At 37.6% G+C, this 57,671-nt stretch carries 58 protein-coding genes, 2 pseudogenes and 3 riboswitches (1 of these 63 running past the window's edge); of the genes and pseudogenes, 29 read left to right on the forward strand and 31 right to left on the reverse strand.

Annotated elements, in window-relative coordinates:
• Both KI338_RS05820 and KI338_RS05825 read right to left on the reverse strand, forming a co-directional pair.
• Positions 1–232, reverse strand: a 232-nt coding sequence (locus tag KI338_RS05820; RefSeq protein WP_212920071.1) for a transposase, incomplete at its 3' end; no start/stop codon positions are given.
• Between the two features lie 151 nt (positions 233–383).
• On the reverse strand, positions 384–1,898 hold the full coding sequence (locus tag KI338_RS05825; RefSeq protein ID WP_280530729.1) for an MDR family MFS transporter: 1,515 nt from the start codon (positions 1,896–1,898) through the stop codon (positions 384–386).
• Between the two features lie 700 nt (positions 1,899–2,598).
• On the opposite strand from KI338_RS05825, the gene KI338_RS05830 reads away from it, so the two are divergent.
• A complete protein-coding gene (locus tag KI338_RS05830; protein ID WP_212920072.1) occupies positions 2,599–3,837 on the forward strand; it encodes a helix-turn-helix domain-containing protein in 1,239 nt (412 codons plus the stop codon).
• A gap of 51 nt (positions 3,838–3,888) precedes the next feature.
• Here the strand turns inward: KI338_RS05830 and KI338_RS05835 are convergent, their stop codons facing one another.
• Complete coding sequence (locus KI338_RS05835) at positions 3,889–4,485, reverse strand: TasA family protein (RefSeq protein WP_212920073.1); 597 nt, start codon at positions 4,483–4,485, stop codon at positions 3,889–3,891.
• A 64-nt stretch (positions 4,486–4,549) separates the two neighbouring features.
• The gene (sipW, locus tag KI338_RS05840) at positions 4,550–5,101 is read right to left on the reverse strand and encodes a signal peptidase I SipW (protein ID WP_212920074.1); all 552 of its coding nucleotides are present in this window, start codon (positions 5,099–5,101) and stop codon (positions 4,550–4,552) included.
• Between the two features lie 219 nt (positions 5,102–5,320).
• On the opposite strand from sipW, the gene KI338_RS17820 reads away from it, so the two are divergent.
• Both KI338_RS17820 and KI338_RS05850 read left to right on the forward strand, forming a co-directional pair.
• Positions 5,321–7,129, forward strand: a complete 1,809-nt coding sequence (locus KI338_RS17820; protein WP_280530730.1) for a M4 family metallopeptidase — start codon at positions 5,321–5,323, stop codon at positions 7,127–7,129.
• A gap of 507 nt (positions 7,130–7,636) precedes the next feature.
• Positions 7,637–9,136 carry a malate:quinone oxidoreductase gene (locus KI338_RS05850; RefSeq protein ID WP_212920075.1) on the forward strand — a complete coding sequence of 500 codons (1,500 nt, stop codon included), beginning with the start codon at positions 7,637–7,639 and terminating at the stop codon, positions 9,134–9,136.
• A 44-nt stretch (positions 9,137–9,180) separates the two neighbouring features.
• On the opposite strand, the gene KI338_RS05855 is transcribed toward KI338_RS05850, so the two are convergent.
• On the reverse strand, positions 9,181–9,741 hold the full coding sequence (locus KI338_RS05855; protein WP_212920076.1) for a GNAT family N-acetyltransferase: 561 nt from the start codon (positions 9,739–9,741) through the stop codon (positions 9,181–9,183).
• Positions 9,742–9,903: 162 nt separating this feature from the next.
• Here KI338_RS05855 and KI338_RS05860 point away from each other — a divergent pair, with 162 nt between their 5' ends.
• Together KI338_RS05860 and KI338_RS05865 are read left to right on the forward strand one after the other, a co-directional pair.
• Complete coding sequence (locus tag KI338_RS05860; RefSeq protein WP_212920077.1) at positions 9,904–11,157, forward strand: MFS transporter; 1,254 nt, start codon at positions 9,904–9,906, stop codon at positions 11,155–11,157.
• Positions 11,158–11,289: 132 nt separating this feature from the next.
• Positions 11,290–12,306 (forward strand): DUF1646 family protein, encoded by a 1,017-nt coding sequence (locus KI338_RS05865; RefSeq protein ID WP_212920078.1) that lies wholly within the window; start codon positions 11,290–11,292, stop codon positions 12,304–12,306.
• A 42-nt stretch (positions 12,307–12,348) separates the two neighbouring features.
• On the opposite strand, the gene KI338_RS05870 is transcribed toward KI338_RS05865, so the two are convergent.
• The 4 genes from KI338_RS05870 to KI338_RS05885 form a co-directional block, all read right to left on the reverse strand.
• Positions 12,349–12,804: a YhfM domain-containing protein gene (locus tag KI338_RS05870; RefSeq protein WP_212920079.1), complete on the reverse strand. Its 456-nt coding sequence runs from the start codon at positions 12,802–12,804 to the stop codon at positions 12,349–12,351.
• A gap of 62 nt (positions 12,805–12,866) precedes the next feature.
• Positions 12,867–13,625 (reverse strand): cytochrome c oxidase assembly protein, encoded by a 759-nt coding sequence (locus KI338_RS05875; protein WP_212920080.1) that lies wholly within the window; start codon positions 13,623–13,625, stop codon positions 12,867–12,869.
• Between the two features lie 145 nt (positions 13,626–13,770).
• Positions 13,771–15,216 carry a nicotinate phosphoribosyltransferase gene (locus tag KI338_RS05880; protein ID WP_212920081.1) on the reverse strand — a complete coding sequence of 482 codons (1,446 nt, stop codon included), beginning with the start codon at positions 15,214–15,216 and terminating at the stop codon, positions 13,771–13,773.
• A gap of 62 nt (positions 15,217–15,278) precedes the next feature.
• Positions 15,279–15,836 (reverse strand): cysteine hydrolase family protein, encoded by a 558-nt coding sequence (locus tag KI338_RS05885; protein WP_212920082.1) that lies wholly within the window; start codon positions 15,834–15,836, stop codon positions 15,279–15,281.
• A gap of 176 nt (positions 15,837–16,012) precedes the next feature.
• Here KI338_RS05885 and KI338_RS05890 point away from each other — a divergent pair, with 176 nt between their 5' ends.
• Together KI338_RS05890 and KI338_RS05895 are read left to right on the forward strand one after the other, a co-directional pair.
• A complete protein-coding gene (locus KI338_RS05890) occupies positions 16,013–16,588 on the forward strand; it encodes a uracil-DNA glycosylase (RefSeq protein ID WP_212920083.1) in 576 nt (191 codons plus the stop codon).
• Between the two features lie 110 nt (positions 16,589–16,698).
• Positions 16,699–17,229: an HD domain-containing protein gene (locus KI338_RS05895; protein ID WP_212920084.1), complete on the forward strand. Its 531-nt coding sequence runs from the start codon at positions 16,699–16,701 to the stop codon at positions 17,227–17,229.
• A 180-nt stretch (positions 17,230–17,409) separates the two neighbouring features.
• Here the strand turns inward: KI338_RS05895 and KI338_RS05900 are convergent, their stop codons facing one another.
• The gene (locus tag KI338_RS05900; protein WP_212920085.1) at positions 17,410–17,889 is read right to left on the reverse strand and encodes an acyl-CoA thioesterase; all 480 of its coding nucleotides are present in this window, start codon (positions 17,887–17,889) and stop codon (positions 17,410–17,412) included.
• Between the two features lie 193 nt (positions 17,890–18,082).
• A riboswitch (cobalamin riboswitch) is annotated at positions 18,083–18,260 on the reverse strand.
• Between the two features lie 203 nt (positions 18,261–18,463).
• Between KI338_RS05900 and KI338_RS05905 the strand changes: the two genes are divergently transcribed.
• A complete protein-coding gene (locus KI338_RS05905; RefSeq protein ID WP_212920086.1) occupies positions 18,464–19,018 on the forward strand; it encodes an NADPH-dependent FMN reductase in 555 nt (184 codons plus the stop codon).
• 71 nt (positions 19,019–19,089) lie between these two features.
• On the opposite strand, the gene KI338_RS05910 is transcribed toward KI338_RS05905, so the two are convergent.
• Positions 19,090–20,091, reverse strand: a complete 1,002-nt coding sequence (locus tag KI338_RS05910; protein WP_212920087.1) for a LysM peptidoglycan-binding domain-containing protein — start codon at positions 20,089–20,091, stop codon at positions 19,090–19,092.
• 220 nt (positions 20,092–20,311) lie between these two features.
• Here KI338_RS05910 and KI338_RS05915 point away from each other — a divergent pair, with 220 nt between their 5' ends.
• Positions 20,312–21,088 carry a tyrosine-protein phosphatase gene (locus KI338_RS05915; protein ID WP_212920088.1) on the forward strand — a complete coding sequence of 259 codons (777 nt, stop codon included), beginning with the start codon at positions 20,312–20,314 and terminating at the stop codon, positions 21,086–21,088.
• Positions 21,089–21,121: 33 nt separating this feature from the next.
• Here KI338_RS05915 and KI338_RS05920 read toward each other — a convergent pair whose 3' ends face one another.
• Positions 21,122–22,510, reverse strand: a complete 1,389-nt coding sequence (locus tag KI338_RS05920) for an APC family permease (protein ID WP_212920089.1) — start codon at positions 22,508–22,510, stop codon at positions 21,122–21,124.
• A 192-nt stretch (positions 22,511–22,702) separates the two neighbouring features.
• Positions 22,703–22,809: riboswitch (TPP riboswitch) on the forward strand.
• Between the two features lie 104 nt (positions 22,810–22,913).
• Positions 22,914–23,002, forward strand: a riboswitch (TPP riboswitch).
• A 128-nt stretch (positions 23,003–23,130) separates the two neighbouring features.
• On the opposite strand from KI338_RS05920, the gene tenA reads away from it, so the two are divergent.
• From tenA to KI338_RS05955, 7 genes are all read left to right on the forward strand, one after another.
• Positions 23,131–23,820 (forward strand): thiaminase II, encoded by a 690-nt coding sequence (gene tenA, locus KI338_RS05925; protein WP_212920090.1) that lies wholly within the window; start codon positions 23,131–23,133, stop codon positions 23,818–23,820.
• Positions 23,821–23,875: 55 nt separating this feature from the next.
• Entirely contained in the window at positions 23,876–24,703 is an 828-nt protein-coding gene (gene thiD, locus KI338_RS05930) for a bifunctional hydroxymethylpyrimidine kinase/phosphomethylpyrimidine kinase (RefSeq protein WP_212920091.1), read from the forward strand.
• Positions 24,700–25,503: a hydroxyethylthiazole kinase gene (gene thiM, locus KI338_RS05935; RefSeq protein ID WP_212920092.1), complete on the forward strand. Its 804-nt coding sequence runs from the start codon at positions 24,700–24,702 to the stop codon at positions 25,501–25,503. Before thiD ends, thiM begins: the two co-directional genes overlap by 4 nt.
• Positions 25,500–26,120 carry a thiamine phosphate synthase gene (thiE, locus tag KI338_RS05940; RefSeq protein ID WP_212920093.1) on the forward strand — a complete coding sequence of 207 codons (621 nt, stop codon included), beginning with the start codon at positions 25,500–25,502 and terminating at the stop codon, positions 26,118–26,120. The genes thiM and thiE overlap by 4 nt, the downstream gene beginning before the upstream one ends.
• 208 nt (positions 26,121–26,328) lie before the next feature.
• The gene (locus KI338_RS05945) at positions 26,329–27,183 is read left to right on the forward strand and encodes a carbon-nitrogen hydrolase family protein (RefSeq protein ID WP_212920094.1); all 855 of its coding nucleotides are present in this window, start codon (positions 26,329–26,331) and stop codon (positions 27,181–27,183) included.
• 17 nt (positions 27,184–27,200) lie between these two features.
• Positions 27,201–27,884: a GNAT family N-acetyltransferase gene (locus KI338_RS05950; RefSeq protein WP_212920095.1), complete on the forward strand. Its 684-nt coding sequence runs from the start codon at positions 27,201–27,203 to the stop codon at positions 27,882–27,884.
• Between the two features lie 12 nt (positions 27,885–27,896).
• Positions 27,897–28,511 (forward strand): LysE/ArgO family amino acid transporter, encoded by a 615-nt coding sequence (locus tag KI338_RS05955; RefSeq protein ID WP_212920096.1) that lies wholly within the window; start codon positions 27,897–27,899, stop codon positions 28,509–28,511.
• 303 nt (positions 28,512–28,814) lie between these two features.
• Here KI338_RS05955 and KI338_RS05960 read toward each other — a convergent pair whose 3' ends face one another.
• Genes KI338_RS05960 through KI338_RS05970 form a run of 3 tightly spaced genes read right to left on the reverse strand, consistent with a single transcriptional unit; the run spans position 28,815 to position 31,125 of the window.
• On the reverse strand, positions 28,815–29,594 hold the full coding sequence (locus tag KI338_RS05960) for an ABC transporter permease (RefSeq protein ID WP_212920097.1): 780 nt from the start codon (positions 29,592–29,594) through the stop codon (positions 28,815–28,817).
• Positions 29,591–30,517, reverse strand: coding sequence for an ABC transporter ATP-binding protein (locus KI338_RS05965; RefSeq protein ID WP_212920098.1), 927 nt, complete (start codon positions 30,515–30,517; stop codon positions 29,591–29,593). Before KI338_RS05965 ends, KI338_RS05960 begins: the two co-directional genes overlap by 4 nt.
• A 2-nt stretch (positions 30,518–30,519) precedes the next feature.
• Positions 30,520–31,125, reverse strand: a complete 606-nt coding sequence (locus tag KI338_RS05970; protein ID WP_212920099.1) for a TetR/AcrR family transcriptional regulator — start codon at positions 31,123–31,125, stop codon at positions 30,520–30,522.
• Positions 31,126–31,551: 426 nt separating this feature from the next.
• On the opposite strand from KI338_RS05970, the gene KI338_RS05975 reads away from it, so the two are divergent.
• The 3 genes and pseudogenes from KI338_RS05975 to KI338_RS05985 all read left to right on the forward strand — a co-directional run.
• Entirely contained in the window at positions 31,552–31,995 is a 444-nt protein-coding gene (locus KI338_RS05975) for an N-acetyltransferase (RefSeq protein WP_212920100.1), read from the forward strand.
• Between the two features lie 13 nt (positions 31,996–32,008).
• A complete protein-coding gene (locus KI338_RS05980; RefSeq protein ID WP_212920101.1) occupies positions 32,009–32,389 on the forward strand; it encodes a VOC family protein in 381 nt (126 codons plus the stop codon).
• 294 nt (positions 32,390–32,683) lie between these two features.
• Positions 32,684–33,176: pseudogene (locus KI338_RS05985) on the forward strand (transposase); the annotation flags it as partial.
• A 40-nt stretch (positions 33,177–33,216) separates the two neighbouring features.
• Here KI338_RS05985 and KI338_RS05990 read toward each other — a convergent pair.
• A pseudogene (locus KI338_RS05990) lies at positions 33,217–33,357 on the reverse strand (IS1595 family transposase); the annotation flags it as partial.
• A 31-nt stretch (positions 33,358–33,388) separates the two neighbouring features.
• Here KI338_RS05990 and KI338_RS05995 point away from each other — a divergent pair.
• The gene (locus KI338_RS05995; RefSeq protein ID WP_212920102.1) at positions 33,389–33,745 is read left to right on the forward strand and encodes an MmcQ/YjbR family DNA-binding protein; all 357 of its coding nucleotides are present in this window, start codon (positions 33,389–33,391) and stop codon (positions 33,743–33,745) included.
• 119 nt (positions 33,746–33,864) lie between these two features.
• Here KI338_RS05995 and qacH read toward each other — a convergent pair whose 3' ends face one another.
• On the reverse strand, positions 33,865–34,242 hold the full coding sequence (qacH, locus tag KI338_RS06000; protein WP_212920103.1) for a quaternary ammonium compound efflux SMR transporter QacH: 378 nt from the start codon (positions 34,240–34,242) through the stop codon (positions 33,865–33,867).
• Between the two features lie 432 nt (positions 34,243–34,674).
• On the opposite strand from qacH, the gene KI338_RS06005 reads away from it, so the two are divergent.
• Positions 34,675–35,382: a DNA alkylation repair protein gene (locus KI338_RS06005; protein WP_212920104.1), complete on the forward strand. Its 708-nt coding sequence runs from the start codon at positions 34,675–34,677 to the stop codon at positions 35,380–35,382.
• 1,209 nt (positions 35,383–36,591) lie between these two features.
• Positions 36,592–37,308 carry a CPBP family intramembrane glutamic endopeptidase gene (locus tag KI338_RS06010; RefSeq protein ID WP_244853430.1) on the forward strand — a complete coding sequence of 239 codons (717 nt, stop codon included), beginning with the start codon at positions 36,592–36,594 and terminating at the stop codon, positions 37,306–37,308.
• A 255-nt stretch (positions 37,309–37,563) separates the two neighbouring features.
• Here the strand turns inward: KI338_RS06010 and KI338_RS06015 are convergent, their stop codons facing one another.
• Positions 37,564–38,280, reverse strand: coding sequence for a YebC/PmpR family DNA-binding transcriptional regulator (locus KI338_RS06015; RefSeq protein ID WP_212920105.1), 717 nt, complete (start codon positions 38,278–38,280; stop codon positions 37,564–37,566).
• Between the two features lie 266 nt (positions 38,281–38,546).
• On the opposite strand from KI338_RS06015, the gene KI338_RS06020 reads away from it, so the two are divergent.
• On the forward strand, positions 38,547–40,442 hold the full coding sequence (locus tag KI338_RS06020) for a PrkA family serine protein kinase (RefSeq protein WP_212920106.1): 1,896 nt from the start codon (positions 38,547–38,549) through the stop codon (positions 40,440–40,442).
• Positions 40,443–40,619: 177 nt separating this feature from the next.
• Complete coding sequence (yhbH, locus tag KI338_RS06025) at positions 40,620–41,783, forward strand: sporulation protein YhbH (RefSeq protein WP_212920107.1); 1,164 nt, start codon at positions 40,620–40,622, stop codon at positions 41,781–41,783.
• Positions 41,784–41,918: 135 nt separating this feature from the next.
• Here yhbH and ymzB read toward each other — a convergent pair whose 3' ends face one another.
• A complete protein-coding gene (ymzB, locus tag KI338_RS06030) occupies positions 41,919–42,275 on the reverse strand; it encodes a protein YmzB (protein ID WP_212920108.1) in 357 nt (118 codons plus the stop codon).
• Between the two features lie 191 nt (positions 42,276–42,466).
• Between ymzB and htpG the strand changes: the two genes are divergently transcribed.
• Positions 42,467–44,350, forward strand: a complete 1,884-nt coding sequence (gene htpG / locus KI338_RS06035; protein ID WP_212920109.1) for a molecular chaperone HtpG — start codon at positions 42,467–42,469, stop codon at positions 44,348–44,350.
• A gap of 360 nt (positions 44,351–44,710) precedes the next feature.
• On the opposite strand, the gene KI338_RS06040 is transcribed toward htpG, so the two are convergent.
• Positions 44,711–45,706: a metal ABC transporter solute-binding protein, Zn/Mn family gene (locus KI338_RS06040; RefSeq protein WP_212920110.1), complete on the reverse strand. Its 996-nt coding sequence runs from the start codon at positions 45,704–45,706 to the stop codon at positions 44,711–44,713.
• 157 nt (positions 45,707–45,863) lie between these two features.
• On the opposite strand from KI338_RS06040, the gene KI338_RS06045 reads away from it, so the two are divergent.
• The gene (locus KI338_RS06045; RefSeq protein WP_212920111.1) at positions 45,864–47,264 is read left to right on the forward strand and encodes a SpoVR family protein; all 1,401 of its coding nucleotides are present in this window, start codon (positions 45,864–45,866) and stop codon (positions 47,262–47,264) included.
• 302 nt (positions 47,265–47,566) lie between these two features.
• Here KI338_RS06045 and KI338_RS06050 read toward each other — a convergent pair whose 3' ends face one another.
• From KI338_RS06050 to KI338_RS06065, 4 genes are all read right to left on the reverse strand, one after another.
• On the reverse strand, positions 47,567–48,397 hold the full coding sequence (locus KI338_RS06050) for an alpha/beta fold hydrolase (RefSeq protein ID WP_212920112.1): 831 nt from the start codon (positions 48,395–48,397) through the stop codon (positions 47,567–47,569).
• Positions 48,394–48,903, reverse strand: coding sequence for an SRPBCC family protein (locus KI338_RS06055; protein WP_212920113.1), 510 nt, complete (start codon positions 48,901–48,903; stop codon positions 48,394–48,396). The genes KI338_RS06050 and KI338_RS06055 overlap by 4 nt, the downstream gene beginning before the upstream one ends.
• Positions 48,904–48,972: 69 nt before the next feature.
• Positions 48,973–49,308 carry an ArsR/SmtB family transcription factor gene (locus KI338_RS06060; protein WP_212920114.1) on the reverse strand — a complete coding sequence of 112 codons (336 nt, stop codon included), beginning with the start codon at positions 49,306–49,308 and terminating at the stop codon, positions 48,973–48,975.
• Positions 49,309–49,650: 342 nt separating this feature from the next.
• On the reverse strand, positions 49,651–50,673 hold the full coding sequence (locus KI338_RS06065) for an alpha/beta fold hydrolase (RefSeq protein ID WP_212920115.1): 1,023 nt from the start codon (positions 50,671–50,673) through the stop codon (positions 49,651–49,653).
• A 143-nt stretch (positions 50,674–50,816) separates the two neighbouring features.
• On the opposite strand from KI338_RS06065, the gene KI338_RS06070 reads away from it, so the two are divergent.
• On the forward strand, positions 50,817–51,725 hold the full coding sequence (locus KI338_RS06070; protein ID WP_212920116.1) for a LysR family transcriptional regulator: 909 nt from the start codon (positions 50,817–50,819) through the stop codon (positions 51,723–51,725).
• A gap of 123 nt (positions 51,726–51,848) precedes the next feature.
• Here the strand turns inward: KI338_RS06070 and KI338_RS06075 are convergent, their stop codons facing one another.
• A complete protein-coding gene (locus KI338_RS06075) occupies positions 51,849–52,112 on the reverse strand; it encodes a hypothetical protein (RefSeq protein ID WP_212920117.1) in 264 nt (87 codons plus the stop codon).
• A gap of 231 nt (positions 52,113–52,343) precedes the next feature.
• Between KI338_RS06075 and KI338_RS06080 the strand changes: the two genes are divergently transcribed.
• Positions 52,344–53,642, forward strand: coding sequence for an arsenic transporter (locus KI338_RS06080; RefSeq protein WP_280530731.1), 1,299 nt, complete (start codon positions 52,344–52,346; stop codon positions 53,640–53,642).
• Between the two features lie 122 nt (positions 53,643–53,764).
• On the opposite strand, the gene KI338_RS06085 is transcribed toward KI338_RS06080, so the two are convergent.
• The 5 genes from KI338_RS06085 to KI338_RS06100 form a co-directional block, all read right to left on the reverse strand.
• Positions 53,765–54,961: an MFS transporter gene (locus KI338_RS06085; RefSeq protein ID WP_212920118.1), complete on the reverse strand. Its 1,197-nt coding sequence runs from the start codon at positions 54,959–54,961 to the stop codon at positions 53,765–53,767.
• A 46-nt stretch (positions 54,962–55,007) separates the two neighbouring features.
• Positions 55,008–55,493 (reverse strand): tetratricopeptide repeat protein, encoded by a 486-nt coding sequence (locus KI338_RS06090; RefSeq protein ID WP_212920119.1) that lies wholly within the window; start codon positions 55,491–55,493, stop codon positions 55,008–55,010.
• A 42-nt stretch (positions 55,494–55,535) separates the two neighbouring features.
• Positions 55,536–55,916, reverse strand: a complete 381-nt coding sequence (locus tag KI338_RS06095; protein ID WP_212920120.1) for a DUF4440 domain-containing protein — start codon at positions 55,914–55,916, stop codon at positions 55,536–55,538.
• Positions 55,917–56,205: 289 nt separating this feature from the next.
• On the reverse strand, positions 56,206–56,316 hold the full coding sequence (locus KI338_RS17720; RefSeq protein WP_244853432.1) for a putative holin-like toxin: 111 nt from the start codon (positions 56,314–56,316) through the stop codon (positions 56,206–56,208).
• 145 nt (positions 56,317–56,461) lie between these two features.
• Entirely contained in the window at positions 56,462–56,635 is a 174-nt protein-coding gene (locus KI338_RS06100) for a DUF4083 domain-containing protein (RefSeq protein WP_212920121.1), read from the reverse strand.
• Positions 56,636–56,827: 192 nt separating this feature from the next.
• On the opposite strand from KI338_RS06100, the gene KI338_RS06105 reads away from it, so the two are divergent.
• Positions 56,828–57,100, forward strand: a complete 273-nt coding sequence (locus KI338_RS06105; RefSeq protein WP_212920122.1) for a hypothetical protein — start codon at positions 56,828–56,830, stop codon at positions 57,098–57,100.
• 184 nt (positions 57,101–57,284) lie between these two features.
• Here the strand turns inward: KI338_RS06105 and KI338_RS06110 are convergent, their stop codons facing one another.
• A protein-coding gene (locus KI338_RS06110; protein WP_212920123.1) for a 3-hydroxyacyl-CoA dehydrogenase crosses the window boundary here: on the reverse strand, positions 57,285–57,671 show its end. 507 nt of this gene lie beyond the right edge of the window; only the last 387 of its 894 coding nucleotides appear in the window; the start codon falls outside the window, past its right edge; its stop codon occupies positions 57,285–57,287.

Consider the following 57,671-nt stretch of genomic DNA (forward strand, 5'->3'; position numbering starts at 1 on the left):
CCTCAATCTTTCTACCTGAAAAAACAGATTGCGTATAAGCACACAAAATAATCTTCATCATCATTCGTGGATGATAGGCTGGACAACCGGTATCACGCAAAAAACGATCAAATGCCTCTTCTGGAATACTTTCTACTAATTCATTAACGGTGTATGCAATATCATTTTCTTGTAATTTTATTTCTAAATCTAACGGCAAAATTACTTGATTCATGGTATAATGTTTAAACATAGGGACACCTCCAAAAATTATTGTGTGGTAACTTTAATTTTATCAAAAGGTGTCCTTTTTGTGTGCATAAAAAGAGTGGCATTCACCTGTTTTGGTAAGTACCACTCTTTTTTATTTACTGGGGTTTTGTCCCAGCCTCTTTTTCATTAATTTATTGATCGATACGTTTCTGTAGCTCTAATACCTTCTCATGTGAGGGTAGGAAAAGAGCTGAAATCAATGCCGCAACAGCAATAACGAAAATTACTATAAATATAAGGTGAATCCCATGTGCTAAGGACTGATTAACAAAATCCATTAATTCTGGTGGGATATTGGTTAAATTATTTCCTGCCTCACCATTCGTTTGAAGTAAGTTATTAATCGTTTCCGCATCACCTGCATTATCAGGTAGATGGGATGCAGCATATTTAGCAACAGACGAATTAAACATACTTCCTAAAATAGTGATTCCAATCGTTTGTCCTAACGAACGGACAAATGAATTCGAAGCAGTTGCTGCACCACGCATTTGCCAACCAACGGATGCCTGAATCATAACGGTTGTCGGAGTAATGGCATATCCCATACCAAGCCCAAGCACAATCATTAAGCCGACAAAGTACCAGTATGGAGAGTCTAATTGAATGGCCAAGGTCCACCCTGTCCCTAATGCGACAAGAATAACACCTATCAGGGTTGTTCGCTTCGAACCAATTCGATACATATAGCGTCCACCAAAAGTAGCAGCAAGTGGCCATGCTAAGGACATTGGCATTAAGGTTAGTCCTGAGCTTGTCGCACTATGTCCGAGTATCGTTTGAATCCACATTGGTAAGTAGACATTAGCTCCAATTAACACAAAGCTCAGTAAAAATCCAATCAAATTGGAAATGGCAATGACTCGAATTTTAAAGATGGATAGTGGTAGCATTGGCTCTTCCACCTTTGTCTCAATCCAAATGAACAGAAGAATACCAATGGCAGACCCAATCAACAATAGAATAATCGTTGTGCTTCCCCAAGCATATTTTGTCCCACCACTTAATAACGCATAGAGTAGTGCAGAAACCGAGGCGGTGAACACGAGGGCTCCCCAATAATCAATTTTTTTCGACTGACGTTCAACGGTCTCATGTAAAAATAAAATGACGAGAATAAGTGAAATGGCACCAACAGGTACGTTGATATAGAATATCCATCTCCATGAAAAGTGATCAACGAACATACCACCAACTAGCGGTCCCATTAATCCAGCAATTCCCCACACACCACTAAATAGCCCTTGCATCTTAGCGCGTTGTTCTCCTGGAAAAATATCACCGATAATTGTAAAGGTAACTGGCATTACTGCCCCTGCGCCAATCCCTTGAAAGGCACGAAACCAAATTAGTTGTTCCATGGACTGAGCTAGTCCAGATAGAACCGATCCCAGTACAAATAAAATTACTCCAATAATGAAGATAATTTTTCGGCCAAAGAGATCGGCCAATTTTCCGTAAATAGGAGTAGTGACACTAGTGGTTAATGTATAAATGGCGAAAACCCAGCTATATAGGCTTAAGCCTTGTAATTCACCAACAATATGTGGCATTGCCGTACTGACAACCGTTACATCAATAGCAGTGAGAAATACAGCCACCATCATAGCCACAGTCACCATTTTTCGATTGGTTTGATGACTCAACCTAGCCATCCCCCTTTAAATTACTAGTATTATGTAAATTCAGAAATAGTTCAGATATACAACCTATTTTATACTTTTTTAAGTAGTGTTGTATATATTTCAGCATTGTCGAGATGTCTTCGATGATAGTTAAGAAATCTACTAGCAATCTATCTAACTTATTAGGATGAACGAAGGTATAACATTACTTCTTTGTCAAAGTATAATGGCACCCATCCATTGTTAATAATATTTGATCCAGTATTATGCGATGGGGAAGTGATGGGGATTGCTATAAATGGATAATGATACCGGAAATAAATTACGTTTCTATTAAATGGCAAGAGGATAGGATTCTATACGAGTACAGAGGAAGCTAACAGCTTTTGTCTGGAGAATTTTAAAAAGGTGTTAATTGAGTTGAAAGAAAAGCTTGCTATAAGGTAGGAAGTGATTACTTCTCTTAATATACAAGCTTCTATTCCTTACTAGAATTTGCAAGGGAACTCGTTAGTAGGGACAACAAATAATAGGTTTTATTATTTACCCTCGTTCTAAAGTAAGATGTAAAAAGTCTTAGTACATCGTAATTTTAATGGTGCTATTAGCTATTTAATCGTACGTTTCAACGCTACTTTTTCCCTATGGTTAATTACCTCCCTATATATTATAATTCTTTATAGAAAATTGCGAAAATATAGTCTATTAGAGGAGGCATACGATGCTGCAGGGAGAGATTATTAAATTCTATCGCGAAAAAAATAACATGACACAAGCACAGCTGGCGGATGGAATCTGTACTACTACCCACATTAGTAAAATTGAACGAGGAAAAACCGCATATTCTGAAGAGCTTATTACGCTGTTCTCAGAACGCCTTGCAATAGATATAAAAAAAGAGATAGAATCTGTAGAAAGAATAGAAAAGTTACTTCAACAGTGGCATCAATCCATGATTTTGGGCAGAAATGAAATGATAGAACATATCAAGAATGAATTAGAAGAAATAGCCTTTGTCTACTCATCTTACTACATATCCCACTACCAATTACTCCATGCTAGATACAATATCATACATCGAAATCATAAAAAGGCTTTTGAAATACTCGAGAATATTAGAAAAAAATCTCAAGAGCTAACTCCATATGAATACAATCTCTTACATCATATATACGGAATCTATTACATTAGTGATAGTGCTCATGTTACCCAGGGAGGTCATTTAAAACCACTTCAATTTTTAGAAAAGGTACAAATTGATGAGTACGGGAATGAAGAATATTATTATCACCTGGCAATTTCCTACCATTTAATCAGCTCACACATCATGGCTTATTATTATGCTGAAAAGGCATTACGTTATTTTCGAGCAACAAATAACTATGCACGGTCGATGGATGCAGAAACGTTTATGCTACTACAACTAAGTCGTGATGATTCCGTTGACTTCGATAACATTGTAGAACGATACCATCAGTTAATTCAAAATTGTGATACCTTAGGTTTTACAACCAAAAAGGCTATCTTACTAAATAACCTGGGCTTTGAATATTTTCATAAAGGTGAATATCCTTTATCGAAAAACTGCCATTGGGAAGCGATGCAATTGGATGAACCAGAATCTCCTAGCCATCTTTTACATCTTTATAACTATTTAGATACTTGTTTGGAAGGTAATCTTTCAAGAAAGAATATTTTACTGAAAAAAATAAAAGAAGGCCTTTCCCTAGCAGAGAAATTAGATAGTAAGCATTTCATCGTTTTATTCCAGATAATAAAACTAAAAGCGCAAGGGAATGAAGATGCTTATTATAAATTTCTCGAGGAAAAGGCGCTGCCCCATTTTTCTAAGATTAATCATGTCATTTACTATAAGCGCTATGGAAAAGTTCTATTTGAACACTATATTAAGACAAACCAGTATTTAAAAGCATCGGAGGTTCTTGGTGATCAATTATAAGATATCCCCGAGAAGTATAGATTTCTCGGGGATAAGTAATTGTACTGCTTTTTAACCCTCATTCAGTTGTCCTTCAGTCTGTTCAGCAACAAACTGCCATTTTAACTGTAAGGCATCTCCTTGGAATTGGTTTTGATCTTCCCCATTATCAATGAATTCAAATAAGACGATAACTTTGTTAATATCACCTGGCTTTAATCCATTTGGAACCTTTTCTCCCCCAACAAATGTATCAACCGCTGTAATGTCGGGTGTAATCTTGGAAAGCTCACTAAGGGTTGTTTCCATTACTTGAACCGTTGCATTGTTTTGGTTGTAAAGTATGGTTACTTTAATATGGTTAGCAAAATCATCTGTATTATCACCCAAAGCATCATTAACCTCGTAACTCGTATTCAGCAATACCTTGTGAATGTCTAGTGTTCCATTATTGGTTAATGTAAACTCACGAGAGATTTCATCGCCTGGCTTTAGATTAGTAACATTAACGATTGTTTCCGGATTAACGGATAAATCTAATGTACCAGCGGCAAACGTATTATTGACTTCAACTGTATCGCTGAAGTACGCATACGTTCCTCCTCCCATTAATGAAAATCCTAGTGCTGCTGTAAGTATTCCCTTACTTACCTTTTTTGAAAAACTCATTTTTCTTCCTCCTCTAGTTTTCTAAATTTTTTAACCCTATATCTTCATTTCAAAGGATAGGGGATTAAACGGTTTCCGTTTCTTTTACTTTTTTCCCTTCTAGCTCTCTAGCTGCCAAGAAAATCAAACGACCTGCTGATAGAACCAATAATAGGCCGGGAATAAATAATAAAAGTGCAGATCCGAGCTTTGATGTTGCGAATCCTACTACATATCCCAGGATTGGAATGGTGACCCCAGTATACTTTCCAACTATATGTTGGGCTTGAACATAATCTCGGTCAGCCGCATTGTTGTTATCTCCCTTCGTTTGAAACAATTGATTACCATTTACGTCCATGACATCCACAATACGATGCGTAACCAATCTATCTTCCTGTTGAAAAGTAATGATATCCCCATTCTTAAATGTCGTATCAGAACCTACTAGCTCAGTTAAAATGATAGACCCCGTTTTAAAGGTAGGATCCATGGAACCTGATAAAACTACTTTAACTTGATGTCCAAATAGGGACGGCTCTCCACCAGATGCTTTCGTTGATATAACAAAAAGTGCCAATAAACAAAAAAGAATTAACGTTCCTGTCTTCATAATCCCAAAAATGATTTTTTTCATTTTCATCCACCTCCAACAGCGTATAATTCTAGCGTAGGTTATAGACGGAAAATTGTAAATTGGGTTATTTTTCATATAAAAATACTAGAAAATAACACTTTTTTTCAGTTCAAATCTATTAAATGCGAGTTTAATAGGGTTTTCTATAACCCAATTGACTGTCTAGGGAAAACCCAAGAATAATAGAGGGTGAAAGCAAAACCAAAAGGAGAGGTGATTGTGTTGAAGAAGAAAAAGGATTTAAAAAAGAAGGCACTTCCTATATTTTTAACAGCAACGTTAGCCTTCTCGGGATTAGCATTACCTAGCACCAATGTTTCCGCTAGTGGGCAAGAAGTAGACACACCATCTTATGTAAACGTCTTGAGCGAAGCACCTAAGGGATTAAGTAGAGAGGATACTGTTTATTTATTCCTTCAAACACAGGTATCAGGGCAAAATGCATCGTTAAACACTAAAAATGTAGAATCACAAATCGCAAAGGCAAAGGAACAGTTCGAAATTATAGACAAAATAGACGACAAAGAGACCGGAACATATCATTTTAGAACGGTTGAAATGATTCATGGTGTTCCAATTTATGGATCTGAACAAACGGTGGCATTAGACAAAAATAATCAAGTAATGGCCTTCTTTGGAAATGTTACACCAAAACGTAAACAGTCTATCCTATCATCTGAATCAACACTTTCGGAAAATCAAGCATTAGAGGTTGCAAAACGTGATATTGAAGCGGACATTGGAGAAGTCAAAGAATATGATGGCATTGACGCAAAGCTAATCTGGTACCCGGACAATGGGAGTCATACGTTAGCATATTTAGTAATAGCTTCCACTTCTATTCCAGCACCAGGATATTATCATTACTTTGTAGATGCTACTAGTGGTGAGATAATGAAAAGCTACAATGCCTTTCATGAAATGGCACCAACCATAGATTCACAGAAAAATAGTTTCACTGTTGCGTCATCTGGTGAGGAACAAGAAATATCTCCTCTAGCAGAATCGGATAAATCTGAACCAATTACATCAAGAGGGATGGACATATTTGGTAACCTCTTAACATTTAATTCAACGTTAAATAAGGAAACAGGAGCGCGTTATTTGTTTGATAATACAAGAGCAAATGGTGTTCACACATTCCATGCACAACGTATGCCAGAGTTTTCTTTTCTATTACTCAATGCTTTATTAGGATTTACAGGCTTTGAAGTGACCACTTCATCAAGCTTTTTCTATGATCCTGCGGCGGTTTCAGCACATGTAAATGCTGGAAAGGTGTATGACTACTACAAAAGAGTGTTTAATAGGGATTCCCTTGATAATAATGGCATGAAGCTAATCTCAACGGTTCATGTTGGAGAGAAATGGAATAATGCTGGATGGAATGGCAAACAAATGATATATGGAGATGGAGACGGCCAGCTCATGATTTCTACTTCAGGCGGTATGGATGTCATTGGACATGAGATGACCCACGGTGTCATTACACATACAGCTGATCTCATTTATGAAGGAGAATCTGGAGCATTAAATGAATCACTTGCTGATATTATGGGTTCATTTATCGAGAATAAAACAGGTGATGATTTGTGGCTATTAGGTGAAGATATTTATACCCCAAATATACCTGGTGATGGTCTACGTGATATGAAGGATCCCGGTTCAGTTCCTCTATCAGGTTATACAGAAACAGGCTACTATCCTGATCATTACAATGATCGCTATTTGGGTGAGAAGGACAATGGTGGTGTACACATCAATAGTAGTATCAACAATAAAGCAGCCCATTTAATAACAGAAGGCGGCACACATTACGGTGTAACCGTTAACGGAATCGGTAAACAAAAGGCGGAAAAAATCTTCTATCGTACACTAACCCATTATTTAACAGCTTCTTCTAACTTTAGTGACATGCGCCAAGCAGCAGTTCAAGCAGCTCGTGACTTGTATCCGGATCGCAATGGAGAGCCATCTGTTGAGGTACAGGCAGTTATGGCAGCATATGATGCTGTAGGAGTTCATTAATTTAGCGTAATTTGAAGGACGGTTATTTCGTTTCTAGTAGCAATTGCTGACTGGGAAACGACATAATCGTCCATTTTTTTACTCGAAGTATTGCTGTTTCATTACCAATCTCTGAACGACTCCAACTACCGTCTTTACTGATATAGCAAATATCCAAGATATGGATCGAGCGTTATTAAAATAAAAGAAATAAAGTGACTCAAAACGTAGTCCTTAAAAAGCGAGAATAATATCTCGCTTTTTAAGTGCAATAAAATAGTTTATAATAATGGTAGAAATAAAGACATAAGAATAGTTATAATAGTTATATGATATTTTTGTGACAGAAAAGGGCGTTCTACTTAGGCGCCTTGCTTTTTGGCAGATAGGAAAGTTAAAAATTCTTTCCCGCCAGCATAAGAAAAGCAAACACTTCGCGAAAGACGTGCGAATGCGAGTTTTTCTCAGAAAAGAAGCGGGTGAGCCCACCCTTTACTGCCTAATATTTAGGGGATAAGGAAGGATAACATGAGTAACAAACAAGGTACAACAGATGTCATCTTGATTGGCGCAGGTGTGATGAGTGCAACATTAGGATCACTGTTAAAAGAGCTACAACCAGACTGGAACATTACCGTTTTCGAGAAGCTGGATAAACCGGGTGAGGAGAGCTCTAATGAATGGAACAATGCAGGAACAGGGCATTCTGCATTATGTGAGCTTAACTATACACCTGAGAAATCAGACGGAACAATCGATATAACAAAAGCAATTAAAATTAATGATCAATTTCAACTATCTAGACAATTTTGGTCTTATCTTGTAAACAGTAATTTAATTGAAAATCCAAGTGATTTTATTATGCCAATTCCTCATATGAGTTTAGTTGAGGGCGATAAAAATGTTAACTTTTTGAAAAAAAGATTTGAAGCGCTATCAAAAAGTCCACTTTTTGAGGGAATGGAATATTCCGATGACCCAGAGACCTTAAAGGAATGGATCCCGCTTATAATGGAAGGAAGAACATCAAGCGAGCCAATTGCTGCTACGAAAATTGATTCGGGTACAGATGTGAACTTTGGTGCTTTAACACGGATGTTATTTACCCACCTACAAAATCAAGGTGTAACGATTCATTATCAGCATCAGGTAAAAAACATTAAGCGTGGCAATGACGGTTCCTGGGAGCTAAAAGTAAAGAATCTTCAAAATGGTACGGTGGAACGCCATCATGCCAAATTTATTTTCCTTGGTGCAGGTGGAGGTAGCTTACATTTGCTCCAAAAAACTGGTATCCCTGAAGGAAAAGGTATTGGCGGCTTTCCTGTAAGCGGATTATTTATGGTATGTAATAAGCCGGAAATTGTTGAGCAGCATCATGCCAAGATTTATGGTAAGGCTAAGGTCGGTGCTCCGCCAATGTCTGTACCACATCTCGATACTAGATATATCGATAATAAAAAGTCTTTATTATTCGGTCCGTTTGCAGGATTTTCACCGAAGTTTCTAAAGACAGGTTCTATATTTGACCTAATTACTTCGGTTAAAATGCACAATATCGTGAATATGATCGGTGCAGGCCTAAAAAACATGGCATTGACGAAATACTTAATTCAACAGCTTTTATTAACGAAAGAAAAGCGGATGGAAGAGCTTCGCGAGTTCATTCCAGATGCAAAAAGTGAGGATTGGGATATTGTCGTTGCTGGTCAGCGTGTTCAAGTGATTGAAGAGACTGAAGCGGGTGGTAAGGGAACACTACAGTTCGGTACGAAGGTAGTGCATGCTGCTGATGGTTCTGTGGCAGGGTTACTTGGTGCATCTCCGGGTGCATCTACCGCAGTATCGATTATGCTGGAGTTAATTGAAAAATGCTTCCCAGAGCATTTAGAAGAATGGAAACCAAAGATAAAAGAAATGGTTCCTTCTTATGATATATCACTGAAAGAAAATCCAGAGCTTGTTCAGGAAATTCAAGCTTCCACCGCAGAAGCACTATGTTTAACAAGTGAACTTCAGGAAGTATAAATAAGAGAGCCGTAGATAGTAATCTACGGCTCATTCGTTTGGGCTTAAACCAAGCTATTTTCGTTTCCAGCATATTGGATTACGTCATGAGTTGGTTTTGGTACACACCCATAGATTTTCTCTGCTTGGAAGGAGTGAATTTCCGAATAGACCATTTTCATCCATTCAAATATCTCCATTTCGGATATGGAGTGGTCAGCCCAATACCATATATCTAACGGTACCTCATCGTTTAATAAAAATGCCTGGAATCGATATTGGATGTCTTTTGCTGGGTTAAAACCTTCTCGCTTATAAAAGCGAAGCCTCTTTTCGGTGTCAGGACTATTAGGATCAACTGCTTCAACTTCTAAAATAATTGGTTTGTTTTTTGCTTTTAACTTTTCAATGATTTGATGGCCAATTCCTGTTCCCCTTGATTCTTTGGAGACTAATAAGAAATCGACAAAAATGAACGTATCAAATTCTGCATACATGACAATATGATATTTTCCCTCATCTTTAACATATATATTCCCTTTTTCTTCTAATAGTGCATCAAGCTGTTCCTTTGCTTTCATTTCATCAACTGGAAAATAGGTCTGTAGTTTTTCATACCAATTCATTCTGTTAATCTTCCTTCTTTCTTCTAGTAACTTTCCATATTAGAGTATAACACAACAGGCTTCAGCTTTAATATTTCCCCCCTATTCAACCTTTTTAAAAAATAGTAACTATTCCCATTTGTGTTATACTAAATGAAAAAATAATCGGGAGAAGTAGAAAAATTGAGGTTTTTACGTGATAGAGATCCTTATAAAGTCTATATCTATACCAATTTTTTATCTGCACTAATTTTTACATTTATCTTTACCGTAAACTTGTTGTATCATGTACAAATTGTAAGGCTTGATCCGCTTCAGCTTGTTTTAGTTGGAACGGTGCTAGAACTGACAGTTTTCCTATTCGAAATTCCGACGGGAGTTGTTGCGGATTTAAAGAGTCGGAAGCTATCTATTATTATCGGGTACTTTTTAATAGGGAGTGGTTTTTTAATAGAGGGACTTTTCCCTTTGTTTGTTACCGTAATTATTTCACAGGTGTTATGGGGAATAGGGTACACATTTACTAGCGGTGCCCAGCAAGCATGGATTGCAGATGAGATTGGAGAGAAGGAGGCATCTGCTGCGTTTGTAAAAGGTGCCAGAGCAGGGAATTTAGGTCGGATCATAGCAATTCCATTAAGTATAGGAGTTGGGTACTTTATGGTTAATCTCCCAATTCTATTAGGTGGAATTGGTATGCTGCTATTAGCTGTGCTATTAATTCGCTATATGAAGGAAGAGAACTTTTATCCTGCTAATAAAGAGGAAAGGGATTCTACCTGGAGTCATCTTAAGAAGAATATGAAGAACATTATTCGATATTCCAAAGCTAGCTTTCTATTGCGGATATTATTTTTAATTGCTTTATTATTTGGTCTGTATAGTGAGGGCTTTGATAGACTTTGGATGACACATTTTATTGATGCTGCAAATCTATCGAAGTTTACGGATTCACAACTAGTTATATTTATGGGGGCTATTGAGTTCGTCATTGTACTTTTTTCCTTTATAACGCTACATTTAATTAGTAGAAGCACGATTTATGAGAGAAGAAAACAAATCTATATAGCATTATTTATCGGTAGTTTTATCATTATTAGTTCATTGCTAGGCTTTGCATTTTCAACATTGGTTATTGGTTTGCTTGTATTCTATATGTTAATCCAAATTTGCAGACATACGATGGAGCCATTAGTGGATGTTTGGTTGAATCAACTAATCGTCGATTCAAAGACACGCGCATCATTCTTTTCTGTGAAGGGACAAATAGATGCTATTGGCCAAATTAGCGGTGGCCCAGTGATTGGTCTTATAGCAACCAAGTTGGCAATAAGAACTGCATTTGTATGCTGTGCCATTCTATTATCACCGGTTCTAGTTTTATATTATTTAATCGTGAAAAAGGATAAGGACTTCAATAACAAAACTTCTGGTTAGTTGTGGTAAAATTAGACATATGTAAAGGGAAGCCTATTTTTAAATGTGAATCCGCTCACTAATATTTTTTCATTATTTGATTAACCTTATATTAACAACAAAAATTTCATCTACGAACTGGAGGCATGGTCAATGACCGTTGGTCTTATTATTATCTTATTCCTTGTATTATTTTTACCTTTCTTTGTAAAACCTATTGAACGAAATTTAGAACCATTTTTATTTGTGATGGGGCTACTGGCTGCAATTGTCAGTGGCGTTTTGAATATAGAGTTATTTGCAGAGGCATTGAAGGATCCTATCTTTATTACGTTAGCCGTTCTAATTGCTGGCCTGTTGTTTAAATGGTTAAAGAAACCGATCGAAGGCTTCATTTTAAAGGTTAGTCAAAAAATGAATATAAGTTTATTTCTTGCTGTTATTATTGTTGTTTTAGGACTATTATCAAGTGTTATTACAGCAATTATCGCAGCTATTGTTCTAGTTTCCATCGTGAGTGTCTTGAAGCTGGATCGAAAGACTGAAATTCGAACCGTTATCCTAGCTTGTTTTTCGATTGGACTAGGGGCCGTATTAACGCCAATTGGTGAGCCGTTAGCAACAATAACGACAAACAAACTGAATGAAAGCTTCTCCTATCTGTTTCAATCCATAGGGCTAGAGGTTATTATCGTTGTTCTAGCAATTGGTATTGTATCTTATTTTGTTCTAAAGCCTAGTCAGAGTGACCGTGGCTTAGATGGGGATAATGATGCAGAGAGCTACTCAGAAATACTAATCCGCTCCTTTAAAATTTATTTATTTGTAATGGGATTAACATTATTAGGAGCGGGATATGAGCCATTAGTGGATCGTTATTTATTAGATTTACCTCCAACCATTTTGTACTGGATCAATATGATATCAGCGGTTTTAGATAACGCAACATTAGCTGCTGCAGAAATAAGTCCAGCAATGTCCTACCAAACGATAGAATTTCTATTATTAGGCTTAATTATTAGTGGTGGAATGCTTATTCCAGGTAACATTCCAAACATTATATCTGCTAATAAGCTTGGAATTACCAGTAAAGAATGGGCTAAAATGGGTGTTCCTTTTGGATTAATTGTGATGGTTATTGTATTTATTTATCTTTTGATCTTTGGTTAGGTCACAATATATAGAGGTTCCTGCTATCATGCCAGGAACCTCTTATTTTGATTGTACAAATTCTCTTAATGATGAAGTCAAATCTTCTGAGATGGAGTAGATAGTATGGGTGTCAGTAATATTCATTAATGTACTTTTTCCCCCTTCTGCTCCTATCCACAAATGATATCCTTCGGTGCTACCGTCTACATCAGTAATTAATAGGTCAAATTCAGGCTCAGCCATATTCACTATCCCAGGAACTTTTTCAGCACTAGTAGTTAGTTTTTCAAAAAAGGATAGAGTCGAAGTATCATCATATTCAATGAAATAGTCTGGGTTTATGTTAGCAAATCCTCTTGAACTAGAAATACTGACTGTACGCAGCTCTGTATTGGACGATTTTTTGGAGTCCGAATTACCATCCGGTAGTCGTTCTGTGGAATTCGTTAATTGACAGCCTACAAGAGTGCTAGCCATAAAAAGGAGTAAAAGTGTAAACCAAATCATTTTTCTCATCGTCAGTTACCTCAATTTATATTGGTGTTTAAAACTTAGACGTAGTAACTTCGATAAATGTTTCATGAATTACTAATATGAATGGTTAATTTTAAAGACAGTTTATGGATTCCTATCATAAGTATTCCTGCTGTTATCTGATCATATGAAGTATTAAAAAGTGGAGGGAGTACTTGTAAAGAGTTGGTTTCGGAAGGTATGCATAGATGGGCTGTAATTTGTGTAAGAAATGGATTATTAATCTCGCCGATTACAGCACTAACAATTAATAACAAACAGGCTGGCATAATATAGAGGCTATTATACTTACAATACTTTTTTTTCTCTGTTCCTTGGATACGATGCTTTGGATTAGGTGCGACTAATGGCCACCATAAATGCAAGGATAAGATAAATAATAGTGTAACATATCCGTTATGAATAGCTGAATAAGCGGATAAAAGGTTTATCACGATTGGAATATGATACAAAAAAAGTAATATAGCAAAGCTTACTAAAGCTATCTGTGGGGGGAGAAGCCATCTGTTTAATGCTTTAAAAGCTGGCATTCCATAAATGATAAGCGGCGGAATGATGAAATAAAGTATGCTCATCTGAAGCATGTGTAAGCTAAAGGATAGTTCACTAATCTTCGTTAAAGGACTACCAATTGCCAGGTATAAGAGTCCCAAGCCTAGAAAAATGGAAAATGTTTTCCTATGTACAATTGTTTTATGTAAGTAATTCTTTACAAGCCAAATATAAAGTAATGCGATGAGAAGGAGCAACATGAACAAAGGAATATTCCACGCTAGTTGATCTCCTAGTAAGAAATCAAACAACCTATAACTCCTCCCTTCAGGCTGTCGTATCATTCTATAATCAGCTTATGTACGTTATTTTAAATTATTCGATACGTATAAAGTATAAAAAATATGGCATCGCATAGGTATAGCGATGCCACTGATAAATAATTTTATGGAAGTGCTATTTTATTTTCTTTCTAACTTCTTCTATCTTTCTCATTTTATTTTCCCAGGTTTTGATACTTAAATCTACGGGATATTCTTCCGGATTTATAGGACGCTTATATTCATTCCATAATAGCTGTAATTGCTTCTCAGCATATGCCTGTAATTCCACTAAGCTCGGAGTCTCATAGACTAATTTTCCATTCTGGAAAATTTCGTGATGCAGGTTAACAGCTTGGAATTTAGTTACAAACTTGCTGATATAGGTATGAACAGGATGGAACATTTTTATTTTATTTTCCTTGCTCGGGTCCTCATCCTCTAATGTGATGTAATCCCCTTCAGAACGATGATTGGTCGTATTAATAATTCGATAAACCTTTTTCACCCCTGGTGTCGTTACTTTTTCTGGATTGCCAGAAATCTTTATCGTATCTTCCATTTCACCATGTTCATTTTCAATGGCAACTAATTTATATACCGCACCTAAGGCAGGCTGGTCAAAAGCGGTAATTAGCTTGGTTCCCACGCCATAGACATCAATTTTAGCATCCTGGGAATGAAGACTAAATATCGTATGTTCATCTAAGTCGTTTGAAGCGAATATTTTTGCCTCCGTAAAACCTGCTTCATCTAACATCTTTCTTGCCTTTTTGGAAAGGTATGCAAGGTCACCGCTATCTAAACGAATACCTAAAAAGTTGATACGGTCACCTAGCTCCTTTGCTACTCGTATCGCATTAGGTACCCCAGATTTTAATGTATCATACGTGTCCACTAGGAAAACACAGTTCTTATGGCGTTCTGCGTATTTCATAAAGGCAGTGTATTCATCTTGGTAGGCTTGTACCATCGCATGGGCATGCGTACCAGCGATAGGGATACCAAATAATTTTCCTGCACGAACATTACTCGTTGCTTGAAACCCTCCTATAAAGGCAGCGCGAGTTCCCCAAATGGCTGCATCCATTTCTTGGGCCCTTCTCGTACCAAACTCCATTAACATATGATTTTTGGCAATTTGTTTAATACGAGATGCTTTCGTCGCAATTAGTGTTTGGTAATTGATAATATTTAATAATGCCGTCTCTATAAGCTGTGCCTCTACTAGACCTGCCTCAACACGAAGAAGGGGTTCATTACCAAACACTATTTCTCCTTCTTGCATAGACTTAATTGAACCAGTAAAGCGTACCGTTCTTAAATAATCAAGAAAATCCTCACGATATCCTTGTTCAGCTAAATAACGAATATCAGAATCACTAAATTTGAAGTTTTTTACAAATTCTATTACCCTTTCCAAACCAGCAAATACGGCATATCCATTTCCAAATGGTAGTTTTCGGAAATATAAATCAAATACTGCCTTGCGCTCATGGATATTGTCTGCCCAGTAAGTTTCAGCCATATTAATTTGATATAAATCTGTATGGAGGGTTAAGCTATCATCAGTATTTTCCATTGGAGTACCTCCTAAAAGAGTCGTTATTATTCATTCTTTCCTTAACTTCATGAACCTTACGTTTAATTTTTAACTACGGTTGCATTTAGTGTATTCACAAAGTGCTGCAATGCCCATTCGTGTCCAATTTGATTAAAGCTTGCAACACCATTTTCGTGGATGACAATGTCAAAGCCTTTTCCATATGCATCAATCGCAGTATGGAGGACACAGATGTCAGTACATGTGCCAACAATATGTATTTCAGAGATTTTTCTTTCACGGAGGAAAAGCTCTAAACTAGTACCTACAAATGCGGAATATCTTGTTTTGTCCATCCAGTGAACATTCGATTTCGATTTATTAGCTTCCCACACATTTTGTAAATCACCATATAATTCTCTTCCTTTTGTCCCGACGATATTATGAGGGGGATAAAGCATTGCTTCCGGGTGATAGGGGTCATTCTCGAGATGTTTATCAATTGCAAAAACTACCTCATCTCCGTTATCAATAAACTGTTTGGTTAGGCTTATAATATATTCTTCTATAGCTTGTCCAGGCTTCCCGCAAGTTAATGCTCCATCCTCAGCAATGAAATCATTCGTATAATCAACATTTAATAAACACTTTTTACTCACTTTTATACACCCCTTGAAACCAATTTATTTTCTTTATTATATCAAAGTTGTCTAAATCCCTCATACTCGATAATCCACGTAGAAATTCATTGTAAAAAGACATCCTACATCAGTATTTCTTTATTGGGTGAATTTGTTTCTAAGGGACAATCTAAACCTAAGGAGTGTGATAATTCATGAGTGAGTTTTGCCCAGAAGTTTGGCCAGAGGACCCTGTCCCGTCATGCCAAACCGACTGCCAAGAATGTGGCTTATATCGACAAGGGTCAAGAATGATTTGGGGTGAAGGCAACCCGAAAGCTCCAATAATGATTATTCTGGACAATCCAGGGGCACGTGAGGATCGAAAGGGTAATCCTATGGTATGTGGTACGCGACAAACCTTACAGCAAGCAATGCATGAAGCAGGATTAACAAAAAAACAACTCTATGTCACCTATATCTTAAAAAGGCAACCAGTTCGAGCCTATGATAAAGAGAAGACACGAGCTATTTGTATGCAGCATTTATTAGAGCAATTAGCTGAGCAAAATCCAAAGCTGATTGTTTGTCTTGGTAATGTTGCGGTTCAGGCCTTTTTCCGCAATTCGGAACTGGATGTAAAAGGTTTGAGAGGTAAGTCGCATCTAGTGGGCGAACACACTGTAACTGCTGCATATCATCCACTTGCCGCTAGACGTCGACCTAATTTATATCCATTACTTCGTGAAGATATGCAGTTTGTGGCAGCACGGATTAGGGAAATAAACTAGTACCGTGAAATTTTTATGATTACCTTTACTTTGGTTGGATTTTTTCAATTGCATTCTATCGCTTCAAATGGTAATATATCGATAATTTTATCAGTCAGGAGGGGACATCTATGAGAGCAGTAACCTTAACCAATATTTACCTTCATCCGATAACGCAAAAATATGTAAGACGCTCTGGAATGGCACATGCAATTTCTGTTGCCTACCATGCATATGACTTAGCAATAAAATATGGTGTTAATCCTGATTTAGCAGCAAAGGCAGGTTTTCTACACGATATTGGTCATTATGAATGGTATAGTGAAGGAAAATGGGATTACCGACTCTATCGTGAGTATGATATCCATCCGATAAAAGGAGCGGAACGTGCACATAAGCTACTCGTACGTTTGGGAGAGGATAAGCATGTTGCCAAAGAAATCGCCCATGCTATTCTTTTTCACACGGATTCTGCACTCCCAACAGGAGAATTCCAATTCACCCCTCTTCAAAAAGTTGTACATCTAGCAGATGAATCTGACAAAGAACCTGGAAACAAGCATCATTATCGAAATATGGATAGGGAAAAAGAGCTTTATTTAATTGCAGAGCTAGATAAGAAAATAGACGCCGCTATTTCAAATGATGGAAAAAGTTCTTAAAGGGAGAACGGAAGGAATTTTAATAGAGGATGGGACATAACGAAACAATCATTTCGAAGGGTCGGATCATTTACTGTTTCGTGTAATGTGTTTTCCAAGCGTTTTTCGCACCGATCAATTAGTGTTGAAGAACACTTGTGTCCCACCTCATAACCATCACTAAAAAATCATGCTGATAAATTATTTCATCTTTTCTGCACTTATTTGTAGACGCCTGTTTCTTCTAGTTGGAGCACTCAAAAATAGTCGCTTTTCCTCCTCGGTTTCCGGTATAACCCCACAGACAGGTGTAGGCTTTCCATCTTGATCAACAGCGACCATCGTAAGAATTGCTGTTGTTGTAATCGTCTTTTCTCCTGATTGAATGTTTTGGCATTCTACTTTTACGAACACCTCCATGGAGGTTCTCCCCGTCGATATAACAACACCTTCTAGGTGCAGAATATCACCAACCCGAGCAGATGAAAGAAAGTTAACCGTATCAATTGAGGCAGTGACAACAACCTGATTACTATGTTTCATCGCTGTGATAGCGGCAATTTCATCAATATAAGCAAGTACGGTCCCACCGAAAATAGTACCTAAATGATTTGTATCCGGTGGCAGTACCAGCTTTGTTTGATTTGTTCTGGATACATTCGTCGATAACTTTTCTGTCATATTATTTCCTCTTTTCCTGTTTTGTCAATATGCCTTCTAGTTAGAGGAGAGAGACGTGAAATGTAGATAGTATTCACAATACTAAAAAAACCCATCCGATAAGATGGGTTTACAAACAAGAGCAAAAATAGCGGTGGTTGAACTGCTACCAACATCATTACCCTCGTTATACCTCCCCAACTCCCGAAGAAGATATTACTATGTACTATTGGCAGGTCTCCTGACTTATGCTATAACCTACTCTAATCCCTTCCCGTTCATAAACAGTGGTTTTGATTATTTCGTCAGCATTTACAGTTGCGGGTACAGTTCTGGTTTTTCACCAGATTCCCTATTAAGTCTATTATGACACCAATCTTACCGGTAAAACTATTTAACTTTTATCGTACATCACAACTATAATCAATACCTGTCATTTTGACAAATATATTAGGGCATTATGTAACGTGAATACATAAAGCGTATAACGAAAGAGATACTATTAGCGTTAGTAGAGAAACTGATGTTTTGACTTATAATTTTGTTTTTTCTACAATTTAATTTGTATCAGAATACAAGAATAAGGATGATTGAGATGACAAAAGTTGGAGTTCTAGTAGGAAGCCTTCGAAAGGAATCATATTCTAAAAAGCTTGCTAAAAATGTAATGGGCTATTTCCCAGAAGGATTTGAAACAGAGTTAATAGAAATCGGTAATCTACCTTTTTATAATCAGGATTTTGATGATGAGAATAATGCACCAGAAGTGCTACACGAGTTCAGACAAAAAATTGGGGAATGTGATGCATTTTTATTTGTAACACCAGAATATAATCGTTCGATTCCAGCTGTGTTAAAAAATGCATTAGATACAGCCTCTCGTCCAAAGACAGATAATAAATGGGGTGGAAAGCCTGCAGCAATCATAAGCCAATCCCCAGGAGGGATCGGTGGATTTGGAGCTAACCATCATTTGCGCCAAATGCTAACTTGTGTGAATGTACCAGTACTTCAGCAACCTGAAGCATATATTGGTAATGTAGCAACACTAATGAATGAGAGTGGAGCAATTACTAATGAAGGCACTGCTGAATTCTTACAAAAGTTTGTAGTGAAATTTGTAGACTTTATCAAGCGATTCGAGGATTAATGAAGAGGAAATGGCCAGTTCCTGTTTAAGGGATCTGGCCATTAATCCATGTAGGGCTAGTACATAAAATTTTATTGATTTCTATGAAATAAATCCCGTAGCTCTTCCATTTTCTTTTCCACTAAAGGATAGAAGTTATTCTTCGCATGAGTTGTTGAATTTCCTCCAAAAAAATTAGTACCAGGACAGGATTTAACCTCATTGTCCTTTGCGTTGTCGAGTACCCTTTCCTTTGTTTTGTAGTGCCACCAATGATGATAGGTGATTGTATCAATAGATGGTTCTAAGGAAAATTTTAAGCTTAGCAGTGCCGTTACGAATATAATTGTATCTCTTTGTTCCTGAGTCATAACATCATGACCAAGATCAAAGTTTCCGACGTGCTCGATAGCAATTCCATTTTCATTAGCCTTTGGCCCAATGGTTCCCTCAGGGGCGATATTAATAGGGCGAGAAAGAGCAATTTTTCCGTCGGGGAAGGTAGTGATATTCTGGGCAATATTACTCCAACCCATTGTTTTCATATGATGCTGCTGCATACTGTTTAATATTTGAAAATAATTATTACCATGAAAATGCTTGTAGGAAGGCCGCCATGTATGATGCTGTTGAATGAGATGGATTTCCCTTGTGAACTTTTGGTTGAGTAGCCAGTCTTGAAATTCCTCTCTAGTCATAACAATATGCTGTCCTTCCATGTTCAATGGCTTTGACTTAATTGTTAGCATTTGCCCTGGACGTAATTGCTTAGAGGGAAGACGATTCACATGTTGAATGATCTCCTCGGTTGAGTGAAATTCCTTCGCTATTTGTTGTAAGGTTTCCCCAGGAGAAACTTCATGGATCACTGGTACGATTAGCTTCTGACCCTCTAGTAGGGTGTTAGACTGGAGACCATTTGTGATTTTAAGTTCGTATGTGGAGGTACTGAATTGTTTAGCAATTTTAGGTAATGTATCACCACCCTTTACTTCATATAGGTTTGAGGTTGAACTAGCGTGAGAAGTGGATGATAAATGTAAGAATAATACAATGGATAGAACTAAAAGTGAACCAATCACATGTTTCTTCATACGTAATCTCCTTGCTCCTTGAATTAGGTATTTATTTTAAATGAGCTTTATTATAGTCTCGTTTGGATTTTGATTTTTATTCTTAGGAAGGATTCCAAGGGGAATAGCCAAACTCTCCTCACTATGATATGTTTGGAACATACGCTTCTAATTGGATTAAGATATAATTTTTATAATAGGAAGCAGTGAAGACTACAGAGATAAAATGGGGGAGAGGAAATTGGAACAGGCAATAAAGGATATTTTGCTGGAAGGTAGTTTTAATTTTCGAGATGTAGGTGGAATGATAACCGAGGATGGCCGTCATGTTAGAAGAGGTAAGCTTTTTCGTTCAGGAAATTTGAGCCTATTGACAGCAACAGGCATCGAAGTCTTGCAGGGGTTGGAAATTAAACATATCTGTGACCTGCGTGATCAGGATGAAATAACGAACCATCCAGATCCAGAAATCAATGGGATTAAATGGATTCATATTCCACTGATGAATGATGAAGCTGCGGTAAGGCAGGCTGGAGATATTATCAAATTTGAGGATAAGCTAATTAATAGTAAACCCGGTGAAATGCTACTGAATATGAACCGTGCAATGGTGGGGAAAACGGCAGCGTTTGAAAAGATATTTAGGATTTTATTGGATGAACCTGATAAAGCCCTTTTATTCCACTGCATGGCGGGAAAGGATAGAACTGGAGCTGTTGCTGCACTACTTCTAAGTGCACTTGGTGTTTCACGTCAATTAATCGAGGAGGATTATTTATATACGAATAATGCTCTAGAAATTATGGAAAAAAGTTTTGAGAAAATCGGTTACGCTTTCCCAGAGCATATTGATCGTGATGTCGTCATAGCGATGTACGAAGCTCGTGTTGCGTATATACGTGCATTTTTTGATGAGATAGAAGAGAAATATGGAAATGTGGAAAACTATTTAATAAATGGTGTAGGATTAGAAAAAGAAGAAATTCATCAGTTAAGAAATTCTTTATTAGAAAAGTAAGTTAAAAAAGGGTGAGCGCCCATAAAGGTTTGCTCACCCTTTCTTATGCATCAAGCTATTTTTCCAGCCATATAAGCCATAAATTAACAAGCCTATTACAAACCAGATTCCTGATGCAATTAATGTATGTGCTGATAACTGTGTCATTAGGAATAGACATAACAAAAAGGATACGATTGGAATGACCGGAAAGAACGGAACATGAAATCCCCCAGCTGGAATATTAGGGTCCTTTCGTAAAAAGATCACACCAAGCGATATGATGGAAAATGCCAGCAATGTCCCCATGTTAGCCATTTCGGTTAGCTTGGCTAAAGGTACGATACCCGCACAAAAGGCAATCAAAAAGGAAAAGATCCAAGTACTAAAGACTGGTGAGTTCCCCTTCGCATTTAATTGACTCATGCGTTTTGGGAGTAGTCGGTCACGTCCTAAAGCGAAAAGTAGTCTTGTCCCTCCATAAAGAAACACAAGAAGAACCGTCATCATTCCAGCTATAGCCCCGAGTGAAATAAATCCAGCAATCCAATTTTGATTGACTAGTCCCATAGCAAAACTAACTGGATCACTAACGTTTAATTTCGTATAGGATACCATTCCTGTTAATACTAGAGAAACGACAACATATAGACTAGTGCAAATAAACAATGAACCAATGATTCCAATAGGCATTGTCTTTTGGGGATTTTTCACCTCTTCTGCCGCTGAAGATACAGCATCAAATCCTAAGTACGCAAAGAATACAAGAGCTGCACCTGTAAACACGCCATCCCAACCAAATGGCAATAATGGTTGCCAATTATCATATTTAACATAAAATGCACCTACAACGATAAATAATACAATTACAGATAGTTTAATTAAGACCATTATCTTATTAAGACGATTCGATTCCTTTATACCAAAGGTTAATAGATAAGCTAATAGTAGTACGATAACTATCGCTGGAAGGTTAAGATATGTTCCCTCTGCTGGATTGAAGGGACCTGTTAGCGCATGGGGAATGGTAATATGCAATCCTTTTAATAAGGATACAAAATAAGCTGACCATCCAGTCGCAACAGAAGCGGCTGCAAGCCCGTACTCAAGTACTAGCGCCCATGCCACAATCCAAGCAACTAATTCACCAAACACGGTGTAGCTATACGTATAGGCACTACCTGTGACTGGTATGGAAGAAGCAAATTCGGAATAACACATTCCAGCAAAAGAGCAGACAATTGCTGCAATAATAAAAGAAAAAATAATACCAGGACCAGCATGTAATGCAGCAACAGTTCCCGGCAATATGAAAATACCGGTCCCAATAATTGCTCCTACTCCTAGCATGATGAGATCAAAAGGCCCTAACGTTCGACTAAGTCGGGTCCCTTTTTGCTGATGGATTAATTCATGGATGTCTTTCTTTCTCAATCGATTCACACTCTAACCTCTTTAATATTTTTATTTCTTAGTGTAATGCGTATCCTACGTTAATGCAATATGAAAAAAGTCATCTTTACCTATGCATGGGGTGGAAAGCTTCATAAGTAGAACATAAGGGTACTTTTTACTCATATTAGCAGTTACGGCTTGCAATTATGTTGAGACATGATAACCTAGTAGTGAAACTATCGTTTGCACTAGGGGAGTCTTCACGAAGACTGAGATTGAACCTCGGTTCTAGACCCTTTGAACCTGATCTAGTTAAAACTAGCGGAGGGAAGTGGATTATTAGGTTGAATGTTTATGGAACGTTACAACCCTCACTTCAGACCGTCTGAGTGGGGGTTTTTATTTTGCCCACTGGGTGGTTTGTATTCAATTCAGTAATTTCATAATTAGTAAATTCTACTAGGGGCGCTGCAAAGCTGAGAAGAACCCTTTGAACCTGAACTAGTTAAAACTAGCGGAGGGAAGTAGGCGAATAATGATCTATATTATTTCATTCTGCCACTTCCTTTATTAGGGGGTGGCTTTTCTATTCGATGGAGAAGGATCTTCGGGTGAGGAATACTAGGCAACGATTATTTCTAGCTATCAGCCTAAAGGAGGAATTGGGAATGAAAGTCATGACGACAACGAACTTTACAGACCGGTTGTATGCTAATGTTCAACCGATATGGGAAAAGAATCATAACCATCCATTTGTACAGGGAATTGGAAAAGGAACATTGGAACGAGACAAGTTCGTCCATTATTTAAAGCAAGACTATGTGTATTTAATCGATTATGCCAAGCTGTTTTCCGTAGGTGTTTTGAAAGCACAAGATCTAGAAACAATGGGCAGGTTTGCACAGGTATTACATGATACATTACATGTTGAAATGGAGCTTCATCGACAGTTTGCGGCTGAATTCGGTATCAGCAGTGAAGAGCTAGAAGCAACAAGACCAACACCAGTTAATATTGCATACACGAACTATATGTTGAATGTAGCACAAAATGGAAGTCTTGCTGAGGTGGTTGCTTGTCTGTTGCCATGCGCTTGGGATTACTGGGAGATTGGAAAATTATTAAGCAGGCAATATAGTGATCGGTTGTCACTCCATCCATATGCAAAGTGGATAGAGACATATAACTCAGATACATTTGCAGATGGGGCAAAATGGTTAATCGAGTTAATGGATGAGTTAGCGGCAGGGAAGCCTGAACGAGAGCTCGCTGTTTTAGAAAAACATTTTCAAATGACTTCTAAATATGAGTACTTATTTTGGGAGATGAACTACTACAAGCAAGACTGGCCAATTTAAATAGCTTGCTATTTAGACAGTTTAAACGACAGATTTTACAGGAGGGAAGCATTAGATGAATACAGCGCTAACCATAGCAGGATCGGATTCGGGTGGAGGTGCAGGCATCCAGGCAGACTTAAAAACATTTGCTGCTAATGGGGTGTTTGGCATGTCTGTCATAACAGCAGTAACAGCGCAAAACACAATGGAGGTTCGTTCCGTACAAGATATCCATTTATCGATTATTAAGGATCAAATCGATGCTGTTTTTGAGGATATTCCAGTGGATGCTGTGAAAATTGGAATGCTATCTTCAACAGCTACTGTAGCGTTGATTGCCGAAAATATGAAAAAATATAAACCATTCCATATCGTATTAGACCCAGTTATGGTATCAAAGGGAGGTAGTCATCTCCTGCAAAAAGAGGCTATTGAAGCATTAATCGAGAAATTGATTCCTTTAGCTTCTATTGTAACACCAAACATTCCAGAGGCAGAGGTTCTCACGGGACAGGTAATTGAGGGAGAAGAAGATATGATTGCAGCGAGTAAACAAATCGTTGGCCTTGGTGCAAAAGCGGTCCTCCTAAAAGGTGGGCATTTGCAGGGGGAACCAAATGATTTGTTTTATGATAGTGAAACTACTCTGTGGATTAAAGGGAAGCGAATTGAAACGAAAAACACCCATGGCACTGGTTGTACCCTATCCTCTGCAATAGCTGCAAATCTAGCAAAGGGAATGAGCCTCGAGGAGGCGATTCATAGAGGCAAGCAATATATCACTACTGCCATTCAATACAGTCTCTCCCTCGGTAGTGGACATGGGCCAGCAAACCACTTTTATGAACTCTATAAAAATGCTGGTTATCTTGGTATGGAATCAGAGGTGTCGAATCGATGAACAAAACGAACATAATACCATTATTTGCAAAGGTGAGAGAGAAGCAGCCATTGATTCACCATATAACAAATAATGTAACCATTAATGATTGTGCTAATGTAACGCTTGCTATTGGGGGTTCACCTGTTATGGCAACTGGAATCGAAGAGGTTGCGGATATGGCCCAACTAGCAGATGCATTAGTAATTAACTTTGGAACCATTGATAATACGATGTACCAGGCGATGATTCTAGCAGGTCAATCCGCTAATCGAAAAGGGATCCCGGTAATATTTGATCCTGTTGGTGTAGGTGCGACCCGCTTTCGAACCGAATTAGCGCGTGAATTTATTAAAAAGGTAAAAGTCACGATTGTACGTGGTAATGCTTCAGAAATTTTCAGTTTAGTCGGTGGAGATGCACAGACTCGTGGAGTAGATGCTGGCGAGGTATCTATTGCGAAAGAAAGCTTAGTCTTAAAAGCAGCCCAACAGTTTCATGCTGTTACTGTCATCAGTGGAAAAGAAGATGTAATATCTGATGGAAGTGATATCGTTACGGTTGAAAATGGGGATATTCTGCTGAGTAGAGTAACAGGGACAGGCTGCATGACTGCATCCTTAATCGCCTGCTTTGCTGGAGCAATCGATAATCAGTTTTTTGCTGCAGTAGCAGGTATGTCCGTTATGAGTCTTGCTGGAGAGCTTGCCAGGGAACAATTGGAAGGCCATGAGGGTCTTGGTACATTTCGTGTAAAACTGATGGATGAAATAACGAATATGAGTGGAGAAAAATGGGAAGCGGGGGCACGATTAAAATGAAACGAGACTATACATTATATTTGGTAACCGAAGAATCTGTACCAGAAGACAGACTGCTGCATATCGTGGAGGCTGCAATCAAGGGTGGAGTCACCATGGTTCAGCTCAGGGAAAAAAGTACTTCTAGTAAGCTATTTTTTCAGAAGGCGATTCGTTTAAGAGAATTAACAAGGCGTTATGACGTTCCGCTCATCATCAATGATCGAGTAGATATCGCCTTAGCTGTGGAAGCGGATGGGGTTCATATTGGGCAAAGTGACCTGCCACTGGCAGCGGTGCGACGTCTCGTTCCTTCTTCTATGCTGGTCGGTGTGTCAGTATCGACCGTGGAACAAGCAAAGACTGCTCAGCATCATGGGGCAGATTATATCGGGGTAGGAGCAGTATTCCCTACACAATCAAAGAAAGATGCGAAGGTACTCCCACCAGGAATGCTTGAACAAATTATTGATTCTGTCACTATTCCGATTGTTGCAATTGGCGGTATTAAAATTGAAAACCTAGCAGCGTTAAGTCAACTAGATATTACGAGTATCGCTGTAGTATCAGGGATTATGCAAGCAGATGAACCTTATCATGCTGCAAGGTCATTTATGGAAGGAATGCGTAATCGATAAATTCTAAGGTGTATTCTATTGGAGGTCTCTTCTAATCGCAGGAGACTTCTTTTTTTGCAATGAAAAAAGTATGTTTTAGCGGACAAATAATGGTTGTATTGTATGAAGTAATGAAATATAGTACAAATAGACAGTGAATCCCTTGATTTATCTTGCTCGAGGGTTTACAGACAGCTTAGTAGAATGAATCAAAAAGGAGTCTTTAACAATGAAAATACGTGTATCAGCGGTTCAATACCACTTAGAGAAGATAAATAGCTTTGGTGATTTTGCTTCCCAGGTTACTCACTATGTTCGAACTGCTTCAGAATATGATTCAGAATTTGTCCTCTTCCCGGAGTTTTTTACAACGCAGCTGCTATCAATCTCTGAAGGTACAACAAGCCGAGTTGACGACTTACCTTCTTTTACAGATCAATATATAGGATTATTTTCCGGACTTGCCAAAGAAACAGGCATGCATATTATTGGAGGAACACATGTCGTAAGAAAAGGAGATAATCTATATAATACAGCATTTCTCTTCTATCCAGATGGACGAGTGGAGGAACAAGCGAAGCTTCATATGACACCTACGGAGAAACATGACTGGAATATTACACCTGGAGATTCCATTCGAGTTTTTGAAACAAATAAAGGAAAAATTGCTTTGTTAACCTGTTACGATATGGAGTTCCCAGAGATAGTGCGTAAGGTTCGTGGTATGGGAGCTGACGTTATCTTTGCCCCATCCTGTACAGATGATTTACATGGATTTCACCGTGTCCGTTATACGAGTCATGCAAGAACTATTGAAAACCAAGTGTATGTTGTCACTACTGGTACAGTAGGGGCATTACGAAATGTTGATTTTATGCGTGCTAATTATGGACAGGCAGCAATCATAACACCGAATGATATACCATTTCCGAAAAATGGTGTCATGATGGAAGGCGAATTCAATCATGATATGCTAATCACTGCGGACTTAGATCTTTCACTCTTACATGAAGTACGAGAAAAAGGATCGGTAACAACATGGAATGATAGACGTCTAGACTTATATCCCGATCTTAGTAAATAAGAAGGGGCTGTAGCCTGATGCTTTATCGAAAGCAGGTCTATTTAAAGAATGGTCAAGGATTTGCTCCGGTAGTCGTTAGAAATTATACACAGCAGGATTTCGACGAGCTTATTCAAATTCAGCGGGAGAGCTTTCCACCACCATTTCCTTCTGACCTCTGGTGGAATATGGAACAGCTAGAGAACCATGTGACACTTTTCCCGGAAGGCGCGTTATGTGTAGAAGTGAATGGCGTACTTGCAGGATCGATGACGGGACTAATCGTTCACTTTGACAAGGAAGAATCCTCCCATACATGGCAAGAGATGACAGATGATGGCTATATTCGGAATCATAGTCCAGATGGCAATACACTTTATGTAGTGGATATCTGCATTCGTCCAGCCTATCGTAACCTGGCTCTGGGGAAGCTACTCATGCAATCGATGTATGAGGTAGTTGTTCAGCTAGGGCTAGAACGTTTAGTAGGAGGAGGACGAATGCCTGGCTTTCATAGACATGCAAATCGGTTGACTCCTCAGGAATATTTAGAGGAAGTGTTGCGTGGTCAATTACAGGATCCAGTTATTACGTTCTTATTGCATGCTGGTCGTACCCCGATTCGTATTCTTGAAAACTATCTAGAGGATGAGCAATCCTTGCATCATGCAGTCTTAATGGAATGGGTAAATCCATTTATGACGAGATTGCTAGAAATATAGGAGGGAGGAACAATGGAACCTTTTATACATGGAGTCATTCTAGCATTTGGTTTAATCCTTCCCCTTGGGGTACAGAATGTGTTTGTTTTCAACCAGGGTGCCACACACTCAAGGTTCTTTCAAGCTCTCCCCGCCGTTATTACGGCAGCAATCTGTGATACCATGTTGATTGCCCTTGCAGTTGGCGGGGTTTCTGTTGTAGTCCTTAGTTTTGCAGGATTAAGACAGGTATTGTTTTTTGCCGGCTTTTTCTTTTTGCTCTATATGGGATGGGTTATGTGGAAAAGTAACCCTGTTAAGGAAAAGAACACCCAGCAATTTTCAACGAAACGCCAAATAACATTTGCTCTATCTGTATCTTTATTAAACCCACATGCAATTCTAGATACAATTGGTGTAATTGGAACAGGCTCACTTGTTTATGATGGGCTTGAGAAGCTGGTTTTTGCACTGGCATGTATTCTGATCTCCTGGCTATGGTTTATTGGACTTGCACTTACGGGAAGAATAGTTGGTCGATATGATCAAAATGGCGTATTTTTAAAGCGATTAAATCAGTTGTCTGCTGTAATTATTTGGGTGATGGCGGTATATATTGGATATCAATTTTTGAATGGTATTAGCTAAAGGTAGTCCTTGTTATAATAAGTAATTAAGTTTTTGAGAAAGAGATAATAGTATAAATAGGAAGTGTTCAATCACTTAGGGTTTTGCACCTCCTAATACTGACTTGTTTTCAACCTCTGTAATGACACAGCGATAGTACTTATGCAAATGTACTTCATTAATACCAAGCCATTTCTGATATGTCGTGAAACCGTTATTTTACCAGTACTTCTTTTTGGGTAATAAGATAATTTACAACTAACGGGTGTACAACGGTAATATTCGGTATCAATAAACTGATATGCTGTAAATAACTTAATTGTTTTAATGTTGATCTGCAAAAATCCACCAAAATAAGGTACTAAAGATCCCTAACAAACTGGTAATAATAATGATGAATAAACTATTGAAACTTAGAACACCATCACCCTCTGTTAAACCACTAAATATTGCTGGGATAGCCCATGGAAAATAATCACCAAAGCCAGTAACAGCAACAATTTGGGAGAGAACAACTGTAAGAATAACAAAGCCTAACGGAGCTAAATATCCGCCACCGTAACTTGCGATGAATGCGACAGGAGTAGATAAAGATATTGTTATAAAGGTGACGACTAGCAGTATAGAAAGACCATGTACGAAGATAGCTGAAGACCATTGTGGGAGGCCAATTATCCAGCCTATTATAATACCAAGGGTCACAACATAAGCACTTAGTAAGATATTTGTTATAAAAGATACAATAAATTTGGCAATCACAATAACGCCTCTTGAATAAGGAAGTGCTAAGAGATCCTTTGCCGTGCGGTCAGCATATTCTCTTCCAAATATCCAGCTTGTGACAAATCCAAAGACGAGAATCCCACCTACTGCAATAATTTGCGCGTGTAATCGTAAATACGATGCCCAATCTGCTTCTCCAGCAAATTGTGTTTTTGCTCTTAGTAATCCTGAGCTATTAGCAAACTCTGGATTTATTAATACAATCATAAAAAAACCAGCCATTAACGGAGCAATTGTAAAAACTACTGCTGTTATCCGAATGACTTTTGATTTTCGAACCTTGAGCCATTCAGCTTGTAATGCAGGAAAAAAATAGCTCATTTCAACATTTCTCCTTTCTCTCTGATAATTCTTAGAAAATAGGATTCCAAGTCCTCCTCTTCCACTATTAATTTAGTTGGAGGAAAGCTTTGGTAAACTAGTAAACGAGATATTTCTTCTGGATGTTCTATGGCTTTCTTGTTATAGGTCTCAATTAGTCCGTCCTTATTTATCCATGAAGGATATCCAGCAGATGACAGTTTAGACGCAGCTGATTTGTTATCAAAAGAGTCAATTATTAGACGTTGGTTAAGCAGTTTGTTTAATTGGATTGACTCTATTTCTTGTAACAGCTGTCCCTCATGAATGATTCCTATTTTTGTAGCAACTTTAGCAACTTCACTAAGGAGATGACTTGAAATTAAGATGGTTACGCCCTGATTAAATGCTAAGTCCTGAAGTAATTCTCTTATTTCTACAATCCCTGCAGGATCCAGTCCATTTACAGGCTCATCTAAAATTAATATTTCTGGCTTATGTAGAATGGACTTAGCAATCCCTAAACGTTGAGCATTCCCTAAGGAAAGATCTTTCGCTTTTTTCCGTGCGTATTGTGTTAAATTTAGAAGGTTCATCACATTCAAAACAGCATCGGGACTCGAAACCATTCTAAGGCGGCGATAAACCTCAAGATTCTCCTCCACCGTTAGTTCAGGATAGGAATAAGGCGTTTCAACCATGTATCCTACTTTTTCCCAGATATTATAATTTTTATGATTGACCTTTTTTCCATTTATATAGCTAGTTCCTTGAGTAGGTCGAATCATACCGAGTAACATTCTTATCGTTGTCGTTTTTCCCGCTCCATTTAAACCAATAAAACCATAAATTTCTCCTTTATTTATACTTAATGAAACATTTTTAACTGCGTCAAAACCTTTATAAATTTTGGTTAGCTTATTTGTTTGAATAACTTGAAGCATGTTCAATCCTCCTCAATGAGCCCATCAACAATAAGATCAATAAGCAGCTCGAGAGTGTCATGATATACGGCTTCACCAATTTCCTTTTCATGAAGTGTGAGTACAAACAAGGATCGAAGTACACCAGCAATAATGGCAGGGTCTTCCTTCACTTGTATCCCTAAAGCCCTCCATTTTTCAATTAAAGCTAAAATGGCATCATTATCTTTGGCGAAATGTTTTTCTAGTAACTCTGGAGATAGTCTTTTAAGCATTTCCTCCATATTACTTCCAAAATACAATTCACGTATAAGTGGATTTGTTTCGATCGCATTAATAAATTTTCGAAGGATGCCTTTAATTATTTTCTTTGGCTGATCTTCGTTGCTAACCTTAAGATTAACAAATTGTTCCCTTATCTTTTCTTCTTCCATTTCTAGGATTGCGAAATATAATTCTTCTTTTGAACTAAAAAACTTATAAAAAGTCCCTTGAGCAATACCAACATTTTGAGTAATTTCATGAATGCTCGTTTTTTGAAACCCCATTTTGCTGAAAAGGATCCGTCCCTGCTCGATAAGAGAATTGGTAATGACTTGCTTTTCATGTTCATTAAATCCCCTAGACATTCAAACACCCCTTTATGTGAATATATGAATAAAAATATTTTATATTCACATAGATTATATACCATTCTTATAATTTTTCAAATAATAACAAATAATTAAATTTCGGGTAGCCACAGATTTGATTAATAGATTTCCCCACGAATTGGAACCTCCATTAGAAACGCAGACTATTTAGATTATATAGATAGTGAGAATGCAAGATTGAGCACAAATTACGTAGAAGAATGAATAAATGCCTTGTTAAACTGGGCGTGATGGGTAACCAAAGTAATTTTTGTAGGTGACATTGTTCTTTTAGAAAAAATATTTCTGGGAAAATACATTAGAAAGATAAGAAGCTGCTGGTGAAATTTAGTGAAAACCACTATCCTAGCAAATAATGTTATGGTATAATTAGAACATATGTTCCTGTTAGGGGTGCTGATTATGCTAAACTGTAGGAATAATGCTTTAGACATCAAGCTTGCAGTGCAGTCGAATACGAATGAAGTACTGGCATTTTTTGATGAGAACATAGACATGGATAGTGGTACGATCTACAATCGAGAATTTGTTTGTCCTGATGGAGTGAAAGCGGCTATTAGGAGAAACCAGATGTTAATCGCCATAAAAGATGATAATTTAGTAGGCGCTCTTCGATTTTATAAGAAAAAGACAGACAATAGTGTATCACTTTATCAATTTGCGATATGTAAAACCCATAGAAATCGAGGATTATTAAAGGACATGCTTTCCTATATAAATGCAGGTCCTGTGCGTGCTACATGTCCTAAGCATTCATCAATAAATCACTATTTTAGTAAAACAGGATGGACATTGCACGAAACAAAAGGAGAATTAAACTCATGGCAATTTCAAAATGGCAACTAAAGGGGGATATTTAATGACTTCAAGCAGCAAAGGAAAAATTAAATTCATACAAGCAGTATCTCTTTTCACCCCAAATTTGGACTTCTCTGTTGATTTTTATAAAAATACTTTCGGTGCAGCTGAATTGTTCCGTTCTCAACAAACAAATGGCTCAAATATGGTAGGGCTATCATTTGCTGATGGAAACACGGAGTTTGTTTTACATGATAGTGAAGAATGGAAGGAACCAGATATTGAGGTTTTAGTAGAAGATGTGAGAGACTTCTATAATACGCATAAGGAAAATGAAAATATTCATTGGATTCAACCACCAATTGAAAAACCATATGGAGGACATCTTGCAGTTATGCGTACAATAGCAGATGATATTGTATTAATAATTGTTGGACCATAGAAGTGTTATGAAATACATATTTTATGTTTCTCGGGACTGATAGCTGAACACCTAAAAAGAAATGTTGTTATTTTACTATAAGGGGCGTTACCGAGTAGTTGTTTAGTTGTTATGCTCCAACTAAAATGAAAATTCCACAGTTTATTTTTTGAATAAATAGCAGGTTAGTGGATTAAGGTTTGTTATAAAATTATTTAATGAAAGGCTGTGTTAAAGGTAAATGTTGATAATTGATACCTTCATGATTCCGTTATAACTTTAAAATAAGAGCATATATTCGGGTAGGTTATAAGGATGGACAAGGCGTTTAGCAATTTATTGAAACACATTGGTAAATTAGATCTTACAAAAAGAACAAGTCTATCAATGGGTAAAACGCTATATCGATCCTGCCTCCTCCGTTGGCGGACGTTTAATCAATGAAATGAGGGAAACTCGCTATAAAGACGGGTTCGAGTGCCCCCACTGTAATTCTCAGCACGTTGTTCGATTTGGAAAGTACAATGGTCGTCAACGCTATCGTTGTAAATCTTGCAGTAAAACTTTTACAGACACAACCAATACCGTTTTGTTCCGCACTCGTAAAGGGAACGAATGGATTACATTTGTTGATTGTATGTTCAAAGGCTATTCCCTACGAAAATCAGCTGAAATCGTAGGAGTTACTTGGGTTACGCTTTTTTATTGGAGAAACAAGCTCTTGAATGCGCTTAAACAAATCGATTTTGAACAATTTGAGGGTATTGTTGAGGTTGATGATACCTATTTCCTATACTCTCAAAAAGGTCCTCTGTTGTATAATATTAATTTTTTCGAACATAATTTTACTAATTTACATTTATTCTAGACAATCGCAAACTGTCATACGTGTCGGTCATTTCAAAGACAAATGATGATAATAGAAAATCTTTAATATTATGCTTTGTGTTTTCGTTATTGCGGCTATCAACAAACAAAAACCAGGCTAGAAGAATTAAAGGTGTTTCGGGAGGTGCTTTTATGATTAATAGAAACGAAATTTTTGCCTATGTAAAGGAAAAGTTCGATTCAGAGCCAGACTATCCTTGGCTTAAGTTTCCAAATTATGCGGTATTAAGACATAATGGGAATGGCAAGTGGTATGGACTAATAATGAATGTACCAAGAATCAAATTAGGTTTATCAGGGGAAGGTAGTATCGATATAATTAACCTGAAGTGCGACCCAGGATTTAATAGCTTACTAAGGAATGAACAAGGGATTTTGCCCGCATACCATATGAATAAGGAGCATTGGATTACAATTGTTTTGGATAGTCTTTTTCCTAAAGAAGAAATCTACAATTTAATTAATTGGAGTTACGATTTAACAAAATAAAATTTGCTTAAGAGGTGCATCGTTTAGATACACCTCTTATTTTGATAAAAATATCAATAATAAACATTAACAGAGCCTAATGAAAAAAATCCTTCCCTTTATGTAAGAAGGATTTTTTGTTATTCAATACTTTCATTAATTGTAATAGCCTTGTTTGCTTCCTGACTTGGTTCTCCATGCCCTGGTCCAAATAAGTTTAATATGACCACTCCGACTATAATTAATGTTATTCCGGCAATACTAGCCGCATTAATTTTCTCTTTCCAAATTAAAACGGAAATAATGGTCGTAGCAATAATCCCAATTCCAGACCATATCGCATATGCAGTATTTAATGGAATTGTTTTCAAGGATAATGATAAAAAGAAGAAACATCCAACAAATGCTATAATTACACCAATGGTAGGAAAAGGCTTTGAAAACCCTTCAGATGCTTTTAATAAAGAAGAACCAATAAGTTCCCCAACGATTGCAAGTGCTAAAAATAAATAAGGCATTATTATACTTCCTCCAGAATCATGATGATTCGTTCATTTTAAAGGTTTCACCTAAATAACGTCACTAACTAACTTTATAATATCCTTTAGGAAAATTGCAATCACCAACCATTAGTATGTACAGAATTCTACTTAAGGTGAGTGAAGTTGCTAAGAAAATAGTAGTTATCCGACGGTTGTGCTTTCTTCATTGGGTGGGGTATTATGTTGTTCACATGGTACTACTGATGGATCTATAGTTCTATAAAAGGAAGAAGCTTTATGAAATCTTGGGATTATAAGTAAACAATCATTGTCGATCAAAATGAAGAATTTATTATGGTGTAAATGGTGTAGTATACTTCAATAAGATTCATGGTAAAATCGAGAAGTATAGAAGTTTTAAAGAGCCAATAAATAGCCAAATAGATTAGGTAAGGAAGTGCAAATATTATGGATTTCGAAACAGTGATGCAGGAGCTCGAAGCTCTCGGCAAGGAACGAACAAAAAAGATTTACATGTCTAATGGCGCCCACGAGCCGCTCTTTGGCGTGGCTACAGGTGCTATGAAGCCGATGGCAAAGAAAATTAAAATAAATCAACCATTAGCTGAAGAGCTTTATGCAACTGGTAATTACGACGCCATGTATTTTGCAGGCATTATAGCAGACCCCAAAGCCATGACAGCATCAGATTTTGATTGTTGGATGGATGATGCTTATTTTTATATGCTTTCTGATTATGTAGTGGCAGTAACCTTATCAGAGTCAGATATTGCACAAGAGGTCGCTGATCAATGGATTGCAAGCGGTGATGAACTTAGAATGTCAGCAGGCTGGAGCTGCTATTGCTGGCTGTTAGGAAATCGAAAAGACAATGCGTTTTCAGAAAGTAAGATTTCCAGTATGCTTGATATGGTGAAAAATACGATACATGATTCACCAGAACGGACCAAATCCTCGATGAACAATTTTATATATACTGTAGGAATTTCCTATTTACCGGGTCATGAAAAGGCAGTAGAGACGGCAAAGGAAGTCGGTATAGTAGAAGTAAAACGGGAAAATAAAAAGAGCAGTTTCCTAAACGCCCTCGAGAATATCCAAAAAGAAATAGATAGAGGCAGGCTTGGTTTCAAACGGAAATATGTAAGATGTTAAAACGGATTATCGATAAGAATTAAGTCCACTTGGTTGAAGTAAAGGGAGAAGTGCTGCTTCTCCCTATGAACTTTCACTGAATAGTTTAAAGGGAGCTTCTAATAGACACTAAACTCGGATTTTGCAGAACTCAGTCTATTAGAACCCATCTAATAGACACTAAATCTGGATATAGCTGAGTTTAGTCTAATAGACCGCTTCTAATAGACACTAAACCCGGATATCGCTGATTTTAGTCTAATAGAGCACTTCTAATAGACACTAAACCCGGATATCGCTGATTTTAGTCTAATAGAGCACTTCTAATAGACACTAAACCTGTATATAGCTGAGTTTAGTCTAATAGAGCACTTCTAATAGACACTCTACCCGGATTTTGCAGAACTCAGTCTATTAGAACTCACCTAATAGACACTAAACCTGTATATAGCTGAGTTTAGTCTAATAGACCACTTCTAATAGACACTCTACCCGGATTTTGCAGAACTTAGTCTATTAGAACTCATCTAATAGACACTAAATCTGGATATAGCTGATTTTAGTCTAATAGAGCACTTCTAATAGACACTAAACCCGGATTTTGCAGAACTCAGTCTATTAGAACTCACCTAATAGACACTAAATCTGGATATAGCTGATTTTAGTCTAATAGAGCACTTCTAATAGACACTAAACCTGGATATCGCTGATTTTAGTCTAATAGACCGCTTCTAAAAGACACTCTACCCGGATTTTGCAGAACTCAGTCTGTTAGAACTCACCTAATAGACACTAAACCTGGATATAGCTGAGTTTAGTCTAATAGAGCACTTCTAAAAGACAGTTCCCCTAAATATTGAAGAACTCAGTCTATTAAGACGCATCTAATAAACACATAACCTAGATTTAGTTGGATTCTAGTCTAATAGACACTTCTAATAGACACCCAACCCAGATTCTGCTGAAACCAATACTAATAGACCACTTCTAATAAAAATCCTCCTCACCTATCATAATACCAGCCAATATTAATCGTTTAATCAAACCTTGCTATCTACAACAGTGCTATTCAGTCGAGAAAAATAATTATTTCAATAATTCTGATGAATCCAATGGAGGTTAATGTTAAGATTGGTGTAGGTATTAAATAAGAAGTGTAATTTATCATAAACCATAAATGATTATTAACATAAAAAAGGGACAGTGGGTTGATTAAAAGGGGGGACTGCCTTGTTTTGGTATCTATTGTTACTGACTGTAGCTATTTGTTTGCCGGGCATTTATTTTATGTTTCAAACAGAGAAGAAAATGCCAAATAATGATGAAATTTCCGATAAGGAGCGTTTGGTTGCTCATTTTGCAATTGTTGTTTTATTTGGCGCGATTGGGGCATTTGCAGTACCGAAAGTAGATATTATTCCTTTAGAATTTAATGTATATAGTATTTTAAAATATGGCCTAATCTTTGGAGTCATATGTTCGGTTGGAAATTTAGTGTTGTATTATTTTTACTTGCTAAAAAGTATTACAACGAAGGACTATCTAGAAATTGAAAAACATTATCATAATATTGGTATTTTAAGCCGTATTCTATATGCTGGGTTTGTCGAAGAAATTATGTTTCGCTGGGGAATCATGAGTTTCATTTTATGGCTTTTACAATTTGCTTTTAAACCATTGACGATTACAGCAGTGGTTATCGCGATTGGAATTTCAAGTATACTTTTTTCTCTTGTACATTTACCTTCCATCAAAATGGTCTCCACTGAACCTAAGCCAGCTATGTATGTTTATACTATTTTGGGAAATATATGGGTTGGGGTTTTTGCTGGGTGGGCATTTTTGGAAGCCGGTATATTTGCTGCAATTATCGTGCATATTTTATTCCACCTACTATGGTATCCGATTCAAAAGATGGAACAAAAAAAGCACCAATCTGTTGCATAGCTTCTTTTAGCAGTCCTCGTGTCGTTTGTTTTGCGTCCCGATCCATTCTTTGTTGATTAAAATTAATTTCGTCGGAGATACAGAAAAAAGATATCAAAGAAGAATCATATAATTAAAATAAAAAAGCTTGAACAAAATTTAGCTTAGGTCCAAGCTTTTTTTACGTTATTTAAATTGTTACATTTTTTAATGAAATTATCGGTTGTTAATTATCATTATACGCACAACTAAATGTCAGCAGGTGCCTACATAAAATTAACTTAAATCAACATTATGATAAACTTGTTGAACGTCTTCTAAGTCCTCTAATACATCCACTAATTTTTCGAATTGTTCTCTTGCAGCATCATCAAGGGTAACCTCGTTTTGAGGAAGCATGGTTAATTCAGCTACAGTGAACTCCGTGATGCCGATAGTTTGGAGTGCCTCTTGAACAGCATGGTATTGATCAGGCTCTGCATAGACAATAACCGTGTCTTCTTCCTCTGTTACGTCACGAACATCAATATCTGCTTCCATTAAAAGCTCTAGCACTTCATCAGCAGTTTTACCTTCTACACCAAATACTGCAGTAGCATCAAACATATAAGCAACGGAACCACTGACACCCATATTTCCTCCATTTTTACCGAAAGCAGCACGAACCTCGGAAGCAGTTCGATTAACATTGTTTGTTAATGTATCCACGATAAGCATTGAACCGTTTGGACCGAATCCTTCGTAACGAAGCTCATCATAACTTTCTTCTGCTCCACCCTTAGCCTTTTCAATAGCTTTTTCGATGATATGCTTAGGAACACTATAGGTTTTCGCACGTTCTAATACAACCTTCAAGGCTTGGTTAGCCTCAGGATCAGGCTCCCCTTGCTTAGCTGCCACATAAATTTCACGACCGAACTTAGCATAAATGCGGCTTGTATTTTTGTCCTTCTCTGCCTTCTTATCCTTGATGTTATTCCACTTACGTCCCATTACGAACATCTCACTTTCTATCTGAATCTGTTATAAATTTTAATACAGAGATAATACATAATACAATAAAAAACCTTTACTATTATACAATATCTTGACAAGAATTTCTTGGGGAATTTTTGGATAGCTTGTTTGTGGGGTGTGTGGTTGGTGCTGTGAATTACATCTTATGAAGCTGCCATCACTCCCTACAAAGTTCTCGGCATCACGACACTACCTCACGCATAAGCTATATAAACCGCGTCCAAGATGGAGGGAAAACAAACATGGATATTCTTAACAAGGTGAAGAGCTATCGAGAGGAAGAAAATCGTCTAAAGTGGGAGGGTACATTCGCGGAGTACCTGGAAATTGTCAAGGAGAGGCCAGAGGTTGCCCAGACAGCGCATTCGCGCGTGTACAATATGATAAAAGCAGCTGGAGTTGAAGAACGAAATGGTCAGAAGATGTACCATTTCTTCGGTGAGGAAATATTTGGTTTAGAGGAGGCAATTGAGAGACTTGTTGAAGAGTACTTTCATCCTGCAGCAAAGCGACTTGATGTGCGAAAGCGAATCTTATTATTAATGGGACCGGTTAGTGGTGGAAAATCAACAATTGTGACGATGTTGAAAAGAGGATTAGAAAAATATTCCCGTACGGATGAAGGTGCAATTTATGCGATTAAGGGCTGTCCAATGCAAGAGGATCCTTTACACCTTATTCCCAATCATTTACGGGAGGACTTTTATAAGGAATATGGAATACGAATCGAAGGAAGTCTTTCGCCATTAAATACGATGAGGCTGGAAAAGGAATATGGTGGGCGAGTGGAAGATGTGATGGTGGAACGAATCTTCTTCTCTGAGGATAAGCGTGTCGGGATTGGAACCTTTAGCCCATCGGATCCGAAGTCACAGGATATAGCAGATTTAACAGGGAGTATCGACTTCTCAACCATTGCTGAATACGGCTCTGAATCAGACCCGAGGGCATATCGATTTGATGGGGAATTAAATAAAGCGAATAGAGGGATGATGGAATTTCAGGAAATGCTGAAGTGTGATGAGAAATTCCTTTGGCATCTACTTTCACTTACCCAAGAAGGGAATTTTAAAGCAGGAAGGTTTGCACTCATCTCTGCCGATGAATTAATTGTTGCGCACACGAACGAATCAGAATATCGCTCCTTTATTTCCAATAAGAAAAATGAAGCACTTCATTCCCGAATTATTGTTATGCCCATCCCTTACAACCTGCGCGTTAGTGAGGAAGAGCGAATCTATGAAAAGATGATTAAGCAAAGTGATATGGCCCATGTCCATATTGCTCCACATGCTTTACGAGTGGCTGCCATTTTCTCTGTGTTAACCAGATTAAAAGAATCAAAGAAACAAGGTGTAGATCTGTTAAAAAAGCTGCGCTTGTATGATGGGGAAAGTGTAGAAGGCTATAATCAAGTAGATGTTGATGAATTAAGGAAGGAGTTTCCGACCGAGGGGATGGAGGGGATTGATCCGCGTTATGTGATTAACCGAATTTCCTCAGCGATTATTCGGAAGGAAGTACCTTCCATCAATGCATTAGATGTATTGCGATCGATAAAGGAAGGACTTGATCAGCATGCTTCGATATCAACGGAAGATAAAGAAACCTATATGAACTATATTGCAATTGCAAGGCGAGAATATGATGAGATTGCTAAGAAAGAAGTTCAGAAGGCCTTTGTCTATTCCTATGAAGAATCTGCAAAATCCTTAATGGATAATTATTTAGATAATGTAGAAGCATACTGTAACAAAAATAAGCTAAGAGATCCGTTAACTGGAGAAGAAATGAATCCAGATGAGAAGCTGATGCGTTCCATTGAAGAACAAATTGGTATTTCCGAGAATGCGAAGAAATCATTCCGGGAAGAAATCCTCATTCGTATCTCGGCTTACGCTAGAAAGGGAAAACGATTTGACTATAACTCCCATGAACGACTAAGGGAAGCCATTCAGAAAAAGCTATTTGCTGATTTAAAGGATGTTGTGAAAATTACCACGTCCTCGAAGACACCGGATGAATCACAGCTGAAGAAGATAAATGAGGTTATTGCTAGATTGATAGATGAGTATGGTTATAATTCTGTTTCAGCAAATGAGCTGCTACGTTATGTTGGAAGCTTGTTAAATCGATAATTATACACTAAAAGGTAACAAGAACCTGTGAAAAGGCTAGTCTTGTTACCTTTTTGTTAACCAAAAACCGTTTCGTAATGCAATAATATGCGCCTAGCTGCATATGATAGAGAAAAGTATAGTAGTCCTCACAAAAGGATTGCACTACTTTTAACGAAAAGAATAGGAGGGGAAGGTATGCAGGAAGGTAAACACAGCTTTGTTGTCTCCGAGGAAAACTGGTCCCTCCATCGCAAAGGCTTTCAAGATCAACAACGCCACATGGATAAAGTAAAGGAAGCCATCAAAAATAATTTACCAGATTTAGTAAGTGAAGAAAGTATCGTTATGTCGAATGGACGGGATATCGTCAAAATACCAATCCGTTCGTTAGACGAATATAAAATTCGTTACAATTACAACAAGTCAAAGCATGTAGGGCAAGGGAATGGAGATAGTAAAGTAGGAGATGTCATTGGCAAGGATCCGAATGCAAAGGGACAGCAAGGCCCCGGCGGTGGAAAGCAGGCAGGTGATAAACCTGGAGAAGACTATTATGAGGCAGAGGTATCATTAGAAGAGCTAGAGGAAGCCCTATTTAAAGAATTAGAATTACCTAATTTACAAGAAAAGGACCAAGCAGAGATTGTTACTGAAAAAATAGAATTCAATGATGTGCGAAAGAAGGGGCTAATGGGTAATATTGATAAAAAACGCACTATTTTAACAGCACTAAAGCGAAATGCAAGAGATGGTCGCCCTGGAATAATTCCAATCTATAATGATGATTTACGATTTAAAACATGGAATGAAGTTGTGAAGCCTGAATCACAGGCCGTTGTATTAGCGATGATGGATACTAGTGCCTCGATGGGTACATTCGAAAAGTACATGGCGAGAAGCTTTTTCTTCTGGATGACTCGCTTTCTAAAAACGAAATATGAGCATGTAGATATTGCTTTTATTGCTCATCACACGGAAGCGAAGGAAGTGACAGAGGAAGAGTTTTTTACAAAGGGTGAAAGTGGAGGAACAATTTGTTCGTCAGCCTATGAGAAGGCGATAGAGCTAATTAAAGACAGATACCAGCCATCCCGCTATAATATTTATCCTTTTCATTTTTCAGATGGGGAGAACATTACCTCGGATAACCCGAAATGTATCCGGCTGGTCAATGAAATAATGGATGTGTCTAATATGTTCGGCTATGCTGAGGTGAATATTTACAATCGTCATTCGACACTAATGCGCGCATATAATACGATTGAGAATCCTAAGTTCCGTCACTATATTTTAAAGGAAAAGCGAGATGTATATCATGCGATGAAGAATTTCTTTCAACGTGAGGCAGTTGGTGTTTGAGGAAATTCGACTCCCCCTTATTCAATGCTAGGGGGAGCTTTTTATTTGTAAATAGGTAAGGATAAACGACTTTCGTTTCTGCATAAGAAGAACGAAGCCATTCGCAAAAAGGCAAGCGAATACAAGTTACGATAATTAACTATAAACCTGTTCAATCTTATAAACACCACGCTCTGTCGTTATAAAGAATTTTTCCCCATCATATTCATATAGGGTATTATTCTCAAGGGGGATTTCATAAACCGATGCTGGAAGCGGCTGATTACTCATAGAAGCTAGTGTCTCAATCCGCCCATCCCCTTTTAATAATAGATTATACCTCGGTACATAATCGTCAATTCTTCTCGTGTTTAGGTCATAGGAAATATCCTGTAAATGCATTACTATTTTATCAACATCATCCATTTCATGCTTAGTAATTTTAATTTGCTGGCCATTCCACTGTTGAAGCTGTCTGTTAAATTCCTCAACCGATAAAAATTGGTGTTCCATGCCATCCCTCCTGACCTTAAATTTTCCAAAAAGTATAGGAAATATGCGGAGATAAACCAATCTATTGACAGCAGAAAAATAAATATGGTATTTATTTGATAGAATTATTAGCACTCAACATGTTAGAGTGCTAAAATAAAGTTGACCATTTAATACTTCTAGTAATAAAGGTAGAAAAGGAGATGTGGAGAATGGGAAAAAGGAAGTTCAAAGCAGAATCTAAGCGATTATTGGATTTAATGATTAATGCTATTTATTCACAGCGGGAGGTTTTCCTACGTGAATTAATCTCAAATGCAAGTGATGCCATCGATAAAATCTACTATAAGGCACTCACAGATGAGAACTTAACCTTTAATCAAAGTGATTATTTTATTAAAATTACGGCAGACAAGGATTCTCGTACACTAAAAATTATTGATACAGGTATTGGTATGACTGAGGAAGAGCTGGAGAAAAACCTCGGCACGATTGCTAAGAGTGGATCCTTAGCCTTTAAATCTGAAAACGAAATTAAGGATGGCTATGATATTATCGGTCAATTCGGTGTTGGCTTCTATGCAGCATTTATGGTTGCAGATGTTGTAACCGTAGTAAGTAAAGCATTAGGCAGTGATCAAGCATATAAATGGGAATCAAAGGGATCTGATGGATATACCATCGAACCGGTAGAAAAGGACACCGTTGGAACGGAAATTACACTGAAGCTCAAAGAGAATACAGAAGATGAGAGCTATGATGAGTATCTGGAAGAATATCGCTTAAAACAAATCATCAAAAAATACTCTGATTTTATTCGTTATCCAATTAAAATGGATGTTACGAAAAGCAAGAAGAATGATGACGATGATGAATATACAGAGTACCAGGAAGAAGAAACTATTAACAGTATGGTTCCGATTTGGAAAAAGAATAAAAGTGAGCTAACTGATGAAGATTATGAGAACTTCTATCGTGAAAAGCGCTATGGCTTTGATAAGCCACTAAAGCATATTCACTTAAGTGTAGATGGTTCGATTCGTTATAATGCTATTCTATTCATTCCAGAAAATCGTCCATTTGACTACTACTCTCAAGATTACGAAAAAGGTCTTGAGCTATATTCAAATGGTGTGCTAATCATGGAAAAATGTGCAGACCTTATTCCAGATCACTTTAGTTTTGTAAAAGGGCTTGTTGATTCTGAGGATCTGTCATTAAATATCTCACGTGAGATGCTGCAGCATGACAGACAGTTAAAGCTTATTGAGAAAAATATTAATAAGAAGATTAAGCAACAACTTATCAGCCTACAAAGAGACGACAGAGAAAGCTATGAGAAGTCCTATAATGCCTTTGGTCGCCAATTAAAATTCGGTGTTTATAATGAGTTCGGTGCAAACAAGGATACATTAAAGGATTTATTAATGTTCTATTCCTCCAAGGAGAAAAAGCTTGTCACCTTAGCAGAGTATGTGTCTAGAATGGCTGAGGATCAAAAGTATATTTACTATGCAACAGGTGAATCCATCGAACGTATAGACAAGCTTCCACAAACAGAGCTTGTAGCGGATAAAGGGTATGAAATTCTTTACTTTACTGAAGAAATTGATGAATTCGCTATTCGTATGCTAATGAACTACGAAGAGAAGGAGTTTAAATCCGTTTCTAGCAATGACCTTGGAATTGATACAGAGGAAGAGAAGGCAACAGAAGAGGAAACAGCTGAAAACAAAGATCTCTTTGCATACATGAAGGAGCACTTAGCTGGCAAAGTAAAAGAGGTACGAGTGTCTAAGCGTTTGAAAACACATCCAGTATGCTTAACCGCAGATGGTGAAATCTCCATCGAAATGGAAAAAGTTATCAATGCGATGCCAGATAATCAACAGATTAAAGCGGAAAAAGTATTAGAAGTCAATCCAAACCATGAAATCTTCCAAACGTTGAAGGAAGCATATGAAAATGATAAGGAAAAATTAAATCTATACACAACGATTCTTTTCAACCAAGCACTGCTAATTGAAGGATTACCAGTTGATGATCCGGTTGAATTTACGAATAATATGTGTAAAGTGATGGTTGGGTCCAAGTAAGTTGTGGGGATATATGAAATTGTATATATCTTATAAATGAGTGCTATTAGACATTTTGATTCGTATTATGTATAATAATAGCTAGAAGGTAATAGGATAATAAAAACCGAGAATGCGCGAACATTCTCGGTTGGGCACGATACTGAAGTTCAGGTGGGTTCCCCTCCTGAACACAATGGACAGGAAAGAACCTCACCCTAAGTTATTTTAGCGATTAAGGGTGGGGTTCACTTTTTGTTAATCAAGTCATTGATTAACTGTCGAATGAAGTTTAACAGTCTCCAGCTGTAAATAGTTAATGATTTGGTTCTATTAATGTAAAAACCTGTGCAGAATTAAATCCAGCACAGGTATTTTACATTATTTTAAAGCCTTTTCCAAGGTTTCTAAATTTCGCTTCATTAAACTAAAATAATCCTCACCATTTTCGATATCCTCTGTTGTTAATGTTGATAGATTATGAAGATATAGTGGCTCAGCCTTAATCTCTTCACGAATAACCTCCGCTACCTTTGGAGTAATGTTTTGTTCGAATATCACATACTGTATGTTCTTTTCCTTTGCGAGCTGAATAATTTTGGTCAATTCACCTTGTGATGGTTCTTCGCTTGAAGATAGACCAGCAATAGGAATTTGTTTGATTCCATAGCTCTGTTCCCAGTAACCATATGCGGCATGGGAAACTATCATTTCTGGGTTCTCCTTCTGCGATGCTAAGTTATGAAAATCTTCATCCAATGCCTCTAAGTCATTCTTTAATGTTTCATAGTTTTGCTCGAATTCCGCTTTGAATTCAGGTTGTAATTTAATTAGAGCATCCTTAATGTTGCTTGCTAGGACCTCGGCTCTTACTGGGTCTAACCAGACATGTGGATCAATGTCACCATGGTGGTGTTCATGTTCATCATGCTCATCCTCTTCATGATCTGCTTCCTCATGTCCATTATCATGATTTTCTTCACCGTGTTCATGCTCTTCCCCATGCGCATGCTTTATCGCTTCCACACCATCGGATGCCTCTACTATTAAAACGTCCTCACTCTTTAATGTATCTTTAATTTTATCCGCATAGGATTCCATGCCTAATCCGTTATATATAAATGCATCTGCTCTTGCAATATTCAAAATTTCCTTTGAGGTAGGTTCGTATGTATGACTGTCCGAACCTGCAGGGATTAAGGTTTTCACTTGAACATGTGCTCCGCCTATTTTCTTTGCAAAATCCTCAAGTGGATAAATCGAAGTATAGATCGTTAAAGTATCTTCGTCCTTTAACTCGGTAGATGATGAAGTGCTACATGCCGCCAATAATAGAATAATTCCTAAAGAAACAATGATAATCCAGCTTTTTTTCAACTAACAACTCTCCCTTTTTTTAAAGTCAACAACGATTATATCGTAATCGTTACGATTTGTAAATAGGAATGGTTACGATTTATTTTATTCGTGCATCCTGTTCATCATTCCTTTTCTCCTTCATAAACTATACAAAGCATATTTGGAGGGATCATCATTGACCGATACAAAAGAGCTGCACAAGGCAATTGAAGAAATTACCGAAATTGCTGAGGGATTTGGGTTAGATTTTTACCCGATGCGCTATGAAATCTGTCCCGCTGACATCATTTACACATTTGGTGCCTATGGCATGCCAACACGATTCTCGCATTGGAGCTTTGGGAAGCAGTTCCATCGTATGAAGCTACAATATGACCTAGGCTTGAGCCAGATTTATGAGCTAGTTATTAACTCAGACCCGTGCTATGCCTTTTTATTAAATACGAATAGTCTCATTCAAAATAAACTTATTATCGCACATGTCTTAGCGCACTGCGATTTCTTTAAAAACAATGTGCGTTTTTCCAATACGAGAAGAGATATGGTGGAGAGCATGACAGCCACTGCTGAGCGTATTGCACAATATGAATTAATCCATGGCAAGGACGAGGTGGAAAAATTTCTTGATGCGGTATTAGCTATTCAAGAGCATATTGACCCTTCGATTGTTCGCCCAAAGCTACCGGAATATGTTTTTGAAGAAGAGGAATCTCCCAATAAAAAAGTAAAAACAGATTACGATGATTTATGGGATATAGATGAAGAGCCAAAAGAGGATAAGCCAAGAGTCAAGCGACGTAAGAAATTCCCACCGAAGCCTGAGAAGGATCTACTACTATTTATTGAAAACTATAGTCGTGAGCTAGATGATTGGCAGCGGGATATACTAACAATGATGCGGGAGGAAATGCTCTATTTCTGGCCACAGCTGGAGACGAAAATCATGAACGAAGGCTGGGCTTCCTACTGGCACCAGCGCATCCTGCGTGAGTTAGACCTAAGCTCTCAAGAAACCATCGAATTTGCCAAGCTAAATTCTGCAGTCGTCCAGCCATCGAAACAACAAATTAATCCCTATTATTTAGGACTGAAAATATTCGAAGACATCGAAGAACGCTACAACAACCCAACGGAAGAAATGCTAGAACGAGGTGTAAAAGCCGGCTCTGGACGTGAGAAAATATTTGAAGTGCGTGAGATTGAGTCAGATATATCCTTTATCCGAAACTATCTTACAAAGGATTTGGTCGAACAAGAGGACCTGTATCTATTTGAAAAGCAAGGTGCGTACTACAGAATATCCGATAAGGACTATGAAAAAATTCGAGATCAGTTAGTATCCATGCGAGTGAATGGAGGCTTCCCGTACATCACCGTAGTGGATGGGGATTATATGCGTAATGGAGAGTTGTATTTGGTTCATGGGTATGAAGGAACAGAGCTAGACCTACATTATTTGGAAAACGTACTACCATATATTTATCAGTTGTGGGGTAGGAAAGTTTATATAGAGACTTATGTAGATGATAAACTGACCGTTTATAGTTATGATGGGGATCGGGTGTTTAAGCGGTAATTGGTAATCGTATACTATTTTCCTAATGGTTTAGACTTTTAAAAGAAAATAGCGATATGCTTAAGTATCACCAGTCTATTTTTACAAACTAATTGAATAGTAATATTCAAAGAAAAGATACCGCTAAAGTTTAATATTTATATAAAGAAAAGCAGAACTTCCAATTAACTGGAAGTTCTGCTTCATAGTATGTCTTATTACGCAATAGTACCCGTTCATAAATTAGAATAGTCTTCCCAAAAAAGGGCGATATCTTTCTGTAAAATATGTCTACCGTTAATGGTAATCATCCTCTGAAAATATTAAATAGACACCTCATTCAGATCATGATGAGAATTCAGATAAAAATTCACCATTTCTTTGGCTAGTACGTCTGGAGCCATCATAACTGCTGAATGGTCTTGCCCAGAAAGTGTTTGGTATTTAGCTACAGGTAACAGGTTAACAAGTGACTTAGCAGCGTCATGGAAATAAGGTTCACTATTTTCTCCAACCATAACAGATGTTGGAACATTCATTTTCCACCGATCAACTGGTAATGGGTTACCAGATTGAGTTTCACCCATAATCATTCCATCATAAGCTAGCGTATGTGCCATTCCTTCCATTGATTTCCAAGAAGGATCAGCTTTCACATACTCTAAGTATTCAGATGGTATACCAAGTGCTTCACTCATATAGTACTCAACAGCTTCATTTCGTTTGCCTTCTTCAATCAAATGGTTTAAATGCTGAACATAATTTGCTGGTACAGGTGGGCGACTATCATCAATAATAAAAGGAGGTTCATACATAAATAGCTTTATGACTTTGTCTTCAAGTTTACTTGCAGCTTCGATTGCTAACACGGCACCAGAGGAACTTCCAAACAAAAAGCACTTGCCACCAGCTTCATTTATAAGAGCCTCAATATCTTCCACTTCACGTTCCACTGCATACGGTGAAGAATCGGTGCTTTGCCCCCTTCCACGACGATCATAATTATAAACAGTAAAATGACTTGCAAGCTTTACAGCTAGTTGTTCAGCATCTTTATGATCAGCAGCAGCAGAGGCTACTAGGATTAATGATGGCCCAGACCCTTGCTTTTTGTAAGCAATTTTTGTCCCATCCTTTGAGATTAATGTGTTCATAACGTACCTCCATTTTTTGAGATTAAGTATTCTTCTAAACGGTCAAAGGCATCTGTAAATCCTTTAACCATTCCCATTTCTTCGGCTTTGTTTAGCTCTTCACTGGAATTGAAGCGAGTAATAATCCTAAGTACTGAGCCTTCCATTACCTCACTAAAGGTTACAACAGTGTACATTTCACTGTTTTCTACAATGTTCCAATTCTTATCAGTAAATGAGTCTATATACACAAGTCTTAATGGTTCAATAACTTCTTGATAGATAGCTTTACAGTATGCCTCTTCTCCATCACCATTATCGGGACATAAACGATAGCGCCAAACACCACCCGGTCTAACATCCATCTCGTAAACTGTGGATGTCCATTCTTTTGGTCCCCACCAACGAGCAATATGTTCGGGCTTCGTCCATCCGTCCCATGCATACTGAAGGGGGATTGCTACTGTACGCTCAATTGTAAGTTCTCGACGTACCTGATCCTTGAAAATTTTTGTTTTTTTTCTCAAATTAAATTCACCCTTGTTAGCTTGTTAACCTACTGTTTACCTTCCTATGCGGAAAGTGAAAAAATATAGCTATTTATCCTCCTTTCGTAAAATGTCGATCATATAGTCCTCAAAGTTATCTAGTCGTTCCTCCCATAAAACACTAAAGGAATCGAACCATGCATCTAAATCCTGAAATGGTTGAGCTTCAAGACTATATATTCGCATCTGTCCCTTCGTACGAGACCGTACTATTCCTGTCTCGCTCAAAATGCGTAAATGACGAGACACCTGTGGCTGGCCAATGTTGAGTGCCATAACAATTTCGTTTACAGAGCGGGGGCCTTTTTTCAAAAGCTCCACAATGTTAAAACGATTAGGCTCTGCGATTGTCTGTAATGTTATTTGCATCGTAGTTGTATTCATGCCCTTAATATACACTTAAACATATATACGTGTCAATACATATAATGAAAAAATTTTACCAAAGTTGATTTCACTTTTTTTGTCCGAAGGGAAAAAAGTTCTTCTACATATTTTATAACCGAGAATGATAGTAGCATCCTCGGTTATATATTAATAAAGTATATCCTTGTTTTACATATTCCTATGAAATATATTCTCTACGATACCTTGTAGACATCTACCGATCTATAAAAATCCAAGTAGCTATCTGATTCCCCATCATACATTCCACAATAAATCATCAATTTCTGTACCGGAATCCTACACCACTGCACTTAATAGAAACATCCTGTTGAACAGTTATTAACTATCCGTTACACTAGTCGCCAACAATTGTTTTAGGCTGGCATCAATAAATGTATTATCGACACGGTTAATTCCGCGACCGGCAAAATGGCCCCATACTGAATCAATAGGATTAAAAGTAGCATTCGGTATAAGCTTAGCCTCATATTTATTGTCGTCCGCCGTACAGAATAGATCGCTGATTCCTGGCATGATGTAGGCGTGCGCCTTGATGCTTCTAAGCGCCTCATCAAAATCACCATTATAGGTCGGATTCGCACTAATATCAGCAAACTGCCCTGTCCATAACATGGCAAGGACATTATGCGGATCCATCTTCATAAAGCTATCTTCCCAGACTCCCACTACAAAGTCTTCCAATGAGTCAAATCCCATTACTTGATAAAGCTCCTCTCGGTAAAATGACTGAGACAAGCCCCATCCCGCATAGACACGGCCAACAGCACGCATGTCTTTAGAAGTCAGCTGGTTTAACTTACTTGAATCGAAGCCAACTGTCGCCATGAGCGCAGCTTTCATACCATCAAGAACAACAAAAGTTTGTGGCCAAGTTTTTGCCCCTCCACAGAAAGGTGCAATTCGTTCCACCATGTCTGGATAACTTGCTCCCCATTGGAATGATTGAATGCCTCCCATAGACCATCCGACTACAAGAGCAATCTTTTGAATACGGAATTTTTCTGTTACCAGCCGATATTGGAGTTGTACATTATCATAGATAGTAACCTGCGGAAAGTTTTCCCGGTCAAATGGAGGAGGCGTATTACTAGGAGACGAGGATAACCCGTTCCCTAATAGATTTGGAACAATAATGAAATATTCATTTGGATCTAGTGCCATGCCTTCTCCAATCAACCATTCGTTCTGCATATGCTGATCACCAAATGCAGTCGGATAGACAATCACATTATCTTTTCTTTCATTCAATTTTCCATAAGTCTTATATGCAAGAAAGGCGTTTGGTAACGTCACTCCTGACTGTAATGTTACGTCACCTAAATCAAAAATTTCATAATCCATTGCATTGTCTCTCCCTTCAAATTGAAATACAAACGTTATGAATGTATTTCTTGTTATTAGTATAAAGCTGTGTTAGTCTCAAAAAAAGTGAACAAAAATCAAAGTAGTGTTCAATAATATTGAAAGTTGAATGGAGGAGTGTCATGGAATTGCGCCAATTGAATACGTTCCGCATGGTTGCATCCACCTTAAACTTCAGTCGGGCTGCAGAAGTGCTAAACTACGTCCCCTCCAATGTCACGATGCAGATAAAAGCATTGGAGGAAGAGCTTGGTGTTCGACTCTTTGATCGCTTAGGTAAGCAACTTGTCCTCACAACTGCAGGTAAACGTTTTTTAACTCATGTCCAGAGCGTTCTAGACAAGTTGGATGAAGCTCGTAGTATCGTTCATGAGAATGAACATTTAAGTGGCACACTAACCATAAGTGCCAACGAGGTTCTTTGTGCCTATCGACTTCCGAATGTTTTTAAGCAATTTCGTTTACAGCATCCCGGGGTTCGTCTTATCTTCCGCTCTGTTCCTAATCAAGAGCTTAAGCAAACGCTCTTCGACGGAACTGCCGACATAGTCTTTATGTTGGATGAACCCATTCTCTCGACAGGGCTAACAGTCGAACCGTTAGTGGAAGAAACATTTCGCTTTTTCGTCTCGCCAGATCATCGTCTCGCGAAACAACCTATACTCCAACAGGAAGACTTTCATGGAGAGGTGTTCCTAGTGAATGAAAAGGGATGTACCTATCGAACCATGTTTGACCGGTCATTTGAGAAAAAGGGTATTGATAGTATTACGTATTTAGAATTTCAAAATGCTGAAGCAATTAAACAATGTGCAATCGCTGAAATAGGAATTGCTTTCCTTCCTGAAATAACGGTGGAAGCCGAAGTCGAACGGGGTGAGCTAGTGCCCCTTCCATGGCAAATTCCAAACCTACACGTATATACACAGATGGCCTGGCATAAAGATAAGTGGCTTTCACCAATCATATTATCCTTCATAGAAGTAGCAAGAGAGGTTATGGCTACAGGGGTTGAAACGAAGAACATCTAGCTTATCAATATTTCACCTTACCATACTGTAAATCTTGTATGGTATTACTAATAGAATTATAATATTTACTAAATAGTAAGGCATCTTGGTTTGTTTACCAAGATGCCTTACTAGATTTAGCTATTATTTTAAATGAACGTTATTTTTGAAGGTGTGAACGATTCCGTATGCGAGTAATGCAAGCCCAAGAAATAATAATAATCCAACAAAAAAATTATCAAAAATAGCTGGCATACTTGGCTCGCTTGGGAGTGAGCCATTTCCATTAAGTTTTACTGGAACAACCTCTATTCCGTATTGAAAAACAGCAATAAATCTTTCCGTCGTGTACAATATTCCACCTAATGCAATACATACGATTCCAGAAATGAAACTAACCTTCCCCATGTGTATTCCCCCTATGTATTTATTCCATTATTTCTATCAAATTAACAAACTAGATAATTAACGAGATTTCTCGAATCAATTCAATTTTACCATAAAATTCTGAATACCTACTGTATATGAGAAGGGTTCGCTATGAAAAAGATTAATTGATTCTCTAAGCAAATCATTATATCCTTAAGAATTGGGAATAGAGAGCTTGAACTGCCCGTGGTAACTTAAGGAGGAACTATTTTGTCAGCAACGATTATACTAGCAATCATTATTTTTATAGCCACACTAGCATTAGTAATCTGGCAGCCAAAAGGATTATCCATTGGATGGTCTGCATGTGGAGGGGCTATTCTTGCACTACTCTTTGGGGTGGTTGATTTTCAAGATGTCTTAGAGGTTACGAGAATTGTATGGAATGCAACATTAGCATTTGTCGTAATCATTCTTATCTCTTTGATATTGGATGAAATTGGCTTCTTTGAATGGGCATCCTTACATATGGCGAGAATAGCTAAAGGTAATGGAATACGGATGTTTTTTTATGTGAGTATATTAGGTGCAATAGTTGCAGCCTTTTTTGCTAATGATGGAGCAGCACTAATACTTACTCCAATTGTCCTAGCCATGGTTCGGAACCTAAATTTTAAGGAAAAGATGGTCTTTCCATTTATTATGGCAAGTGGATTTATCGCAGATACGACTTCATTACCACTTGTTGTGAGTAATTTAGTCAACATCGTCTCTGCAGATTTCTTTCATATAGGGTTTATAGAGTATGCAATAAGAATGATCATTCCAAATCTATTTTCACTAGTCGCAACAATCCTTGTTTTATTTACTTACTTTAGAAAAAGTATTCCGAGAGAGTATGACATTACCCAATTAAAGGAACCGACTGAAGCGATTAAAGACAAAAAGCTGTTACGTGTTTCTTGGTATGTCCTTTCAGTCTTATTAGTCGGATATTTTATTAGTGAATTTATCAATTTACCAGTTTCAGTTGTTGCTGGGGTTATTGCCATTTTCTTTTTACTAGTCGCTAGAAGAAGTAAGGTAGTTAACACAGTGTCCGTTATCAAAGGGGCACCTTGGAAGATTGTTTTTTTCTCTATTGGCATGTATGTTGTTGTATTTGGATTACGGAATGCTGGATTAACAGAGCTACTAGCTAATCTTATCCAACTTTCTGCAGACCAGGGATTATTTGTTGCAACAGTTTCCATGGGATTTACTGCGGCAATCCTATCATCCATCATGAATAATCTTCCTACCGTCATGATTGATGCAATCGCAATAGCGGATACGAATACAACGGGTGTAATCCGTGAAGCACTAATTTATGCTAATGTTATTGGTTCCGATCTAGGTCCAAAAATCACACCAATTGGTTCATTAGCTACCCTATTATGGCTCCATGTCTTGTCTCAAAAGGGTGTGAAAATTTCATGGGGTACGTATTTTAAAACGGGTATACTGCTAACAATTCCTATCTTGTTTATCACATTAATAGGGCTATATTTAACCTTGAACCTGTTCTAGAGTGTCGGGATGAAGTAGGAGAACGGATAAAACGTTTTGCAGTAACTTGGAAATGAATGAGTGCCATGGGGGGGGATCCATGGCACTTTTATATGGGCAACTCATGAATTATGTCGGAAATATTATAATGGCACAGTTTGCGATAATTGCTGCCGACTCAAATACCAATATCCGAAGGCGGCAGTTATACAAATAACACTTCCAATCACCAAATACAACACTCGAATTCCAATAAAATCCGCACTTATCGTGGCAAATAATATCCCTAATGGCATCATGGTTCGCATGATTAATAAGCGAACAGAAGTTACTTTTCCCATGACATCATTGGGAATGACCTGTTGGATAAGTGTGATGTTATAAATATTAAACAATGCTATCACTATTCCAGCAATCAGTTCGGTTATTACAGCTAGTGTGTACCAAGGTGTAAACCCAAGGGAAAGGTATGTACAGCCACTAATAAATAAAGTTGCAAAAAGGATACCTAAACCTCTTAAATTGCCTATCTTTTGATTGATAAAAGCTCCAATGAGGTAACCAATCGGAAAGCCGGCCATAAATATCCCATAGGCTGAATATGGCTGATCAAGAATTGTCGTAATATAAGGTATCGTGGTAACAATAGTTACACCGACTCCAAATTGGACAAATCCAAAAAATACACCAAGCCAAACGACTAGTCTATGTTTCCCATAATGTTTTAGCCCTTCCTGGAACTCATGAAGCCAAGGTTTTCTAGTTTTGCTTCGTTGATAGTTTTCATGAATGCTTAGAAGCTGAATGGTGCTGATTGCAAAGGCAAGAACAATAATATTAATTACCCATTCTAATGCGAAGAAGTCAACAAATACACCGGAAACAATCGGCCCCGTAATAACCATAACTTGTCTAACACTATCTAATGAGGCATTTGCTCTTGAAAGCTGTTCCTTTTCCATGATAGTTGGCAAAATTGCTTGATTAGCAGGGGAGAATATAGGCATGATTAAGCCAATAATGATTTGGATAACCAATATAAATACGATAGTAAAGTTATCAAGTAATAGTGAAATTAGTAGCCCTAGTGCTAGAAGAAATCGTATGATTTGGCAGCCTATCATGATCCATTTTCGGCTCCACCTGTCGATATAAGGACCAATGAAAAGCTGCATGAAAAATGAAGGGATATAATAGATTAGCCAAACAGAACCAAGTGCAGTTGCTGAGCCAGTTAGTTGGTAGATTAATATGGAGTTACAAGCTGTAAGTAAAGCCCCTCCTAATTCGGAGGTAGCATTGCTAAGCCAAATGGCACGAAAGCTTTTATGATGAAACATTTAGTTACCCCTTACGTCCAGTAATTAGTGAATTTAAAACCTCGCTTTATTCCCAAACCTGGTCAAGCTTGTCCGCATAAAACTGAATTGCTCTTTTGTATTGTTTTACCTTTTCATCTGAAGTTGTTTCAACTAAACAGTTTAATAGTATTTCCATTGCCTGCTTTGGCTGATTCAGATTATATAGAGTCATGGCATAAAACACACGTAAGGCATGATTGTTCGGAAACAAGGTTATTCCCTTTTCAAAGGTTAGCTTAGACCTTTCATAGTTACCAAGCGTACGATAAGTACTTCCTAATCCCAATAATGCGCCTTCTAGGTCCTCACCGGATAATCCTAGAGCAATTGCTTTTTCATAATAAGGAACAGCATCTGATTCTTTCCCTAACACATCGAAGCTCCAGGCGCATTGATAATGAACTACTGCATTCTCTGGATGAGCTTTAACCAACTCCAGTAATAAGCTATTGGATTCTACTAATCTATTTTGTGATCGAAGAAAAATTGCTCTTTCTAGTTTTGCTTTCATTTTTTTCATCCTTTACTGATTCAAAAGTTTATTAAATAAATTTTATTGTTCCATCTCGATGTACTCTCGCTGCAACTTCCATTCTTCATTTTCTAAGCCCCAAACATACATCACTTTAGCCTGATGTGGCTTTCCTTCGATAAGGCTTGTTTCAGTGCCAAAAACCAAACAGTTCTCGCCATTCTTTCGTTCTGTTTTGGTTATTACGTTAAATTCCTTTTTTGTATCTTCCTTGTATTGATTTAAAACGGAAACAATATCATAGTCAAAGAAATACTCCTCTGGTTTTTCAATCCCCGAAAAGGCCCAGTACCCAACAAAGCGTTCAGACATAAAGTTACGAATATGGGTATCGTCCTTTGTCTTAAAGCCCTCATTCCAGCTAGAATAATAGTTTTGTAATGTAGATTCAAAATCCTTCATCGCGAATCCCTCTCTAATTAGAAAGTATTATCTCTAGAATCATAGCATAAATATTCAGTTAATTATATATCTTTGGATAATAAATAATGTTAGATAGGTGTGGACATAAAAAGGAGGGATATGTATAATAAATGGCAAATCTTCATAGGATGAACCGAGGATGTTTCCGACCATCCCCGGCTCGCATGGTTAAGAAGTTCAGGTGTGGAATGCCCTCTGAACATTTATTCATTTAAAATGAACAAAGAACCCTCACCCAAATAAGTGATTAGCCGTCACGGGTGGGGGTTCACTTTTTGTTAATCTTATCATCAATTAACTGCCTAATGAACGCAAGCAACGATATCAAAAATGAACCAGCTGCGACTAGTAACATCAGAATTGATACTACTAATTCCAAAGGCATCCCCCCTTTCACCATGAAATGGATCCAGAGGGAAGTGAAAATCCCACCCTAACGACTTACCATGCATAGGTCTAGTTTATCCTAACATAGATTGTTCGTAATCCTACGATAGTCACAAGTAGGGAAGGGTAAATTGTACCTAATTATCGCTTTTATCGTTTATTAGAGTATCGAGCTTCTTTTCTATATGATTTAGTTGGTTTTTCATCTTCCTATTTGAGCGGATTGATCCTACAATTAGTACGATAACTAATACGATAAAACCAAGAAAAAACAACTGCGCTAGCATGTCCCCAATATGAAAACCATCCATTTGTTTTTCCTCCTAATAACATGATTAATTATATTTAACCATAATAAATCAAATTTTGTTAGTGATTTTTTTGAATTATACTATTTGGTAGAATGTTTGCTACAATGATTCCTGTATCTAGAATTATTAATGATGGTTTATTGCGACATGAACATTAGGGATTGCAAATAGAATGGTAGCTTAACCCGAATAATGGTAGGAGAAGCCAAAATCGGTAACCAAAAGCACTATTGCGTCCCGAAAATGGTAGGAGAAGCCAAAATCAGTAAGCAAAAGCGCTATTGCGTCCCGAAAATGGTAAGAGAAGCCAAAATCGGTAAGCAAAAGCACAATTGCGTCCCGAAAATGGTAGGAGAAGCCAAAATCGGTAAGCAAAAGCTGATTTGCGTCCCGAAAATGGTAGGAGAAGCCAAAACCGGTAAGCAAAAAGCGCTATTGCGTCCCGAAAATGGTAGGAGAAGCTAAAACTGGTAAGCAAAAGAGTAATTCCCCCTAAAAGTAGGGCGTAACGAGTGGATTGGTCGTTCCTGAAAATCAAAGTGAACAACTAATACGATAGTTATATTAGGATTGCGTATATACAAATAGGTATAAAAATAAAAGTGCGATAACAAGCCAACTAACTTGCTATCGCACTTGTTCTTTTTATTTAGTTTTGCTTTAAAAAGTCAGGCTCTAGAAATGCTGGATTCGGGTATTTATAGAAGCCCTCACCAGAAGACACTCCCATTTTACCTTGATCAATCATTTCCGTTTTAAGTTTTTCTGCAATTGCTTTGTAAGTAGGGTCTAGCTCTGCTTTTGCTAGATTTAAGTTGTATGGTGTTTCCATACCGACAATATCGAGAATTGCAAATGGACCATTTGGAGCTCCTGTTGAGATCATCCAGTTTTTATCAATTGTTTGAGGGTCTGCAATATCGTTTGCCCATAAAGAAAGACCTGCATCTAAAAGTGGTACTAATAAAGAATTAAGGATGTAACCAGGCTGCTCTTTCTTTAGTACGAAAGGAATCATACCGATGGAGCGAGCAAA

The organism is Ornithinibacillus bavariensis, assembly GCF_018333235.1.
GTDB lineage: Bacteria > Bacillota > Bacilli > Bacillales > Amphibacillaceae > Ornithinibacillus > Ornithinibacillus bavariensis.

Coding starts and splice junctions, on each gene's coding strand:
- KI338_RS05830 (WP_212920072.1), top strand. CDS start 2,599: ATGCTGCAGGGAGAGATTATTAAATTCTATCGCGAAAAAAATAACATG.
- KI338_RS05835 (WP_212920073.1), bottom strand. CDS start 4,485: ATGAGTTTTTCAAAAAAGGTAAGTAAGGGAATACTTACAGCAGCACTA.
- sipW (WP_212920074.1), bottom strand. CDS start 5,101: ATGAAAAAAATCATTTTTGGGATTATGAAGACAGGAACGTTAATTCTT.
- KI338_RS05850 (WP_212920075.1), top strand. CDS start 7,637: ATGAGTAACAAACAAGGTACAACAGATGTCATCTTGATTGGCGCAGGT.
- KI338_RS05855 (WP_212920076.1), bottom strand. CDS start 9,741: ATGAATTGGTATGAAAAACTACAGACCTATTTTCCAGTTGATGAAATG.
- KI338_RS05865 (WP_212920078.1), top strand. CDS start 11,290: ATGACCGTTGGTCTTATTATTATCTTATTCCTTGTATTATTTTTACCT.
- KI338_RS05870 (WP_212920079.1), bottom strand. CDS start 12,804: ATGAGAAAAATGATTTGGTTTACACTTTTACTCCTTTTTATGGCTAGC.
- KI338_RS05880 (WP_212920081.1), bottom strand. CDS start 15,216: ATGGAAAATACTGATGATAGCTTAACCCTCCATACAGATTTATATCAA.
- KI338_RS05890 (WP_212920083.1), top strand. CDS start 16,013: ATGAGTGAGTTTTGCCCAGAAGTTTGGCCAGAGGACCCTGTCCCGTCA.
- KI338_RS05895 (WP_212920084.1), top strand. CDS start 16,699: ATGAGAGCAGTAACCTTAACCAATATTTACCTTCATCCGATAACGCAA.
- KI338_RS05900 (WP_212920085.1), bottom strand. CDS start 17,889: ATGACAGAAAAGTTATCGACGAATGTATCCAGAACAAATCAAACAAAG.
- KI338_RS05905 (WP_212920086.1), top strand. CDS start 18,464: ATGACAAAAGTTGGAGTTCTAGTAGGAAGCCTTCGAAAGGAATCATAT.
- KI338_RS05910 (WP_212920087.1), bottom strand. CDS start 20,091: ATGAAGAAACATGTGATTGGTTCACTTTTAGTTCTATCCATTGTATTA.
- tenA (WP_212920090.1), top strand. CDS start 23,131: ATGAAAGTCATGACGACAACGAACTTTACAGACCGGTTGTATGCTAAT.
- thiD (WP_212920091.1), top strand. CDS start 23,876: ATGAATACAGCGCTAACCATAGCAGGATCGGATTCGGGTGGAGGTGCA.
- thiM (WP_212920092.1), top strand. CDS start 24,700: ATGAACAAAACGAACATAATACCATTATTTGCAAAGGTGAGAGAGAAG.
- thiE (WP_212920093.1), top strand. CDS start 25,500: ATGAAACGAGACTATACATTATATTTGGTAACCGAAGAATCTGTACCA.
- KI338_RS05945 (WP_212920094.1), top strand. CDS start 26,329: ATGAAAATACGTGTATCAGCGGTTCAATACCACTTAGAGAAGATAAAT.
- KI338_RS05950 (WP_212920095.1), top strand. CDS start 27,201: ATGCTTTATCGAAAGCAGGTCTATTTAAAGAATGGTCAAGGATTTGCT.
- KI338_RS05955 (WP_212920096.1), top strand. CDS start 27,897: ATGGAACCTTTTATACATGGAGTCATTCTAGCATTTGGTTTAATCCTT.
- KI338_RS05960 (WP_212920097.1), bottom strand. CDS start 29,594: ATGAGCTATTTTTTTCCTGCATTACAAGCTGAATGGCTCAAGGTTCGA.
- KI338_RS05965 (WP_212920098.1), bottom strand. CDS start 30,517: ATGCTTCAAGTTATTCAAACAAATAAGCTAACCAAAATTTATAAAGGT.
- KI338_RS05970 (WP_212920099.1), bottom strand. CDS start 31,125: ATGTCTAGGGGATTTAATGAACATGAAAAGCAAGTCATTACCAATTCT.
- KI338_RS05975 (WP_212920100.1), top strand. CDS start 31,552: ATGCTAAACTGTAGGAATAATGCTTTAGACATCAAGCTTGCAGTGCAG.
- KI338_RS05980 (WP_212920101.1), top strand. CDS start 32,009: ATGACTTCAAGCAGCAAAGGAAAAATTAAATTCATACAAGCAGTATCT.
- KI338_RS05995 (WP_212920102.1), top strand. CDS start 33,389: ATGATTAATAGAAACGAAATTTTTGCCTATGTAAAGGAAAAGTTCGAT.
- qacH (WP_212920103.1), bottom strand. CDS start 34,242: ATGCCTTATTTATTTTTAGCACTTGCAATCGTTGGGGAACTTATTGGT.
- KI338_RS06005 (WP_212920104.1), top strand. CDS start 34,675: ATGGATTTCGAAACAGTGATGCAGGAGCTCGAAGCTCTCGGCAAGGAA.
- KI338_RS06015 (WP_212920105.1), bottom strand. CDS start 38,280: ATGGGACGTAAGTGGAATAACATCAAGGATAAGAAGGCAGAGAAGGAC.
- KI338_RS06020 (WP_212920106.1), top strand. CDS start 38,547: ATGGATATTCTTAACAAGGTGAAGAGCTATCGAGAGGAAGAAAATCGT.
- yhbH (WP_212920107.1), top strand. CDS start 40,620: ATGCAGGAAGGTAAACACAGCTTTGTTGTCTCCGAGGAAAACTGGTCC.
- ymzB (WP_212920108.1), bottom strand. CDS start 42,275: ATGGAACACCAATTTTTATCGGTTGAGGAATTTAACAGACAGCTTCAA.
- htpG (WP_212920109.1), top strand. CDS start 42,467: ATGGGAAAAAGGAAGTTCAAAGCAGAATCTAAGCGATTATTGGATTTA.
- KI338_RS06050 (WP_212920112.1), bottom strand. CDS start 48,397: ATGAACACATTAATCTCAAAGGATGGGACAAAAATTGCTTACAAAAAG.
- KI338_RS06060 (WP_212920114.1), bottom strand. CDS start 49,308: ATGAATACAACTACGATGCAAATAACATTACAGACAATCGCAGAGCCT.
- KI338_RS06065 (WP_212920115.1), bottom strand. CDS start 50,673: ATGGATTATGAAATTTTTGATTTAGGTGACGTAACATTACAGTCAGGA.
- KI338_RS06070 (WP_212920116.1), top strand. CDS start 50,817: ATGGAATTGCGCCAATTGAATACGTTCCGCATGGTTGCATCCACCTTA.
- KI338_RS06075 (WP_212920117.1), bottom strand. CDS start 52,112: ATGGGGAAGGTTAGTTTCATTTCTGGAATCGTATGTATTGCATTAGGT.
- KI338_RS06085 (WP_212920118.1), bottom strand. CDS start 54,961: ATGTTTCATCATAAAAGCTTTCGTGCCATTTGGCTTAGCAATGCTACC.
- KI338_RS06090 (WP_212920119.1), bottom strand. CDS start 55,493: ATGAAAGCAAAACTAGAAAGAGCAATTTTTCTTCGATCACAAAATAGA.
- KI338_RS06095 (WP_212920120.1), bottom strand. CDS start 55,916: ATGAAGGATTTTGAATCTACATTACAAAACTATTATTCTAGCTGGAAT.
- KI338_RS06100 (WP_212920121.1), bottom strand. CDS start 56,635: ATGGATGGTTTTCATATTGGGGACATGCTAGCGCAGTTGTTTTTTCTT.
- KI338_RS06105 (WP_212920122.1), top strand. CDS start 56,828: ATGGTAGGAGAAGCCAAAATCGGTAACCAAAAGCACTATTGCGTCCCG.